The sequence below is a fragment of the Dietzia sp. NCCP-2495 genome (assembly GCF_026011735.1).
Lineage (GTDB): Bacteria > Actinomycetota > Actinomycetes > Mycobacteriales > Mycobacteriaceae > Dietzia.
The window spans coordinates 1-56,999 of sequence record NZ_BRVN01000001.1; the positions used below are offsets into that span (position 1 = coordinate 1).

Below are 56,999 nucleotides of genomic sequence, written 5' to 3' on the forward strand. Positions count from 1 at the left end.
CAATATACTTTCCATTATAAAAAACAACGGTCGTACGCCGCCTGGTCCGAAAGTGACCGTGGGTGAGGCGCGGGCTTCGCTGCAGGTGGTCTCGGCAGTGAGTTCTGTCGCGGGCTGGCAGCCGCAGCGCCTCGCGGCGGTAGTGTCAGCGGTGGTCTACGGGGCGATGATCACTGTCGCGTCGTGGGGATCGATCATCGGTGTGGTGGCGACGGGTGCGCTGTTCGCTGTGCTGATCTGGCTACTGCGACGCTGGCTGTGGAACCCCTGGGTCCGGGAGCGGCGGCGGCAGGACCCATTCTCCGGTGCAGGGGAGCGCGACTGGCTTCTGGTCATATGGCCGCTGTGGATGCCGATGGCCATCGTCGTGCCGGCTACGCCACCGTGGGTCGGGCTTCTGGCGGGAGGCTGCGCTGGGGTTTTTGCCTATCTCGGTCTGCGTAGGCTCGGGGAGTCGTCACGATGAATGGCGCTATTGATCCGGTGATCCATCCGGTCAACCGGCTACGGATCTGTGTTGGGCTGCGGGCCGCCGGCGCCACCGAAGGTGGGGAAGGGCCGGACCGGGAGATGAAGTTCTCGGTATTGCGAGACCTGACCGGACTGACCGACGCCACGCTGTCGAAGCAACTCACGGCGCTCGAGGCGCACGGTTACGTCACGCGGCATCGCGAGTACGGGTCGTCGCGGGCTGAGGACTCGGTGTGGGTGTCGCTGAGCGCCGCGGGGGTGCACGCGCTTGAGCAGCATCTCGCCGGGCTTCAGGAGATCGTGAACTGGGTCGATCGGGACGAGCTTCGGGAGTAATGTCAGCCCTCTCGGAGCCGAGGAGGCCACCATGTCAGCGCGTGTCGGCAGGCGTCAGACCAGGTCGTTAGGCATGGTGGTGGCCGTCGGAGTTGCTGCGTTCCTCGGCCCGTTCCACATCGGCGAGATCATCCTGACTCCGCGAGGGTGAATCGGAGTCCGGCTGGCACATGTGGCGGTGGGGCCGTACTGCCAGTGGTCTGCTAGCCAGCCTGCGGTTCATGCTCATGCGAATCGGAGTTAGTGGTAGCGGCGATTCTGACTTGTCGCTTCGTCGCATGTTCTCCCGCCAGCCAGGAGGCTCACTCCGTGCGGGCGGCATTGTTCGCACGGCAAGGATAACGATGTTGAACGACGAAATTATGTCTTAGTTGTTGGGTACGGATCCCCGTGCCGGCACTGCCCCGATAGCTCCGCTGATCGGGGAGGTGGGCCAACAGCGGGGTGCGACGGCGGTGGCCGGGTCAAGCGCGTTGAGCATCAGGTCCACGGTCTGAGGATCGGCGTACAGCGCGGCGTGATCGGCGCCATTGTGTCGACAAGTCTCCTGGAGAACGTGTGTCGTCACGTTCGGGTAGTTCCTTGCGGGAAAGCTCATGGCAGGCGGGACCAACCCGTCTAGAGCCGAGGCAATCAGGGTGTAACTAGTGTCACCGTGAAAGGGGGAGCCACCGGCGAATAACCTCTGACCTGTCGGGGAATGTTCGTTGATGTCGAGCATTGAGGGGAAGGGCATAGGGAGCGGGCCGTCGGGGAGGTTGCGGGAGTTCTCTGCAGCCAGACCCTCAAGGTCCACCACGGTTGCGAGCGAGGCCAGACCCGGGAGACCCGCTTCTGTGGTCCCACCGGCAAAGCCGCCGATCGAGACCACACTGGCGATCCGGCCCGGGCGGGTCACCTTAGCCAAGTGCATTCCCACGGTCGCGCCCTGGGAGTGGCCCACTACATCTGCCTGCTTGGCCCCGGTCGCATCGAGAACGCGATCAAGGTAAGTGGTCATCTCGTTGACGTGGTCAGTCATGCGCTGGGCCGCGCCAATTCCGGGGAGCAGCGGGGAGGCGCCGTAGGTTGGCGCGAAAACGCAGTAGCCCTCGTTGAGTAGCGACGGCGCGATCGTGCCCCAGTTGTTGACTCCGTTGGCGCCTGTTCCGTGGAGGAGGATCACCGGACGTGGGTGTTCATTGGAGGGCTGGCAGGACCAGTCGTCGACGCCAGGCCAGGGCTGTCCAGGGTGTGTGATCTGGTAGACCCCACCCACTTCTGCGGTATACGTGACCGCCTGGGACGGCCGAGTAGTGGGGTCGGTTGCCGAGGCAGTGGGTGCGACGACTAGAGAAACGGCTGCCGCTGCCACTGCCGCGACTAAGGGGGCGATGAAGCGGGCACGTGGCATCAGGTGTCTCCTTGTCGGCGCCTAGGACGGTGCAATGTGCAATGTGATTGGTGTCACCGTATTCTGCGGCGCTCGTTATTGGGGTACCTACCGTGAGTCCTGTGAGTGTGCTTGGTGGGTCACTGTTGCTGCGGTGACGCTTTGGGGGTAATCATCGCCAACGTCTGGAGGTCGGGTAGTCCGAGCTGAAGAGCTGGGCGCTGAGATGCGCACCAAAAGAGTGCGGCTACAATCCGGAGTCCATGCGTTGCCGCGAATGGGGGAGGGGCCGACAATGGGAGGGATGATTCCTCTGGAGCGTCACCCACATCCGTACTGGTAACTCTGCATATTCGATCCCTGCATATTCCGATATGGACGCCACAACGTTGTCAATGCTTGTCAGGCAACTCGTTCGGTGTTCAGTGACGCTCCGAGTTTCAGGACTGAACTCGGGCCACCGACGTGGACGTCGAATTCTTCGCCTCGATGGCCGTTCCAACCCACCGATGCAGGAATGCGCGTAGCTCGTCTGGGGGACGAGGAGGGTCGCCCGGGTCGACGAGGAGTGATTGGACGAACCGGAGCATGACTTCGACGAGCTCATTCATGTCGGCGTCCGTCCATCCATGTCCGGCCCAGTCGATCGGAAGGTGGTCGACTATCACGCGTCCTATGGCGATGGACCGCGTAGCGGTGACCTCGGCGGTGAGTTCTGTGTTCTCCGGTTGAACGAACAGTAGGGCGAATCGGCGATTACCTTGAAGGCGCTCGAAGGTTAGGGCGACTGCCTCGACTATCGCGTGGGAAGGTTCGGTGAGACCTTCAAGTGACCGCGCCAAGTCGTCGAGGAACTCGTTGGTGGCGTGTTGAGCTGTCGCGACGAGCAGCGCTTGACTGTTGGGAAAGTACCGGTAGACGGTCTGGCGAGCGATACCCAGCTTCTGTGCGACCTGACGGATGTTCACATCGGTTGCACCCGACTCCATCAGCTCTCCGGCGGCGGCGATGATGCGGTTCGCGGCCTCGTCGTCGTCGGCCGGGGGAATCAGGCCGGCCCATCCATGTGTACGCACCTGTCCATTATGTCGTGCTCGTCGGTGGCGTAGTGGGTCGGGGGATCGAGGTGGACGACTAGACATAGAACGTGTTTCATGTATAGTCATCGGCAAGGGCACTGGTGACGAGAGGACCTGGCATGACGACGTTCGAGAACCCCACACCGAGCACGGGGACGACCCCCAGTCCGTTCGGAGCTGAGCTCACTCGACGAGCATTGGACCTGGCAGTTGCAAACACCACGGACATGGCTGAGTCGACACTGCGGGTGCCCCTGTCGTATTACCGCGATGACAAGATCGCCGAGTACGAACGGAACCAGCTGTTGAGGGAGACGCCGCTTGCTCTGCTGGCGTCGGCTCAGATCCCGAAGAATCATGACTATGTCGTGCGCACGGTGCTCGACGATTCGTTGCTGATCACCCGTGACCGTGACGGGCAGGCTCACGTCTTCTTGAACTACTGCCGCCACCGTGGCGCGATGCCGGCGTGCGGGGCAGGGAACAGCCGACGATTCACATGCCCGTACCACGCATGGGTTTACGACAACAATGGACAGCTGCGCGGGATTCCGGGCAAGGCAGGGTTCGACGACGTCAATCGGGACGAATACGGTCTGGTCGAGCTCCCCAGCGAGGAGCGTCACGGATTCATCTGGGGTGTCCTCAACGCCGATGCGCCAATGGATCTGGACACGCACCTGGGTGAGTGCGGTGCCGAACTCGCACGGTGGAACTACCAAGACTACCAGTACCACGACGAGCGGTCCCTGAACTCCGCCGTCAGCTGGAAGGGTGCGCTCGAAGCCTTCGCCGAGGGTTACCACTTTCCGTTCGTCCATGGCAACAGCGTCATCGGACAGAACACCATCGCGAACACCCACGTCTACGACGAGTTCGGCCCGCACCACCGTATCGGCTTCCCGTTCAACTGGGTTCGGGACCTCGAGGGTATGGAGCAAGACGACTCGTGGGATGACCCGACTGCGCAGATGGGCATCATCTATTGGGTTTATCCCAACCTCATCCTGGCCAACAGTCCTGTAGGAGTCGAGGTCATCGACATTCTGCCGGGTGATTCGGCCACGAGTTGCGTAGTGCGGCACAGTTGGATGGCGAAGTACCCTGCGGAGAGTCCTGAGCAGGTGGAGATGTATGCCGGCATATTCGCACAGGTTCATTCTGCTGTTCGGGACGAAGACTTCGCGATGCTCCCTCAGTGCGGTGAAGGAGTGCGCCGCGGGCAGCATGACCACATGGCCATCGGGCGCAACGAAATCGGCGTGCAGCACATGATCCGGGTGATGGCGGACAGGATCGGGATCTCTCTGACATGACCTCTGATGTCGCGTCGGCACCGGGGGAGGGATAGGGATGAGCGCAGTCGACTGGGGGCGCCTGGAAGGTGATCTGACCGAGGAGATCGTCTCTGCGGTCCGGGAGGTCACGACGCGGTCTGCGGGGTCGGCGGTGTACGGCGCTGCGCTGACCGATATCCATGCGCGGGACATGCTGTTCCTGTGGCCAGCCATCCGGGTGGCCACAGGCGCACCGGATTATGCTGTGGCTGATCGGCGATGGGACGTCGATTGTTGGCCGGTGCAGGTCGACTGGTCAGGCAGGGGTGACAAGTGGGCTGAGACGCTGACCGCTTCTGTTGGTTTTGGTGACTACCTCTGGGATTCGGTCACTGTCCGGTTCCGCGAGAGTCTGGTGAGCGCATCCCGTCGCGCGACTCGAGCGTTGATCAGATCTGGTGTGGTCGACGAAGCGTTCGCGGTCGTAGTCCACGATCCGGATGATCCCGTTGCCGCGATGAAGAATTCACTCACCGTCGAGCAACTTGCAACGCTGTTCCCGGAGCTGAACAAGCTCGCGGAGATCGAGGACCAACTTTCTCGACTGTCGGAGCCTGAACAAGTCGAGCAACTGGTCGAGATGCTCGTACATGCCGATTCCCGCGAGCAACATCACCTGGCGCACCGTCTGTTGGTTGCCGCCGGACCGACGGCTGTTTCACGCCTTGTCGCCGCGCTGGGTCTGCTTCCTTCGGGGGCGGCCGCGTCGGGTGGCATCGATCGCGTTCTTGACGTCCTGCTCGCGATCGGCGAAGTTGACGATCAGGCCGCCGAGCGAATCCTTGCGTTTGCAAAGATTCCGACGACAACGGCAGAGGTTCGAGCGCATGCCGTGTCCGTGCTGAGTGCCGGCGGCCAGACCGGTAGAGCAATGAACCTCCTCGCCGATCTGCCGGACAATCTGGCCGGCAGGGCGGTGAGTGCTCCGTACGTCGATGGCGAGCGAAGGCGTCAGCTCGACTACGCACCGATTCGTGAAGTTCTCGCTATGCGCCCGGAGCTGGACGAAGTGATGGCTGCAGAACTCACGTCCGATCGGATCCAGGACATAGGGCACGAAGACCTACGAACGGCTGCGGATGCGCTGGACTCGCCGTCGCGCTTCATCAGGCGGCACGCGTCGATCGTGCTGCTGTCGTCTCACCTGTAGGACTGTCGGTGTCGGAGGTGGTCTATCGAATATCAGGGGGGCGATGTCGAGTTCGCGGATGATGCAACCCGCTACAGACTACTTTACATAATGTAGATTATCGGCACTTGGGGCCATGTTGCGACGCGAAGCGTTGCACAACCGCAGTTTGTAGATCACGCAGGTAGCCGATCCAGTGCTGAGCGCGTCATGCCGATGATGTACCTACCGGACGCGAACGGCTGTAGCGTGCCCGATGCCGTCACTGCCGAAGACGGCGTGCTGGATACTTCCGATCGCCGTCGTTGTCTCGTCGTCGCCGTCGGTTCGATCGCTGCCGAGGTCGGCGCTGATGCCTATGGCGTGACCCTGGGTGAACTCCACCGGCAACAAGCGTGACCGACTCAAACTGCGAGCGACCGCCGTGTATCCCGGGGTTCGCGGAGTGTGACGATCGGACCTCCGAATCCCGATCCTGTTGCTGTCCCCCGGAGGCCCGTGAATCCACCCTTTAAACGTCACTGTGACGTTTCAAGGGGGTCCATCCGGGTCACGGCGTGGACGGCTTCGGAATGTTCTGTAGCCGGAGTTGGCCACGCGCGAGCACCTTGCCGTTGTCGGATTGGGTGATCACCACGTCCCACAGCTGTTGACTGCGGCCCTGGAACAACGCCTCTGCCACAATCTCGACCCGGCCGCCGGTTGTGGCACGAAGGAAATCGGTCCCGTTGTGCACGCCCACGGCGACTTGGCCGAGTTCAGCGACCGCGTGCCCGGCACCCGCGCCACCGGCGCTCTCGACCAAGCTCGCGTAGACACCACCGTGGATGGTTCCCCATTCCGTGTGGTGATCCGGTCCGAGTTCGGCGTGCGCGCGCAACGAGGTGGACGACACCTCATCGATCACAAATCCTGTGGCCTGTACGAAGTTGCTCTGCATCACATTCCTTTGCTGGAAGTGGATTTCGGTCGCCGGTCGATTAGCCGAGTTCACGACGTCAGTGCCACGGGCTGTCGCAGGATCGTCTTGAGTTTCTCGGGTGCGGTCCTGCGCGGATCCGACAGGTAGATCTCGTGGTGATGACCGGTGGGCACGGCATCGAATCCGGGGATCACCTGCTCGTGCATGTGGGCGATCGTCGGGCCCTCGTCGTCGTAGGAGCCAACATGGAGTGTCTGAACCGCTGGACCTTCGACGACGGTGTCGAATCGTACGAGATCCGCGACGCCGGGGATCTTCGTCGACCCAACCGTGTCCAACGCAGACGCTGCCATGTCCGGGGTGATCCAGTCGGGCTGCCAGATCATCATGGTCCAGCTCCATGCGCTCTTGTTTCGGGCGGTGAACACGTGGAGATCGTCCGCGTACCAGAGGCCCTCGAGCGGACCGACCGTATGGACTCGTCCTAGCTGCGACCGCGCTGTCGACCGGATCGTATAGGCCGTTGTATACAAGGACTCGACGGCACTGCGATAGTCGTCTGAGACGTTCGGATCGCCGTGACCGTCAGCCATGAGGAAACGCATCTCGGGTACGTCCACCAGGTCGAACCTGCCTGCTCGTCCGCCGTACAGGTCTCGACGCTCCTTCTTGACGTCGTAGTTCGAGGTACGACTCGAGGTTGCTGGATCGTCCGACATATGCCGACTCTAGCGCTGTCCCGGGAGCGCGAGAGTAGGCCAATCGCTGAGATCGCGAAGTAACTGCCGGTCGTGTGTGGCCACTACGACAGCACACGACGCCGTGTTCAGAGCGGCTGTGAGGGCGTCGACCAGAGCGAACGACAGATGATTGGTCGGCTCGTCGAGGATCAGCAGATCCGGTTCCTCTGCGAGGCACAGCGCCATGTGGAGTCGACGCTGCTGGCCCTGGGACAAACGCGACACGGCGGTACCCGCTGTATCGGACCCGAGTAGACCGGTTCTCGCCAGGCCGGGCGCGGAGGTGAGTCCGAGCTGGTCCACGTGATCGCGATAAATCTCCACCGCGGTTCGGTGCGGGTCCCAGTCCGGCACCTCCTGGCCGAGGAGGGCCAGTCGGGCGTTCGGGTGCCGATTCACACGGCCCGAGTCGGGTTCGAGTTCACCGACCAGTACCGCCAGCAGGGTGGACTTCCCGGCGCCGTTCGGTCCGGTCAGCAGGACCCGGTCGCCGGTGTCGATCGATAGGGACACCGAGGCCGTGAGTCGGTCGCTGACCCGTGGCTGATGGCAGGTGAGCACGGTACGGCCGGTGGGTACCGACCAGTCCGGCCACTGAAACCTCGCGGGCGGCGGCGGAACGCTGATGTGGTGGCGCTCCAGTTCCTCGCGTCGCCGGTTGAACGTCTGCACGGTGCTGGCTGCCCTTGTCGCCCGTTCGTGCCGTCCGTGCCCCTTGGCGGGGCGCCAGGAATCGTGGAGTCGACCGCGTGCATCCTCGGCCGCGCGGCTGAGGCGTTCGTGCTCGCCCACCTGGGCGGTGTGGGCCTGCTCCCAGCGCAGGCGCTCTCTGTGTCGGCCGTCGACCCAGCCCTCGTAGCCGCCCCCGTAGAGGCGCGGCGTGCCGTCCTGGCTCGGATCCAGGTCCAGGAAGTGGGTGCATACATCGCGCAACAGCGCCCGGTCGTGGCTGGCCACGGCGAGCGCGCCGGGGTGCTCGCGCATCTTCTCCGTCAGGAAGGCCAGTCCGGACGCGTCGAGGTGGTTGGTGGGCTCGTCCAGCAGGAGTATGTCGTGTCGGGCGCCGAGGACGCAGGCCAGCCGGACCCGGTACCTCTGCCCTACCGAGAGCGACGACAGCGGCCGTGCCCGGTCAGTGCAGGCCGAGAGGGCCTCGAGCGCCATGTCCACGCGGCGCTCGGCGTCCCACGCGTCCAGCGTGATCGCGCGGTCCAGCGCGGACGTGTAGGCGTCGTCGGCTCCGGGCCGTTCTTCGGCCATGGCGATGGTGGCCTCGTTCAACGCCTGTAGAGCGTCGAGACTGTCGGAGATCTCCAGAGCCACGGCGTCACCGACGGTCCGGCCCTCGGCGATGTCGAGATCCTGTTCGACGGTGCCGATGGTCCCACGACGTGTGATTGTGCCGTCGTCGGGGCGCCGGCTTCCGGCAAGGACCTCGAGCAGCGTGGTCTTGCCGCGTCCGTTCTCCCCCACCACCGCCACTGCGGTGCCGGCGGACAGGGTCACGTCGACCCCGGAGAGGACTCGGCGGCTCCCGAGGGTGACCGAGGCGCCGGACAGGCGGATTTGGGCGTGGGAGCCCGCGGGGAGATGGTCGTGTGATGTGTCAGGCATGGCATGGTGCTCTCTGCAATGTGTGTCGCGGAGCCGGACAGCACAAATTCGCCGTCCGGCTGATGGGCCGTCGACGGCGTGCAGAGATCAGGGGTGAAGCGTGGACCCTGCCGCCGTCAGCGGCGGGACCAAGGCTTCAGAGAGTACGCACCGGGATACATGGCGGCGACTGTACTTCAACCGGTGTGGTCATGTCCACGGAGGTCGTCGATCTGTGCCTGCAATTGCTCGATGTCGCGCCGGTACAGGCCGGTCAGCTCGTTGACGTACTCCCTTGTCCATCGCGGAGTGATGTGCTTGCTGCAGTTGGCGTCCGAGGCGACGAGTTCCACGACGATCGCCCTTTCCACGTGACCGGTGTAGGTCTTCTCCCCCATCGTGCGCAGTCGCTCGATCAGTGCGGGGTCCCGGTCCGGTTCGACGATCCGTGCGTTGCCGAACACTTTGAGGCGACTGCGCGTGGGGTAGTCCACGAAGAACAGGCAGACCCGCCCGTCTGAATCGATGTCGCCGGTGGATACGTATTGCCGGTTGCCGCGGAACTCCACCCACGACAGGGTGGTGTCACCGTCCACGTGGACGAATCCCGCGGGTCCGCCGCGGTGCTGGACGTACGGCCATCCGGATTCGGTGACGGTGGACAGGAAGAAGTGGTCCGCTCGCCTGATCAGGGCTTTGTCAGTGCCCTCGAGGCCGAAGTCGCCGGTGGCGTGCGGCTGGGTGTGCCCCACGGCCGCCTGGCGCGCGCGGGCGGAGGGGCCGAACGCGATCTCGGGGTAACGATTGGCCGCCATGTCCGCGACGCTACTCCCCCCGGTGACGCACACTCGGAGCATGGGCCCGGCGGTTCGGCAGCGTCAGCACGGAGGTATAGCGGCGGTTCGGCAGCGTGAACATGGAGGTATCGCGGCGGTTCGGCAGCGAGCGCGCGGATGTGTCGCGGCATCGGTGGTGCTCCCGGTGCTCGCTTCCTGCGCGGTCTCGACGTCCGGATCCGCGCCCCTGGTCACGACGTCGGCGTCGGCCATGCCTGCGACGGCATCGGCAACGCCAATTACGGCGTCTCCAGCTGCGCCCGAGGTAACGGGTTCGACCATCCTGGACGGCGTGGAGCGGACCTGGAGCACCTACTCCCCTATGTCCATGCGACCCGACTCGCCGATTCTGCTGGTGCTCCACGGCTCCGGTGGGACGGGCGCCGGTCTACGTGACGCGGTCGGAGCCGATATCGAGAAGGTGGCCGACGAACACGGGTTCGTCGTGGCCTACGTGGACGGGTATCGGAACAACTGGAACGAGTGCCGCGTCGGCGGACGGTGGCCGGCCAAGGTCGCCGGCGTCGACGACGTCGCGCTGATGCGCCACGTGGTGAAGTCGATCGGCACGGGCGGTCCGGTGTACGCGGTGGGGTTTTCCAGCGGAGGGCACATGGCGATGCGTCTGGCGTTGGAGGCGTCCGACCTGGTCGGGGGCGTGGGGGTGGTGGCCGCCAACCCGCCGGTCGTCGGAAACCAGTCGTGTTCCACGGACGGCGATCCCGTTCCGATCATGTTCGTCGAAGGGCGTGAGGACCCCATCAACCCTCTGTCAGGCGGCGAGGTACGGGTACGTGCTGGCTCATCGCAGGGCTCGCGCGGAGAGGTGTTGTCCGCCGCAGACGGTGCGCGGTGGTACGCGCGCCACAACGGTGTCGGGACGGTTCCGGAGCGTGGCCCCGAACGCTCGGGCGGCGTCGAGTCGACCGTGTGGGACGGCGCGGATCCGGTGCGGCTCGTGGTGCTCGACGACACCGGCCACACCTTTCCCACCGCCTCGGGTGGGTGGGGGCCGTCGGGTGCGGAGCCCTACGACGCGCCTGGCGAGATCTGGCGGTTCTTGACGACGGGGTGAGTCGCGGCGCCGGTTCGACCTCCACCCTGGTGTCAACCTAGGTTGACGCGCGGGTCGTGGTGGGCGTAGGTTGACGCGCGTGAGGTGATCCATTGTGGAAACGATCCAGGACTACGACGACGACAACGCCGACAACCCCGTCACCCGCCTGGCTGCGATCGCCCGGGCCAAATCCGAGCTCGCTCGTGAGGAGGCAGCTGCGGTACGGCACGCGCGGAACCACGGACTGAGCTGGGCCGAGATCGGGGTCGTGTTGGGCGTGAGCAGACAGGCGCTGCACAAGCGATTCGGGAAGGCGGGCTGATCACGGGTGAGCAGAGTACGAACGGTTGCGGGGTCGCGAGTGGGTAAGGTGCTGCGTTCCCTGGTTACACTCGCACCTAGTCCGCCACGGATGCGTAACGCCCTCAAGGCCGGGCTGACCGTCCTGCTGTGCCTGGCGGTGCCGACGTTGCTCGGGCGTCCCGACCTGGGGCTTCTCTGCGTGACGGGCACGTTCTCGGTTCTGTACGCCGCGGCCGCTCCCCTTCGTCGCCGCGCGGTCACCGTGGCCGGGATCGGTCTCGGGTTGGTCGTGTCCACCGCGATCGGTGCGTTCACCTCGACATCTGTCGCACTCTTTGCCGTTGCGGCGGTCGTGTTGGCGATGGTCACGGCGGGCTTGTGTCTGGCACTGCGGGTGGGGCCGCCGGGCTCCTACTTCCTCGTCCTGTGTGCCGGCATCGCCTATCTCCTAGTGGGTGAGCACGGGACCGAGGCGTGGCTCGTGCCGACCATGACGGCGGTCGGTGCGGCCGTCGCGTGGCTCGTGACGATGGTCGAGCTCATCCCCGACCCCCGGCGTCCTGAGCGACAGGCCGTACGGGCGGCGGTGGCGGCGGTCGCCGCGTACGCGGATTCCGAACCCGGCCCGGACAGCCGTCCCCTGCACCGCGCGGCCTCGCACGCTCTCGCCGCCGCCGATGAGGCGCTGGCCGAGGGGATGTGGACCGGGTCGCCCGAGCTCGAGTCCGACCTGGCTGCCGCGCGCCGCGAGTACCTCGACCGTAGTTCACGCGCCACCCTGCACTTCGTCACCGGCGAGGAGCAGGGCTGGGATCCGCATAATCCCGATGCCGCACGGCGGATCGACGCCGAGGAGGGGCTCTCCGATGTCCCGATGCCGTCCGCGGAGGCGGCCGAACGCGTCGAGAACGCCCTCGTCGAGGACGACCGCCGCAGCATCGGGTCCCTCCGCCGACGTCTTGCCGACGGACTTCGCTGGCCCGGCGAACCGTGGTCGGTGGCCCTGTCGGTGGGCGTGGCAACGGCAGTGTCGATCATCATCCTCACCCTCCTCGCCGGCACGGAGCAGCCGCATCTGTACTGGGTGATCGCGTTCTCGGCGCTCGTCCTCCACCAGGGCGGACCGCGGGTCGCCAGAACCTACCGGGCCCTGCACAGGCTGGCAGGCACCGTCCTCGGTCTGGGAGTGTTCTTCCTGGTCACCGTCGTCGAGCCGTCAGGGTGGTGGCTCATCGCGATGATCGTGGTCCTGCAGTTCACCATCGAACTCCTGGTGACGAGGAACTACGCGATGGCGGTCGCGTTGATCACTCCCCTTGCACTGCTCGTCGCGTCGGGCGGGACGATGCCGGAGGACCCGCTGTCGGTCATCGGCGAGCGTCTACTCGACACCGTGATCGGAGTCCTGGTGGCGCTCGTCGTGCTGTGGGGCCTCGGCCGACGGTCCCACCACCGGGCAGTTCGCGGTGACACCCGGCGCGTGTTGACCGAACTCGCCGAGTTCTCGCGCGGTGAGCACCAGAGCCGGTGGGAGCCGACTCTCGCCTCGGCGTTGCGCGACCTCAACACGAGCAACGCCCTGCTGGCCGCCGATGGCCACGGCGACTCGCCAGAGGCGCGGACGGCAGAGGCGGTCACCTACGCGGGCTACCTGATGCTCGGCACGCTCGACGAGCACTCGGTGCGTCGGTCCGCTCCCCGGTGGGCAGAACTTGCTGCGGCGGGTCTTCCCTCGGGTTGGCGACGGGATGACGACGACGATGCGGACATCAGGATCCGGGAGCAGTGCCGTCGCATGGGTGCGTCGCTGGATTGATTCCCGGAGGTCCGATAACGGGCGAGGTGCCAGGTCAGTTGACGTACTCGGCGAGGTGCTCGCCGGTGAGCGTGGAGCGGTCGGCGACGAGGTCGGCTGGGGTGCCCTCGAAGACGATGCGCCCACCGTCGTGGCCGGCGCCCGGACCGAGGTCGATGATCCAGTCGGCGTGCGCCATGACCGCCTGGTGGTGCTCGATCACGATCACGGACTTGCCCGAGTCGACGAGCCTGTCGAGCATGCCCAGCAGGTTCTCGACGTCGGCCAGGTGGAGGCCGGTCGTGGGCTCGTCGAGGACGTAGACCTCCGCCTTCTCCGCCATCTGGGCGGCCAGCTTGAGGCGCTGACGCTCACCGCCGGACAGCGTGGTCAGTGGCTGACCGATCCGGACGTAGCCCAGCCCTACGTCGCGGAGTCGTACGAGGATCTTGTGCGCAGCCGGGATTCGGGACTCGCCCTCGCGGAAGAACTCCTCGGCCGTGGCCACGGACATGCCCAGAACGTCGCTGATGGTCTTGTCGCCGAAGGTGTACTCGAGCACCTCGGCCTGGAAGCGCTTGCCCTCACAGTCGTCACACGTGGTGGCCACGCCCGCCATCATCCCCAGGTCGCTGTAGATGACGCCGGCACCCTTGCAGGTGGGACAGGCGCCGTCGGAGTTGGGGCTGAACAAGGCGGGCTTGACCCCGTTGGCCTTGGCGAAGGCCTTCCGGATGGGCTCGAGCAGGCCCGTGTACGTGGCCGGGTTGCTTCGCCTGGACCCACGGATCGCGGACTGATCGATCGCCACGACCTCGTCGCGTGTGGAGACCGACCCGTGGATGAGGGAGCTCTTGCCCGAGCCGGCAACACCCGTCACCACGCACAGCACACCGAGGGGGATGTCCACGTCCACGTCGCGGACGTTGTTGGCCGTGGCGCCGCGGACCTCGATGGCCCCGCTCGCCTTTCGGACCTCGTCCTTGAGAGTCGCCCTGTCGTCCAGGTGTCGGCCGGTCACCGTGTCACTGGACCGGAGACCCTCGACTGAACCCTCGAAACAGATCGCACCGCCTTCGGAACCTGCGCCGGGACCGAGGTCCACCACGTGGTCGGCGATCGCTATGGTCTCCGGCTTGTGCTCCACCACGAGGACGGTGTTGCCCTTGTCCCGCAGTCGTAGCAGGAGACCGTTCATGCGCTGGATGTCGTGCGGGTGCAGACCGATCGACGGCTCGTCGAATACGTACGTCACGTCGGTCAGCGCCGATCCGAGATGCCGGATCATCTTCACGCGCTGGGACTCGCCCCCGGACAACGTTCCCGCCGGGCGGTTGAGGGACAGGTAGCCGAGACCGATCTCGACGAACGAGTCCAGGGTGTGCTGGAGCGCGCCCAGCAGCGGGGCGACCGAGGGTTCGTCCAGACCACGCAGCCACTCGGCCAGGTCGGTGATCTGCATGGCGGAGACGTCGGCGATATTGACCTCGCCGATCTTCGACGACCGTGCCCCCTCGTTGAGCCGGGTGCCGTCGCACTCCGGGCAGGTGGTGAACACGACGGCCCGCTCGACGAACGCCCGGATGTGGGACTGCATCGCCTCGACGTCCTTGGACAGCATCGACTTCTGGATCTTCGGGATGAGTCCCTCGAAGGTGACGTTGATGCCGTCGGCCTTGACCTTGGTGGGCTCCTGCCGGAGCAGGATCTCCATCTCCTCGTCGGAATACTCCGAGACGGGCTTGTCCATTTTGAAGAAGCCGGACCCGGAATAGATGCGCCCGTACCACCCGTCCATCGAGTACCCGGGCACGAGGATCGCGCCCTCGGCAAGTGACTTCGAACGGTCCACCAGGGCGTCCACGTCGAAGTCCGACACCGACCCGCGGCCCTCACACCGGACGCACATGCCGCCGGTGATCGTGAACGTCGCCTTCTGCTTGGACCCGTCGGCCTTCTTGAGCATCCCCGACCCTGACGCGGAGGCCACGTTGAAGGAGTACGCCTTGGGCCCGCCGATGTGCGGTGTGGCCAGGCGACTGAACAGGATCCGCAGCATCGCTCCGGTGTCGGTCGCGGTACCCACCGTCGACCGGGGATCGGAGCCCATCCGTTCCTGGTCCACCACGATCGCGGTGGTCAGCCCCTCGAGCAGGTCGACCTCAGGCCGGGCGAGCGTGGGCATGAAGCCCTGCAGGAACGCACTGTAGGTCTCGTTGATCATCCGCTGCGACTCGGCGGCGATCGTCGAGAAGACGAGAGAACTCTTGCCCGAACCCGAGACGCCGGTGAACACGGTCAGACGCCGTTTGGGCAGGTCCACATCGACCGACCGCAGGGTGTTCTCCCGGGCACCGACGACCCGGATGATGTCGTGCGAATCGGCGGGATGGGTGGTCACCGTGGGCCTCCTGGTCGGGTGGACTGGCCGGAGGCACGCGGCGGGGTATCTGAATGCGTCCGGGATCTACCCCGGTCACGGTAGTCGTCTCGAACGATCGACCGGTACGGAAAACGCCGAACGGGTTGGCCACTCATCCACGCTCCTGCTCTGCCATCGCCAGGTCGTGGAGGCGAGCGAATCGCGCGTGGTCGTCGTCGTCCCATCCCTCACGCTCGGTGACCGTCGCCCACCCGTCGAGGATCTGGTGGTCGTACAGGTGACCGTAACCCTGCGACCCGCCGATCGCGTTCCCCAGGTCGGCGGTGATCTGGAAGAACGTGAGGACCGGCATGTAGAACATGCCCGGATGTCGGCCCTTCCCCGGCGGCTCCGCCAGCCACGCGGGGCGGTCGAAGAGGAGGTCCGGGGTCCACCACACGACCGGGTCCGTCGCGTGCTGGACGTAGAGGACGTGCGGTGGGATCCACGGGGTGTCGTCGTGGCGCAACTCGGCGGGATCCTCGGAGAACCGGACCAGGAGACCGTCGGCGTAGACAGGTTCGGTCGCGGTGGTGCCCGGGTCACGACGCTCGACCAACGACCGCCAGATCCGGTTGGAGTTCGGCGGTCCCATCCAGAGGACCCCGTCGACCGTCGCGCGGATGTCCTGGATCCCCGAGAACGCCGCTTCGCCGGCCTGCGTGCCGAGGCTCTCGCCGTACACGTAGAGGTTCGGCCGGTGCGTGCCCTCCGGGAGCGAGGCGCGCCAGTTGACCACGGCCTCGATGAGTGAACGACCGGCGTCCTCGGCCTTCTTCCGGTCGGCGAGGAACGAGATCCAGCTGGGGAGGTACGAGTACTGGGTGCCGACAGTCGCCACGTCACCCTCGGAGAGTAGCTCGATCGCCTGGGCGGCGTGGGGATTGATCCATCCGGTGCCCGTGGTCGGGATGATCACCACGGACTCGCGCTCCCACGCATGCGTGCGATTGAGCTCCTCGACCACCAGTGCCGAACGGGCGTCATCGGTCTCCGCCGATTCCAGGCCGGCGTACAGGCGGATCGGTTGCTGGGCGGGACTGCCCAGCAGTTCACTGAGCCGCGGTTGCTTGAGCCCGCCGCTGACGAATCTGCGCCCCTGCATCCCCAGGTCGTCGAAGTTCATGACGGACCCCGGTCCCCCGGATCTTTCCGGGATCGTGGGCCTGGACGCGCCGGGGGCGTCCGAGTCGTTCTGCACGCCGGACACCCTGTTGGCGGCCTCGAAGAACAGTCGCGGTACCACGCCCTGCACCACACCGAGAACCAGCGCCAACGCCACCGCGATTCCGGTGAGTCGGGCACTGACCAGCCCCAGGTTGAATCTCGTGCGGAGGGCCGAGACGAACTGTCGGTACGCCCGGCGCAGCAGGCGGGCCAGGATCAGCAGGCACGCGAACACGGCCAGCGCGACCCACGGGATCCGCATGTAATCGGACCACGGAGGGCGTGGGGAATCGACGAGGTCGGAGACCTGGTCCTGCCACCGGATCGCGGTGGCCGTCGCGGTGACGAGGTAGACGACGAGGAGGTACGGGGCGGAGAGGCTCGTGAACAGGAGCAGCTTGCGGCTCAGTGCCTCGAGATCCGGGTGGAGGGTGATCTGCGGGGTGACGGTTTTCTTCCAGAGTGCGCGCAGCCCCACTCCGACCCCGTAGCCCAGGGTCATGGACACGCCGGTGACGATGCCCTGGTAGTACCACGCACGCGGGAGCAGTGAGGGCATGAGTGATACCCACGCCAGCAGTGCCGCGACCACCAGGCCGGTGACCGAGGGCTGCCATCGGATCCACCAGCGCTTGAGCACCGTAATGACCTTGTTCACCGCAGTCGCTCAGCCCTTCGCGCCGCGTCGACGAGTGAGGAGGACATCCGGGCCAACTCGGACGCGTCCTCTCCCTCGGCGAGCGCCGTGGCCAGGTCCTCGCAGGCACACCGGAGCTGGAACATCCGGTCCATCAGATCGGCGGATTCGGCCTCGGAGAGGACCACCGTCCCCTCCGGCAGGTCCTGCATCCGCAGTGATCGACGCTGCTCGTAGGCGCGCTGACGGCAGGAGCGGCGGCAGTACCGGCGCCTGCGGCCGGTGCCGCCTTCGTCGACCGGGCGGCCGCACCACGCGCACGACGTCTCGCCGCGCCGGGGAGCCGGCTGGTCGGTCGTGTCGTCGGAATCCACGCCTGTGAGACTACCCAGGCCAGACCCCGGGTTTTGCGAGGTGCCGGGACGTGGGAACATTGTGGGGTCTCGGGACGTTTAACAGGTCTAGGTAGCACCCAGCGTCTGTGCCGATCCGTCCAGATCGGCGTCGGACGGACACGGCAGAAGGAGTTCGCATGGCAGATCGAGTGCTCAGAGGCAGCCGCCTCGGTGCGGTGAGCTACGAGACGGACCGGGACCACGACCTCGCCCCCCGCCGTATGGCCAAGTACCAGACCCCCAACGGTGAGGTCTTCGAGGTGCCCTTCGCGGACGACGCGGAGATCCCGGGCACCTGGATGTGCAAGAACGGCCAGGAAGGTCAGCTCATCGACGGTCCGGCCGTCGAGGTGAAGAAGGGCAAGCCGCCGCGCACCCACTGGGACATGCTGCTCGAGCGTCGTTCCGTCGAGGAGCTCGAGGACCTGCTCAAGGAGCGCATGGACCTGCTCCGTAAGCGCCGTCGCGCCGGCTCGCGCTAGAAGTACGGCCACCACGCGGCCCTTTCGCCCAGTCGCGTAGAACCACAGGACGCCCCGCCCGCCGATCCCGGCGACGGGGCGTTCGTCGTCCGACGACGTGGCGGATCTGTGCGGAGCCGTGCCGACCCGTGCGGACGGGTTTAGCGGCCGAGGAGCGACGCGAGCTGCGCCCGGCGCTTCTCCCAGCCCCACTTCGCCACGTTGACGGCGGCCTCGCGGAAGATCGACTCGCTCATCTTGGAGTGCCCGATGGTGCGCTCGGTGAACGTGATCGGCACCTCGACGACCTTCCGTTCATTTCCCAGGAGCCGCCACGTCATGTCGATCTGGAAGCAGTAGCCCTTGGACTCGATGGAGTCCATGTCCATCTCGGCGAGGGCGTCCGCGCGGTACGCGCGGTATCCGGCGGTGATGTCCTTGATTCCCACCCCGAGCATGATCCGCGAGTAGATGTTGCCGCCGCGTGAGATCACGTGCCGCTGCCACGGCCAGTTGACGACACTGCCCCCGGGGACGTACCGCGACCCGATCGCGAGGTCTGCGCCGGCGTCGACGGCGTCCAGCATCGCGGGCAGGCGCTCGGGCGGATGGCTGCCGTCGGCGTCCATCTCGACCAGGACGGTGTAACCACGCTCGAGGCCCCAGCGGAATCCGGCGATGTAGGCCGCGCCGAGACCTTCTTTGCCGGTGCGGTGCAGGACGCTGATGCGGCCACGGACGTCGTCGGCGGCGAGCCGGTCGGCGACCTCGCCCGTGCCGTCCGGGCTGTTGTCGTCGGCGATGAGGACCGAGACGTCAGGTGCGGCGACCAGGAGGCGCTCGACCACGCCGGGCAGGTTCTCCCGCTCGTCGTAGGTCGGGATGATCACGAGCGTGCGCTCAGACGGCGCGCTGCCGCCGGGCGTCGTCGGTTCGGTCACTTAGTTCTCCTCGATCTCGGTGTCGGGCCGGCGCCGGGTGCCCAGGGCCGCCCACGCCAGTGCGACGAGCCCGATGAGGCAACTCACCGCTTGGGGGATGCCGCCCAGACGGGTTGCCATCGTACCGGCCGACCCGATCTCCACCTGCGCCACCAACGCCGCGGGTTCAAAGATCCCCGCCTCCTGGCGTACGTCGCCGTCTGGCCCGATGACCGCACTCACACCGCTGGTCGCGGCGATGAGGACGGGGACGTGGTGCTCGACCGCGCGTACGCGGGACATGGCGAGCTGCTGGTAGGTCATGGGCGATCGCCCGAAGGTCGCGTTGTTGGTCGGTACCGCGAGCAGTTCCGCGCCCCGGGCCACGGGCTCCCGCGCAGCGGAGTCGAAGGCCACCTCGAAGCAGATGGCCACGCCCAGGTCCACCCCGGCGGCGCTCACCACGCCGTCGCCGTCCCCGGGCACGAAATGTCCGGCCGTGCGGGCGATCGGGAACAGCGCCTCGAGGGGCTTCCGGAGCGGCAGCCACTCCCCGAACGGTTGGATGTACTTCTTGTCGTGGCGGTCGGTCACGGGGTCGTCGGCGGTGCCGTCCCACACGAGGTACGAGTTGGTGGCCTCACGCTCGTGGCCGGTCGCGAGCACCGTCCCGACGAGGATCGGGGCCCCGAGACGGCGCGAGAGTGCGGAGATCTGTGCGCCCGCGCGCTGGTCGGCGAGCGGCGAGATGTCAGAGGCGTTCTCCGGCCACAGCACGAGATCCGGGCGAGGGACGGTGCCAGCGTCGACGTCGTCGGCCAGTTGGGCGGTGACGCGGAGGTGGTTGTCCAGCACCGCACGGCGCTGCGCGTTGAAGTCGAGCCCCAGCCGCGGGACGTTGCCCTGGATCAGCGCCACGTCGAGGGTGCGGGTGTCCTGTGCCCCGCGCGGTGCGAGTGTGGCCACGGCGACGAGGCCCACCGCCGCGACGGCGGTGGTGACCAGTCCGGTGAGGACGCGTCCGGGCCGGGAGCGACGGAGCAGGAGGACCACCGCGAATCCGAGCGCACCGCCGAGTGTGGCCACGACGAACCCGAGCAGCGGTGTGCCGCCGAGGGACGCCAGTGGCAGCAGTGGGCCGTCGGCCTGGCCGAACGCGAGCCGCCCCCAGGGGAATCCGCCCCACGGCCACGACGACCGGATCCATTCCCACAGTGACCACCACCCGGCGAATCCGAGCAGCGCCGCGGTCGCGCGCGAGGCCGTGCGGGCGGGGCGCTCGCCGTAGGCCGGGAGCTGAGTCCGCACGCCGAGGCCGGCGCGGAGGATGACAGTCGCGCCGGCGCCGAACGCGGCGAGGTACAGCGCCTCGACCACGGACAGGCCCCACGCGGCGTAGGCGCCCACGTACAACCCGACCCACGGGACGAGGAGAAGGAAGAACACTAGCCCCGTCACGAAGCCGATAAGGGCGCCGGTACGGGCGCGCGGCGTGGAGCCGCGCACGGGGGCCAGGACGACGACGACGAGCGCCATTGCAGGCAGGGCCGCCCACCACAGGCCGACAGGAGGGAACGACGCGGCCAGCAGCGCACCGGCCGCAGCCGCCCAGAGGAGCCGGACGACGAGCGGCATCACTCTGCGGTGTCTGCGGGGGTGCCGTCCACCACGAGTGACCGCAGGACGGGATCGGAACCGGTGAGGTCGGGCAGTGGCGGGACCCCCGAGCGCGGATCGGTGGACCACCGCTGCACGGCGTCGTCGGCGGCGACCACCGCGAGTTCGCCCGTCTCCCACCGCGCATACGTCGCGGGCGCGCCGGGGGCCAGGGTTCCGGACAGGCCGTCACGGGCACCGGCGGCCCGGCGGGCTCCGCGGGTGGTGGCGGTGAACGCGGCACGGGGCGAGAGTCCCCGCCCGCCGTCGATCGAGGTGAGGGCCCGGAGTGCGTCCCAGGGGCGGTAGACATGGTCGGTGCCGACGGTGCCGACGGTTCTGACGCTGTCGACGGTGCTGACGGTGGCGGCCAGTGCCACGCCGGAGGCGGCGATGCGCACCAGATCGAGGCCGGTGAGGTCGTCGACGAGCGGGCGGACCAGGAGAACGGCGCCGACCGTGGCGAGCGCGGACAGGTCGTCGTTGCTGAACTCAGTGGCGCCGATCAGCAGCGGTGTGGTTCGGGCGACCGCAGGACCGCCGAGTTCCCCGGCGAGGCGGGTCAGTTCGGCGGCGACCGCCGTGGGGTCGACGTCCGGGCCGAGGACGACGCGCTCCCCTGCGCGCACGCGTGTGTCCACGGCGTCGAGGCCGTGGGACTCGGGCAGCGCGGCACGCACGACGCCGGCGGCCGCCGCGGCCGGGTCGGCAAGGTCGGCCGGGCCGGCCGGGTCGGCATCGTCACCGGTGTTGGACGCGCCGACAACGCAGTCGACGAACGCGGGTGCCACCCAGTCCCCGCCCAGGTCGATGCGGTCCGCCTCGGGGAACAACGCGGGGCCCGGGGCGTCGGCGCCCGCCCAGGTCAGCAGTCCGTTCTCGTACGCAAACGCGGTGGCGTCCCGCGAGGCTGGGGTGAGGACGCGGCCTCCGGTGGCGAGAAGTGCAGGCATGCTCCGAGTATCCCCGAGTGGCGTCGGCGCCGCGGAATCCGCCTCACCCGAAGGACCGGCTCCACTGGGTTGGGACCCGAAGTAATGGTTCCGCTGGGCTGGGCCGACGGAGCGTGGCCGCTCTAGGCTGGACAGACATGACGGACTTCCCTTCCCCGACCGATCGCGGCGACAACTGCCCCGGGACGGTGCGGGTGCACCCCGCCGCGGACGGTGGGCTCGCCCGACTTCGGTTTCCCGGAGGCCGGCTCCGGCCCACGGACTGGGCTGCCCTCGCGCAGATCGCCACGGACCACGGTGGCGACCTCCACCTCACCTCGCGCGGCAACATCCAGGTCCGGGGTGTACGGGACGAGGCTCTACTGCGGGACCGGGTGGAGGCGGCTGGGCTCCTCCCGAGCGTCGCCCACGACAGGGTGCGGAACATCCTCGCTTCCCCCATGGCGGGTCGCCTCGCGGGACATCACGATCTGGGCCAGCTGCCCGAGTTTCTCGACGCGGCGCTGATGGCGCGAGACGACGTGGCGGCGCTGAGTGGTCGCTTCCTGTTCGGCTTCGACGACGGATCCGGAGATGTGCTCGCCCACAGTCCGGATCTCGCCGCCGTCGCGGGGGTCGACGCCAGTGCTGACGGTAGTGGCGCCGGGGTGGTGAGGCTGCACGTCCGTGGGCGTGACACGGGCCTGCGCACGACGATGGCCGATGTGGCGACCGTTCTCGTAGACGTCGCCGCATCGTTCGTCTCGAGCACGGAACGACAGTGGCGTGTCCCGGCGTCCGGGCAGCTGCACGACCTCGTCGTCGTCGCACTGAGGGATCACCCACTGACCACGGGATCCACGGCGGCGACCGGCACCTCCGAGTCACCCGGCACGCACGCGATGACCGTCGGTGGCGAGCCCTCTACCGCGGCAGAGGTGCCGCCGGTCGGCTGGGTGGACACCGACGACGGCCTCGTCAGCCTGCTCGCCGTGGTGCCCTTCGGCGTGGTTCCTGCGCGGCTCGCCGAGTTCCTCGGCGCGATCGAGCGGCCCAGCACCATCTCGGCCGAGCGCGTGATCGGACTCCACGAACTGACCGAGGGGATGGCCGAGCAGGTGGTCCGCGTGCTCGCCCCGATGGGCATGATCTTCGACGCCGCATCACCCTGGGTCGAGGTGACCGCGTGCACCGGACTGCCCGGCTGCTCCCGCTCGCTCACCGACGTCCGCGCGGACGCCACCGCAGCAGTGCGTGAGGGCACACTCCCGGTTGTCGGACGGCAGCACTGGGTCGGGTGCGACCGTGCCTGCGGCGACACCGGTGCAGGCCAGCGCGTCACCGCGACACCGCAGGGCTACGTGGTGGGCCGGCCCTGAGCCGTCACCACCCTGGTCAGCGCGACCCGAAACGCTCCACGAGCCAGCGGGCCGCCTCGTCCACCCGGTGGACGGTCTCCGGCGTCGGCAGACCGGCCGCCTCGGCGGGGTCCCGCGGCCGGTCGACCATAACCACCGGGATGTTCAGCGCTCGCGCCGCCTCGAGCTTCGCGGCCGACGCCCGGCCGCCGCTCTCGCGCGTGACCAGTACGTCGATGCGGTGCCGCGACATGATGGTCCGTTCGGAATCCACCCCGAACGGGCCCTTGTCGAGCACGAGCAGGTACCGCTCCGGGAGCGGCCCGGGTGGCGGCTCCGAGCAACGGATCAGGTAGGCGCCTTGGGAATCACCGGCGAACTCGGACGCGCCGAGCTTGCCGACGGTGAGCATCGGACGCCGGTACTGGCCCCGGACCGCCTCGACCGCGGCGCGCATGTCGGGGACCCGGATCCAGCGGTCCCCTTCCCCTTCCGTCCACCTCGGGCGCTGCAGCCGCAGGAGCGGCACCCCGGTGTCGGCCGCAGCGAGAATGGCGTCGGTGGAGATCTGGACCGCGAACGGATCGGTCGCGTCGATGACCGCGCTGGCACCGGTGGCGCGCAGCCACTGTGCGAGGCCGTCCACGTCGCCGAACCCGCCGATGAGGACCTCTCCGCGGGGCAGCCGGGGCCGGGCGAGTTTCCCGGCCAGGGCCGTCACCACGTCCAACCCAGCGCTCACCAACAGGTCGGCGAGCCTGCGCGCTTCCACGGTTCCGCCCAGGACGAGGATCTTCCCCGGAGTGGTGGAGGCCGGGGCTCCCGCCCCTGACTGATCGTTGACCCCCGCTGCCTGACCGGTGGCCGGGCCTCCGTCTGCGCCCGTGCCCCCGCCCGGATGCGGGCCCTCCACGTCGACCGGCGAGGTGAAGTCCGGATGGCAGATGCCCGGGACGTGCTCCCAGGAGATGCCCGCCGAATCGAGCGTGTCTGCCAGGGTCCGGGACTCGGGGTGCTGACCGGGATCGCCGGCAAACAGGTGGACGACGCGGTCGCCGCGGCCCAGGGCGGCGGAGATCTCGTCGATCGCCTGTCCCTCGGACAGTCCGGAGATGTCCACGACCCTCGCGGTGGGCGGCACGAGGGACATCGCCTCCGCGGGCACCGCGCCGTGGGCGTGCAGACACGTCCCGCTCATCGCGATGAGCCGCGAGGCGCGGACTGTGAGGAGATCGACCGGTCCGGGGCCGACCCCGATGAGGTGGACCGCCGGCGGGGTCTGTGCGCCGCTCCCCCGCGTCACCGCCGGACCGTTCACCGGGGCATCCTCCGCCAGACCGTCTGCGGGACCAGCCTCGCGACGGCGAACATCACCCGGAGCTGCCACGGGATCCACACGACGCCCGGGCGACGGCCCAGTACACGTTCGACCACCGCATCCGCGACCTGGTCCGGGGTCGAGGAGAACGGCGCGGGATCCATCCCCTTCGTCATGCGACCGATCACGAATCCGGGACGCGGGATCACCAGCGTGACCCCTGTGCCGTGCAGGGCGTCCGCCATGCCGGAGGCGAAACCGTCCAGTCCCGCCTTGGCCGAACCGTAGACGTAGTTGGCGCGCCGCACGCGCTGCCCGGCGACAGATGAGAACGCCACGAGCACCCCGCTCCGGCGCGGCTTCATCCGCTCGGCCAGGGTCGTCAGCAGCGCGGCCTGGGCCACGAAGTCGGTGTGGAGTATCCGCGCGGCGGCGCCGGCGTCCCGCTCCGCGACCTCCTGATCACCGAGGATTCCGAAGGCCAGGACGGCGATGCCGATGGGGCCGACCCGGGACTCGATCCCGTCCACGACCGTCCCGTGCGACTCCAGATCGTCCGCGTCGAACTCGACGTGTTCCACCGCCACCGCACCCGCGGCCTCCAGGGGCGCGGCGAGCGCGGAGACGTCCCCACCGGGCCTGGACGCCAGCACGAGGGTGCGACCCCGCGCGAGGCGCTCGGCCACCGCGAGTCCGATCTCACTACGACCGCCGAACACGGCGACGACCTCACCCCCGGAACCCGGCCGGGCAGACGATGATGCAGGAGTGGACATGCGCCCAGTCTCCCACGGGGACGCTCGCTGACAGTGCACGTGGGCCACCCCGGCGGTCTTCTGGCAGGCTCACCGGTATGGCGCACACCCTCGCAGAGTTGTCCGACGACGCCCACGAGTTCCTGTCGACCTACCATCTCGGGACGCTGACTACGCTGCGTGGGGACGGATCACCGCACGTGGTGGCGGTGGGGTTCACCGTCGACACCGAGGGCGGCCTGGCCCGCGTGATCACCAATCGTGGCTCGCAGAAGGCCCGGAATGCCGCCCGCGGTGCCGAGCACGGAACGCGGGCCGCGGTCTCCCATGTCGACGGCGCCCGCTGGTTGACCTTCGAGGGACCGGTCCGCCTCCTCACCGACGCCGCCGAGGTCCGTGAGGGCGAACGGCGGTACGCGCTGCGCTACCGGGAACCCCGGCCCAACCCGGACCGTGTGGTGGTGGCGATCGAGATCGATCGGGTGCTGGGTTCGGCCGCGATGTTCACCGGCGCGTAGCGCTTCACCGGGGCGGAGCGCCCGGGATCGTCAGAGCACCCGGAGGCCGCGCTCACCGGTGTTGAGGTCCCGCCGACCGTCGGCCGTCACCGTGACGATGTCCTCGAGGCGCGCTCCCCACCGGCCGTCGAGGTAGATGCCCGGTTCGACGGAGAAGGTCATGCCCTCGGCCAGCACGGTGTCTGCGCCGGGGGCGACGAACGGCGGCTCGTGCAGGCCCAGCCCGATCCCGTGCCCGGTGCGGTGGATGAACCGCTCACCCAGACCCGCGGCCGCGAGATACTCACGTGCGGCCGCGTCGACCTCGCCGATCGCCACACCCGGGCGCACGGCCTCCCGCGCCAGGCGCTGCGCCTCCTGCAGTTCGGCGTACTCCGTGGCCACCTGCGGGTCCGGCTCGCCCATTGAGTAGGTCCGCGTGCAGTCGGAGTGGTAGCCGCTGGGTACCGGACCACCGATATCCACCACCACGATGTCGCCCTCCCGGATCACCCGGTCGGAGACCCCGTGGTGCGGGTCGGCGCCGTGCGCGCCGGAACCGACGATCACGAACTCGGCGTGCGTGAGTCCCTCGGCCTCGATCGCCGCGGTGATGAGCTCGCCGACCTCAGCTTCGGTCCGTCCCACCTGCAGGTACTCCCCCATCCGTGCATGGACGGCGTCGATACGCCGGGCGGCGTCGGCGAGCTCGGTGATCTCGGCCGGGGTCTTGACGGCCCGGACGTGGTCGATCACGTCGGAGGCCAGCACCACCTCGCCGTCGACGCCCTGCTGGAGCGGCACCAGGTGGAGCGCCGGCATCGCGGTGGACACGGCCACACGCCCGGAGACCTTCGCCGTGACCAGGGCGACGGCGTCGGTCCCGTCCGACCACGGATGCACCGTCGCCCCCACCAGATCGGCCGCGCCGCGAACGGTGTCGGTGAGTTCGAGCGACGGCAGCACCAACAGCGGCCCGGACCCGTCGGCGGCGACCACCAGGGCCGTGAGCCGCTCGTGGGAATCCAGACGCTGGCCGGTGAGGTAGGCCATGTCCTCCCCGGAGTAGACCACCACGTGGTCGATGCCGAGTTCCCGCGCACGGGCACGGACGGAGTCGAGACGGTGCTGGTGGATGTCCGGGGCGGTGTCGTTCATGTCCTCCACAGTAGGCCGACCGGGCCCGCGCGTGCCCCCGACGGCGGCTAGCCTGACGGGAGCCGCACGGCTACCGCCACATCACTCCAGGAGGCACGGTGTCCCAGGGTCCGCTCATGGTTCTCGACAGCGCGGGATTGTGGTTCCGTGCGTTCCACTCCGTCCCCGAGAAGATCACCGGTCCCGACGGGGCGCCCGCCAACGCGGTGCGGGGGTTCTGCGACATGGTCGCCGTGCTCGTCGAGGAGTACTCGCCGACGGGCCTGGTCGCGGCGCTCGACCGTGAGTGGCGGCCGGACTGGCGGGTGGAGTTGCTGCCTTCGTACAAGGCGCACCGTGTGGGCGACGACGGCGAGGAGGACGCCCCGGAGACGTTGGCACCTCAGGTGAATGCGATCCGTGAGGTCCTCACCTCCGCGGGCATCACCCAGGCGTGGGCGGCGGACGCGGAGGCCGACGATGTCCTCGCCACGCTCTCGGCACGCGATCGCGAGGTGTTGGTCGTCACCGGCGACCGCGACCTGTTCCAACTCGCCTCCCCAACCACGACCGTGGTGTACGTCGGGGCGGGCATGAAGAAGCGCCTGGCGTACACGCCGGAGGTCGTGGCCGAACGGTTCGACCTGCCGGCGGCGGAGGACGCGGCCGTGTACGCGGACTATGCGGTACTGGTCGGGGACGCCTCCGACGGACTACCCGGGGTGGCGGGCATCGGGGCCAAGACCGCGGCGGGGCTGCTGCGTGAGTACGGCGACCTGGACGGGATCGTCGCCGCGGCCGCGGACCCCGACTCGGGTCTGACCGCGCGTCAGCGCACCGCGATCACCAACGGCGCCGGGTACCTGACCGCCGCCCGGGGCGTGGTCCGGTTGGGCCAGCGGGACTATGATCTGAAGTTCTCCGGGGATCCCGACGGACACCATGGCGCACTCGACCAGAACCGACTCGACGCACTCGCGGAGTCGACCGGCCAGCCGCGGGCGATCGGGCATCTGGTGGAGGCGACTCGCCGACTCGCCGGGGCCTAGGAAGTGACACCCGCCGACTCACCGAGGGATAGCGCCGGACACCGCACGGAACTGGGCGGCGCGCTGGATCGGGGCCGATCAGGTCATGTGGTCCAGCACGACACCGCGGCGCAGTGAGCCGACCGCCGAGCGCGCATTCCTCGCGAGCTCCGGCTCGGCGACCTGACCCACCTGCGCGAGGACGTCGATCACCAGTCGCGCCGAGCGGACGAAGTCTCCCGCGGTGAGCTCCACACCCTCCTGCCAGGAGGCCGCGAGGATCGAGGACAGCGCCCCGCCGGACACCCAGTGGTGCAGAACCGGGGCGAGTCCGGCATCGAGATCCGGGGTTGCGGGGAGCTTGTGGCTCCGCTCGATCGCGGCGACCTCCTCGGCGACGCGTGAGGTCTCGGAGAGGGCCTGCCGCAGGGTCTCGTCGGAGGGCTCCCGCACTGCCGATTCGGTGCGCGGGTGCGCGACCACCGTGGCGATGACGGCGGCCAGTCCCGCGGGGTCGAGTCCCTCCCAGACGCCGCGCGTCAGGCATTCGGCCACGAAGAGATCCTGCTCGGTGTGGACGCCGGCGAGCAGACGACCCGCGTCGGTGGCCCTGAGGGTGCCCTCGATCGTGTCGAGATAGCCGAGGTCGACCAGGAGTTCCACGATGCGCCGGAACCGACGGGCCAGCGAATCAGCATCGGCGTCGATCTCGGCCTCCAGGGCGGCGACATCGGCATCCGCTCTGGCCCACCGCTCGTGGAGGCGAGCGAGCTTGTCGATCCGAGGATCGTCGTGGAGCGGGTTCTCACGGAGCGCACGGCGCGCGGCCGTGATCCGCGGATCCTTGCGCTGGTGCTTCCCGCCGGTGTTCTTCATCCGACCCTTGGCCTTGCCGCGCAGGTGCTCCATCCGCTGGACGAGCGCCCTCTTGGCGCGGCCGTCCAGCTTGCGGCGCCCCTTGGGCAGGTCGACCCGGCCGACCGGGATCGGTGGCGCGGCGAAGTCGTGCTGACGCAGCCACCCGGTCCATCCTGTGTCGGTCAGACAGAGCAGCGCCGGGTCGGACTGGATGTCGGTGCGGACCTGGAGCACGGTCGCGACCATGCCGAAGCGTTTGCGCCCGACCGTGATCACCGACCCCGCGGTCTGCTTGTGCATGGCGGCGCGCACCGCGCTGAGTCGGTCGTCCCGTGTCGCCTTCTCCGCCCGGCGCTCCAGACGGCTCAGTTCGGCGCGGACCGCCATGTACGCGTCGAGCTCCTCGTCACCCCCGGCCTCGGTGAGCGACGCGCGCATCCGATCCCGCTCCTCGGCCCGCTGCTCGATCGCCCGCGAGCGGGACACGAGGGTGCGGTCGGTCTGGAACTGCGCGAACGACCGCCCGATGAGCGACGTGGCCTCGTCCACGCCGAGCTGTTCGACCAGATTGACCGCCATGGAGTAGTCGGGTGCGAAGGCGCTGATCAACGGGAACCGAGGAGTGTCCACGAGGGCGGACAGGGCGTCCAGGTCGAGATCTGCCTGCTCGAGAACCACCGCGGTGCCCTTGGTGTCGATCCCGCGGCGGCCGGCCCGGCCGGTGATCTGCGAGTACTCGGAGGCGGTGAGCATCGTGTGGGTGTCGCCGTTGAACTTGGTGGTCTTCTCCAGCACGACCGCGCGGGCGGGCATGTGGATCCCGAGCGCGAGGGTTTCTGTGGCGAAGACGACCTTGATGAGCCCGGCCGAGAACAGCTCCTCGACCACCGTGCGGAACAGCGGGAGCATTCCGGCGTGGTGGGCGGCGATACCGCTGACCAACCCGGCCCGGAACGCCTGGAAGTCCAGCGCCTGGAGATCCTGCTGCGGGACCTGTGCGCAGGCGGCGTCGACGTGGGCACCGATGCGCCTGGCCTCGTCACCGGTCGTCAGACGCAGGCGTGCCCGTCGCATCTGCGCGACCGCCCCGTCGCAGCCCGCCCGGGAGAAGACGAAGTAGATGGCGGGCAGGAGACCCTCGTCGTCGAGGTGCTCGATGACGTCCTGTCGCTTGGCCCACTGTGCCCGCTGACGACCGGCGACGCGCTCGTCGTGGTAGCCGGTCCGGGAACGACGACGATGCTCGGCGGCGGAACGGACGGGGACGAGATCGCCGCGGGTGTAGAGCATGTGTGCCAGCGGTACCGGCCGGTGATCGGAGAGCACGACGGCGGTGTCGCCCCGGATCTCGCTGATCCAGTCCCCGAGCTCGTCAGTGTTGCTCAACGTCGCGGAGAGACCGACCAGACGGACTGTCGGGTCGAGAGTGAGGATGATCTCCTCCCACACGACACCGCGCGAGCGGTCACCGAGGTAATGGATCTCGTCCATCACCACACAGTCGAGATCGTGGAGTGCCGACGAGCTGCCGTAGATCATGTTGCGCAGGACCTCGGTGGTCATCACCACGATCGGCGCGTCCGCGTCGATCGAGTGGTCACCGGTGAGCAGACCCACGTTCTCGGGGCCGAACCGCTCACGGAACTGGCGGAACTTCTGGTTGCTCAGCGCCTTGATCGGGGTGGTGTAAAAGCATCTGCCGCCTCCGGCGAGGGACCGGTACGCGGCGTACTCGCCGACGAGGGTCTTACCGGATCCCGTGGGCGCCGAGACGAGTAGGTTCCGTCCCGAGTCCAGTTCGGCGAAGGCCTCGAGCTGGAACGGATCCGGGTCGAAGCCCTCCCCCGACAGGAACGACTCGACGAGGATGCTCTGCTCGTCCGGTCCTTCGGACGGGGGCTCAGATGATGTCGTCATATCGGGCCCCGCCGGCGGGTGGCGCCTGGAGCGGGGACATCGACGACGACGCGGCGTTCCCACCGGGTGCGGTGGCGGATGCCGAGCCGCGCACCGGGGCAGGGCGCTCGAGAGGGCCGGAGCTCGCGACACCGCCGGATGCACCGATGCCGTCCGAGGGGCCGATCCCCGACGCGGCGTCGATGGCCGAGGCGGACTCGTCATCGATGTCCAGCCACTCGGCGCGGGACTTGCTCTTGCGCTTGTCGTGGATCCGGGCGAACTGGATCGAGAACTCCACCAGCAACGTCACCGCCAAGGCGAGCGCGAGCATCGAGAACGGGTCCTGGCCTGGCGAGGCGACGGCCGCGAACACGAAGATACCCATGATGATGCCGCGGCGGGACTTGGCCAGGACCTCGTAGCTGAGCACCCCTGCCACGTTGAGCATGGCGATAAGCAGTGGGATCTCGAAGCTCACACCGAAGATCAGGATGAGGTGGATGAGGAAGGAGAAGTACTGTGTGCCCGACAACGCGGTGGTCTGGACGTTGTCGCCGATCGAGAGCAGGAACTCGAGGGCGTGGACGATCACGACGTAGGCCAACACGGCGCCGCCGATGAACAGGATGGCGGCGAGGATCGTGAAGACGAACCCGTAGCGACGCTCGTTCTTGTGCAGGCCCGGGGTGATGAAGGCCCAGAGCTGGTAGAGCCAGATCGGACTCGCCAGGACGATCCCCGCCGTCGCGGACACCTTGAGGCGGAGCATGAACTGCTCGAAGGGGCCGGTGGCGAGCAACCGGCACTCGTCGCCGTCCCCCAACTGCAGGCGGGCACCCGGAGGGATGTCGCAGTACGGATCGGTGAGGATCTGGCCGAGTGACGGCACGACGAAGATGTTGGAGCCGTACCACCAGAAGCCGACACCGAGCATCACCACGATCGCGGCCACGGCGATGAGCAGCCGCGTCCGCAGTTCGTAGATGTGCTCGATGAGCGGCATGGTGCCGTCCGGGTTTTGCCGCCGCCGACGACGGCGCTTGGACGGCACGCGACCGGCGCCCCCCGAAGGAGAATCGCCGGCCGCCGTGGCTCCGGGATCAGTCATCGATTTCTATGACCTATTGTCCCTGCCCGCCGTTGTACGGGGCGGTGGGATCGTTGTACTGCTGCGGGGCGTTGGGCGCCTGCGGCTGCTGGTACTGCGGCGCCTGCGGCTGAGCCTGGGGTGCAGGCTGCTGGTACTGCGGCTGGGCCGGCTGCTGCGGGGCCTGGGGCGCAGACTGCTGGTACTGCTGCGTCTGCGGCTGGACGTACTGCGTGGCAGAAGGCTGTCCCTGGGTGATGGCCTGCGTTTCCGACTTCTCTTCGGCGCCGTCGTTCTGCATCTCCTTGATCTCGGACTTGAAGATGCGCATCGACCGTCCGAGGCCGCGGGCCGCGTCCGGGAGTTTCTTCGAACCGAAGAGTAGGAGCACCACCGCGAGGACGATGAGCCAGTGCCAGATGCTCAACGCACCCATGTCAACCTCCGTTTGTCTGACAACGTTTCCATGCTAACGCACCTACTCCGGGGGCCGTCGCGCCCGTACCGCCGGTTACCTCTCGTGACCTGCGCGTTCACCGACTATTTACGTCTCGGCTGCAGTCGCTTCCCCCGCCGCATCGTCACCAGCGTCGACATGGTCTCCGGCGTAGGCGGCCAGACCGGCCGCCGCCCGCTGCGCGATCTGGTCCGCGAGCTCCGGATCGACCGGGGTCACCACGTCGGCATGACCCAACAGGAAGCGGAGGAGCCAGGCCCGGTCGTGATAGGCGATCTCCACGTCGATATCGCCGTCCGGTCGCCGGTGGACAGAACGGAACCCGAACTCGTCGAGGAACCACGCACCGGCCGCCGGGACAACCGCCTTCTCGATCGTCGGTGTGCCGTCGCCGTCGTCGTCACCCTGGGGCTCCGGACCGAGCGCGCGGCGTTCACCGACGTCCTCCACCCGGCTCATCCGGTCCGTGCGGAACATCCGCCACTGGCCGGAGCCGCGATCCACCCCGTGCACATACGAATGACCGTCTGAGACGGAGATCCGTGCCGGGTCCACGACGCGGATGGTGGAGGTGTCGGAACTGGCCGAGTGGTAGACGAACCTCAACGCCCGGCCGGACCGGACGGCGGTGCGCACCACGTCGGCGTCGGCGTCCGTGGCGCCCGCCTCCGGGGCCGGCGCCGCACCGTGGGTGCCCGCTGCGGTCCGGAGGGTCGCCAGCAGATCCCGAAGTGCGGTCTGTTCGACGACCTCGGGCCGGTCGAGGAACACGGCCAGGCCGGTCTCGAGGGTCACCGCCTCGGCGGCGGTGAGGCGGACCGGTCGGTCGATCCCGGCGGTGAAGGTCACCTCGACCAATTCGGCCTCGTCGAGATCCTCCGCGGAGAACGCCAGGTCGATCAGGTCACCGGGACCGTAGCCCGGCAACCCGCATGACCACAGCTGCCACAACGCGTCGCGGAGCTGGCCGTCCGACAGGCCCAGGTCCTGTGCCGCCTCGGACACGGGGACGGCGCCACGACTGTGGAAGTACGGGACGATGCTCAGCAGGGTCGCGAGCGGGACCGAACGGGGGCTCATCGGCGGGCCTCCTCGGCAGCGGTGAGGATCGAGACCACGCGGACGCGTAGTTCTGCCGGACCGAGCGCGACAGCGTCGGCGCCCTGGGCCGCGACCAGCGAGGAGAGCTCCCCCAGTGGCGCGGCGATCTCGAGGTCGGCCCCGGCACGGCCGAACCTCACGTGCGGCTCCTCCGCCCGTGCCATGGCCCGTAGTTCCGCGGCGTGCCCGTCGGCGGCCCACACGGTGGCCTGCAGGATCGGGTTGAGCCGGGACACCGCGTCGTCGAGGAGGTCGAGCACCCGGTCGGTCGAGGGCACGGGCACGCTGCGCCGACCTTTGCCGACCTTGACGTCCGACATCCGGACCAGGCGGAAGGTCCGCGCCTCGCCACGGTCCAGATCGTGGCCCACGAGGTACCAGTGACCGTGCCGCGATCCGGTCCACCACGGCTCGACGCGGCGGGACGTGGCCTCACTGCCACCGGCCGGGGTGTGCGCGAATGTCACCACGGCGCCGTCGGCCACGGCCTCGGACACCACTGCCGCGGTGGCCAGTTCGGCGGGGTCCTCGACGGAGACGGTCGTCCCCACGTCGTGCCCGGGATCGATCCCCGCGGCGGTGAGTTTGGCCAGCGCTCCGCCGGCACGTGCCGATCGCTCCCCCTCGCGCCAGACCTCGGCGGCCACGGCGAGGACGCCGGCCTGCTCCGGGGTCAGCGTGATCTCGGGGAGCTCGTAGTCCCGGGCCGGGATGCGGTATCCGGCCGGTGAACCCGGTGCCAGCGACGCCCCCTGCTCGAGCGGCACGCCGGCGTCGCGGAGCTCGCGCTTGTCGCGCTCGAACATGCGCAGGAAAGCGGCCTCGTTCTCGCAGTCGTCGTAGCCCTGCACCATCCGCTGGATCTGACCGGCGGACAGGTAGGCGTTGGTCGACCGCAGGCAGATCACGAGGTTGACCAGTCGCTGGGACTTCGAGGTGGACACGAGTGCGAACGCTATCTGCCGAGCCCGGCGATCAGCTCGTCGACACGCGGATCCATGTTGGCGAAAGGGTCGCTCAGCGGGATGGTCGGCAGCGCGCCGTCGGTGACCTTGAGGTGGACCCAGTCGACGGTGTGGTCTCGCCCCGCCTCGCGGGCTGCGGAGATGAAGCGACCCCGCAGGGCCGCTCGCGTGGTCTCCGGTGCGGCGGTGCGGGCGTGCTCGACGGCCGAGTCGTCCACGACCCGGGACACCATGCCGCGACGTTCGAGGATCGAGTGGAGCCCGCGACCGGGACGGATGTCGTGGTAGGTGAGGTCGATCTGTGCCAGGCGCGGGTGGGTCATGTCGACGCCGGTCTTGTCCTGTACCTGCCGGATGAGCCGGAGCTTGGCCGCCCAGTCGATGTCCGCGGCGATCGAGTCGTGGTCCCCGGACTCGACGGCGTCCAGTACGCGCTCCCACAGAGCGACGCAGTCGGTCACCACGTCCCGGTCGTCGCGCTCCCAGCCGCCGGCGTCGAGGTAGCGGTGCACGGCGGCGAGGAACTCTCGTTGGATCTCGAGCGCGGTCATGGTGGTTCCGTCGGCCATCGCCACAGGCCGCGTGCCGGTGAGGTCGCGGCTGATCTCGCGGATCGCCCGGACCGGGTGCGTCACGGCCATGGGACGCAGGTCGATGCCGGCCTCGAGCATCTCCAGCACGAGCCGTGTGCTGGCCACCTTCAACAGGGTGGTGGTCTCGATCATGTTGGAATCGCCCACGATCACGTGCATGCGCCGGAATCGGGTCGAGTCGGCGTGCGGCTCGTCGCGGGTGTTGATGAGCGGCCGGGACCGCGTGGTGGCGGACGAGACGCCGTCCCACATGTGCTCGGCGCGCTGCGAGAAGCAGAACACCGGCTCGTGGGTCTCCCCCAGCCCGACGCCGGCGGGAGTGCCGGGCAGGATCTTCCCGGCGCCGCACAGCAGCTGCCGGCTCACGAGGAACGGCAGAAGGGTGGTGCCGATGCTGCGCACCTGGGTGGACCGGTCGAGGAGGTAGTTCTCGTGGCAGCCGTAGGAGTTGCCCACCGAGTCCGTGTTGTTCTTGAACAGGAACACCTTCGCGTCGATGCCCTCGGCGGCCAGCGACTCCTCCGCCGCGAGGCCGAGCGCGTCGACGATCCGCTCGCCGGCCCGGTCATGGGCCACGAGCTGGCGCAGCCCGTCGCACTCGGCCGTGGCGTACTCGGGATGCGAGCCCACGTCGAGGTAGAGACGGGAGCCGTTCTCGAGGAAGACGTTCGAGCTGCGCCACCGCTCGACCACGGGGCGGAAGAGGTACCGCGCGATCTCGTCGGCACCGAGCGAGCGGCCACCCTCGACCCCGACGCTGGTGATCCCGAATTCGGTCTCGATCCCGACGATGCGCCGCTGCATGGGCTCTACTGCCCGCCCTTCTGGACGTAGGACTTCACGAACTCCTCGGCGTTGGTCTCGAGGATGTCGTCGATCTCGTCCAGCAGTGAATCCGCGGAGCTGGTGTCGGCGGACTTGGCGACCTGGCCGGCCTCGTCGTCGCCCTCGCCGGGGCCGCCGGCGTTTTTCTGGATCTGGGACATGGTGGTCACTCCTTGTGTCGTGGCGCCGTGGGCGCCGGAACTTGCGTGGTGCGCGCGTGGGGTGGGAGCTCAGCCCGTGGGCGTGTAGGTACCGTCCGGACCGTCCGCCGACAGGAAGTCCGGGGTGGCCTCGCAGAACTCCCTGGTGCCGGTGTACGGGTCCGCCAGGTCGATGCGGCGTTCGTGCCCCCGGGTGTCGACGACGACGACGTGGTCCCACCCCGCCGCGTGGACGCGATCCCCGAGTTCGGCCAGGAAGCGCCCTCGGGCCCACGCCCGCGTCCGTTCCGGCGGCGTCGTGATCGCGGCCTCGACCTCGGCGTCAGTCGTGAGTCTGCGGATGGCGCCCTTGGACGCTAGACGGTTGTAGAGTCCGCGGTCGGGATCGAGGTCGTGGTACTGGACGTCGATCAGGGCCAGCCGCGCGTGGTCCCAGGACAGGTCGTCGCGGGCGCGGAAGCCCTCGAGCAGACGTAGCTTGGCGGGCCAGTCCAGGCGGTCGGCGCACGACATCGGGTCCTGCCCGAGCGCGTCGAGGACAGCCCGCCACTCGTCGAGCACCTCGAGCGCCCACGCGGGTCGACCCCGTCCGTCGCCGACCAGGTCGGCGACCCTGGCCAGGATCTCCCGCTGGATCTCGAGCGCGGTGAGCTCCCGACCATCGCCCAGGCGAACGGTCGCGGTGAGCGAGGGGTCGTGGCTGATGATGTGCACCGCCTCGACCGGATCCACGGGCAGCAGGTCCGCCAGGTCGACGCCGGCCTCGATCGCGTCCAGCACCAGGCAGGTGGTGCCGATCTTGAGGTAGGTGGGCAGTTCGGCCATGTTGGCGTCGCCGATGATCACGTGCAGCCGCCGCCAGGTCTCATCGGTGGCGTGGGGCTCGTCGCGGGTGTTGATGATCCCGCGGCGCAACGTGGTCTCGAGCCCGGTGAGCACCTCGATGTAGTCGGCACGCTGGGAGATCTGGAACCCCGCGGTCTGTCCCTCCTGGCCGATGCCGACCCGGCCTGCGCCGGTGTAGACCTGACGGGACAGCAGATGGGCGGCCAGGCTCATGGTGAGCGCGTCGAAGTCCACGTCGCGCCGCACGAGGTAGTTCTCGTGCGCCCCGTAGGAGGCGCCCTTGCCGTCGACGTTGTTCTTGTAGAGCTTGAGCTCCGCGTTGCCCTCGGTGGCCGAGGACTCGACGCCCGCGCGGTGCATGATCAGCTCGCCCGCCTTGTCCCAGATCACCGCGTCGCGCGGCGAGTCGACCTCGGGGGCCGAGTACTCGGGGTGGGCGTGGTCCACGTAGAACCGGGCGCCGTTGGTGAGCACCCGGTTGGTGATGCCGAACTCACTCGGGTCGTACGCGCGGGCGATGCCGAAGTCGAAGCCGCGGGCGTCCCGCAGCGGGGACTCCGATCCGTAGTCCCATCGGGCCTCGTCCGCGCCGCCGGTGCCCTCACCAGGGTCGCTGTAGGCCTTGACGACCTGCGTGGAGGTGACCACCGAACTCAGCAGTGGCTGGCCCACCGCGACGATGCCGAATTCGATCTCGGTGCCGATGATCCGCCCCCGCGGCTCCGCGGCGCTCACTCGTCCCCTCCCCTGTCGGGCACGGTGACCTCGACCACGCGCTCGCCACGGACGCCCGTCAGGCGGGCCCACTCTTGCGGGTTCGAGGTGTTGGGGAGATCCGTGTTCTCGGCGAACTCGGCATCGACTGCGTCGAGGAAATCGTCCGTCGTCAGGCCCTTGCCGCCGCCGTGGACGATGTCCTTGATCGCGAGCTTCTTGGCCCGGTCGACGATGTTGCGCAGCATCGCTCCGGAGGTGAGGTCCGCCAGGTACAGCGAGGAGCGGCGCCCGGACGCGAACACCAGGTGGACATAGGTCGTGTCGGCGTCACGGGTGTAGAGGCGTTCGGCGACCCGGTCGATCAGCGCCCCGACGTGCTCGGTCGGCTCCGCCCCGTTCATGTCGTCCGGATCGAACCGCAGGTCCGCGGTGATGTACTTGCCGAGGATGTCCACGGCAGCGTCCCGGTCCGGACGGTCGATCCGGATCTTCAGGTCCAGTCGGCCCGGACGCAGGATGGCTGGGTCGATCATGTCCTCGCGGTTGGAGGCGCCGATCACGATGACGTTGCGCAGGTCCTCCACGCCGTCGATCTCTGCCAGCAGCTGCGGGACGATCGTGGTCTCCATGTCGGAGGACACGCCCGACCCCCGCGTCCGGAAGATCGAATCCATCTCGTCGAAGAACACGATCACCGGGTTGCCCTCGGTCGCCTTTTCCCGCGCGCGCTCGAAGATCGAGCGGATGTGACGCTCGGTCTCGCCGACGTACTTGTTGAGCAGTTCCGGCCCCTTGATGGACAGGAAGTACGAGTTCGGGTACGTGCCGTTGCTGACGTCCTCGCCACGCGAGAGGGCGGCGGCCCGTGCCAGTGAATGCGCCACGGCCTTGGCGATGAGCGTCTTGCCACAGCCGGGCGGGCCGTAGAGCAGCACTCCCTTGGGCGGTGCCAGGTGGAACTCGCGGTACAGGTCGTGGTGGATGAACGGCAGTTCGATGGCGTCCCGGATCTGCTCGATCTGCGGTCCGAGACCGCCGATGTCCGAGTAGTCGACGGTCGGGATCTCCTCGAGCAGCAGCTCGTCGACCTCGGCCTTGGGCACCACCTCGAACGCCACGGCGGCCTTCGGGTCCACCAGGACCGCATCGCCGGAACGCACCGGCGCGGGATGGTCCGCGGTACGGCCGCCGCGCAGGGACTCGGCCAGGTGCACGATGTGCTCCTCGTCGTTGCCCATCACCACGCGCGCACGCAGACCGTCGGCCAGGACGTCACGGAAGACCGCGGTGACGCCGGTGGTGGGCAGGACGGAGGAGACCTCGAGGACCGTCAAGGCCTCGTTGAGGCGCACCGTGGCGCCCACCGTGAGATCCGAGGTATCGAGACCGGGCGCGATCGTCAGGAGCATGCGCCGACCCGAGGTCACCACCTCGACGGTCTCGGCACTCTCGCCCGCGGCGGCCACGACCACGCCGTAGGTGCTCGGCGGTGTCCCGAGACGTTCGACCTCGCCCTTGAGCATCGCGAGCTCGTCGCGGGACTCCTTGAGCAGTTCGGCCAGACGCACGTTGCGTGCGCCCAGGGCATCAATCTTGACGGACTTCTCGCGCTCCGCACGGGCACCCTCGTCAGCCGCCTTCCGCAGCCTCGCCAGTTCCGCCCGGTCGACAGTGACACGATCGTCACCCTGTCCGGCCGGGGAAGGTCCCTCTGTCACGCGATCACCCGCTCTCCCTCGTCGCCGACGAATCTCCTCGTCGTCGTTCCCTCCACCCTATCGCCGGGGCGAGGTGGGGGCGTCGGCGCGGTGAGGTGGGGTCTCATCCCACCGGACGGGCGCGCGGCGGGATGGTCCCGGGTCAGCCCTTCCCGGCGCGGCGCTTCGGCTTGAGGGTTGTGACACCCTCGGCGAGACGGCGCGCGGTCACCAGGAAGGCGGTGTGGCCCTGCATGCGGTGCTCCGGACGCACCGCCAGTCCAACCACGTGCCACCCACGATTGATCGACTCCCACGCCCGGGGCTCGGTCCAACACTGCTGACGGCGGAGACCTTCGACCACGTCCGACAGCTGCGTCGAAGTGGCCACATAGACCACCAACACACCGCCCGGGACCAGGACGTCCTTCACCGTCGGCAGGCACTCCCACGGCGCCAGCATGTCCAGGATCACCCGGTCCACCTGGCCACCCAGCTCCTCGACCGAGGTCTCCGCCAGATCCGCCACCCGCAGGTCCCAGTTCTCGGGCGTGTCGCCGTAGAAGGTCCTGACGTTGCGCTCGGCGTGCTCGGCGTGGTCGGCGCGGATCTCGTACGAGAACACCTGTCCCTCGGGCCCCACCGCGCGCAGGAGCGAACAGGTCAGTGCTCCCGACCCCGCTCCGGCCTCGAGGACGCGGGCGCCTGGGAAGATGTCGCCCTCGTGCACGATCTGTGCGGCGTCCTTCGGATAGATCACCTGGGCGCCGCGCGGCATCGACAGGACGTAGTCGGTGAGCAGCGGGCGCAGGGCGAGGTAGTTCGCGTCCTTGCTCGAGGTGATGATCGAGCCCTCCGGGGCACCGATCAGGTCGTCGTGCTTCACCGCCCCGTGGTGCGTGAAGAACTCTGCGCCCTCGACCAGGACGACGGTGTACTTGCGTCCCTTGGTGTCGGTGAGCTGGACACGGTCGCCGACGGTGAACGGGCCGGATCGCTGCACTGTGGACCTCCAGGGTGCTTGTCGGGGCCGGATGTCCGACCGGTTGTCTACCCTGCCAGGTGTGATGGATCCTGTTGAAATCGACGGCACCGGGCAGCGCGACGGACACGACGGACATGGCGGTCAGGTCGGGAATGGCGCTCACACCGGGACCGGCGGCCACGGCGGCCAAGGCGCGAACAGCGGGACCGGCGGTCACGGCGCGAACGGCGACGGAATCGCTGCCGGGCGGAAGCCGCTGGCGTTGTCCGCCTCCCGCGCCGCGGACTTCACCCGGTGCCCCCTGCTCTACCGGCTCCGTGCCGTGGATCGCAACCCCGAACCCCGTACCCGGGCACAGGTCCTGGGCACGGTCGTGCACTCGGTCCTCGAGGACCTGTACGGACTCGAGCAGGAGGAGCGGGCGCCGGAGCGCGCCGCTCAGCTCGTACCGCTCGCCGTGGAGCGCTTCTACGCGGAGGACTCAGGTGGCGAGGTGGTACCACTGTCCGGACGGGCGGAGTTCGAATCCGATGTGGCCGGACTGGTCGCCGCGCTGTACGGGGTCGAGGACCCCCAGCGCTTCTCCCCAGCCTCGTGCGAGCAGTACCTCCTCACCTCGACCTCGGCCGGGACACCGCTCCATGGCTTTCTCGACCGGGTGGACGTCGCGCCGACGGGTGAGGTCCGGGTCGTGGACTACAAGACGGGCAAGCCCCCGCACCCCAGGTTTCGGGACCAGGCGATGTTCCAGATGCGATTCTACTCCCTCATGTATCAGCGCATCCACGGCGTGCTGCCCGCGCAGCTCAAGCTCATCTACCTCAAGAACGGCAGTTGGCTCACCCTGACGCCGGACCTGGCCTCGATGGTCGAGACAGAAGCGTCGCTGGACCGCCTCTGGTCGCAGATCGAGGAGGCCGGCGAGAGCGGGGACTTCCGCCCCCGCACGTCGAGATTGTGCGACTGGTGCGATCATCAAGCACTGTGCCCGGCGTTCGGAGGAACGCCGCCGGAGTACCCGGGATGGCCGGGAACACGTGTGGTCCCCGCCGGTACACCCAATCTGTCGACTGGTGAGTGAGAGTGCAGGAGTGGGAATGACGGAGGCCTATTACGAGCCGCTCGGTACAGAGGACGACTGGGAGCTGTTCCGGGCGACGCCCCACACGGTGAGCGCATGGGGACCGGACCTCCAGCACGGGGCTCCGCCCTCGGCCATCCTCACCCGGGCGATGGAGCGGGTCGAGGGTGCCGAGGACACGCGGATCTCCCGGGTCGCGGTGGACCTCCTCGGTGCGGTCCCGCTGGGCGAACTGCGGACGCGTGCCCGGGTCACGCGCCCGGGGAAACGGATCGAGCTCGTCGAGGCCGAGCTCGAGGCCGGTGGCCGCGTGGTCGCCCGCGCCAGTGCATGGCGCATGCGGGCCAGCGACACGACAGAGGTGGAGCAGACAGTCGAACCTGTCCGGCAGCTTCCCACCAGTGATCGGGACAGTTCGTTCTTCAGCCGGTGGACCAGCGGCTACATCGATTCCCTGCAGATCCGCGGCGCAGAGGACGGCACGGTCTGGGCTCGGCCCAGTTTGCCTCTGGTCGCCGGTGAGCCCGTGACCCCGATCGTTCAGCTCATGTGTGTCGCGGATATCGCCAACGGTGTCGGGGCGGTGCTGGAACCGACCGACTGGCGGTTCCTCAACACCGATCTGATCACGCACGTCCACCGTCTCCCCCGAGGTGAGTGGATCGGAGTCCGGGCCGACGCCTCGATCGGGCCCGACGGAGTGGGTACCACTCAGGGCACCCTGTTCGACGAGAACGGTGCGATCGGACACACCCTCCAGGCGTTGCTCATCGAATCGGTCTAGTCACCGGACAGGCAACGGGACCCGGAGGCCATCGGCCGCCGGGTCCGCGACTTTTCCGACGGGCTGATCAGCCCATCCGGCACGAGCGGATGTCGGTCGCGATGATCGACTTGGCGCCGGCGGCGGCGAGTCGGTCCATGATCGAGTTGACCTGCTTGCGCGGCACCATCGACCGCACGGCGATCCACGCGGGATCAGCCATCGGCGACACCGTCGGTGACTCGAGGCCGGGCGTGATCGCCGAGACGTCCTCGAGCAATTCCCTGGGGCAGTTGTAGTCGAGCATCATGTACTGCTGGGCGAAGACCACGCCCTGCAGTCGGTTGCGCATCTGCGTCATCCCAGACGTGGCGTCGGCGCCGGCACGCGCGATGAGCACTCCCGACGAATCGCAGAGAACGTCCCCGAACGCCTCGAGTCCGTGGAGCTTGAGAGTGCGACCCGAGCCCACCACGTCGGCGATGCAGTCCGACACACCGAGCTGGATCGAGATCTCCACCGCGCCGTCGAGACGGATGACGTCGGCCTCCACGCCGCGGTCGGCGAGATCCTTGCGAACGATGTTCGGGTACGACGTGGCGATCCGGGCACCCGCCAGGCGATCCGTGCTCCACCCCTCACCAGCGGGGCCGGCGTAGCGGAAGGTGGACCGGCCGAAACCCAGGTCCAGGAGCTCATCGACCTCGGCCAGGGAATCGGCACTGAGATCTCGCCCGGTGATCCCCAGATCGAGGCGGCCCGAACCGACGTAGACGGCGATGTCCTTCGGACGGAGGAAGTAGAACTCGACATCGTTCTCGCGATCGATGAGCGAGAGGTCTTTACTCCCCTCGTGGCGCCGGCGGTACCCGGCCTCTGCGAGCATCTCGGAAGCGGACTCGGACAGGGCGCCCTTGTTGGGCACTGCGACGCGCAGCATGGTGACTCCAGACGAGTGGGTGTGTGAGGGTGTGGCGCGGTGTCGGCTCACAGATGTCGGTAGATGTCCTCGAGACCCAGCCCCCGCTTGAGCATCATGACCTGGGTCCAGTACAGGAGCTGCGAGATCTCCTCGGCCAACTCTGCGTCTGACTGGTACTCGGCGGCGATCCAGACCTCGCCGGCCTCCTCGATGACCTTCTTGCCCAGATGATGGACGCCCTTGTCGTACGCGGTCACGGTCCCGGAGCCCTCAGGGCGCGCGGAGATCCGCTCGGACAGTTCGGCGAACAGCGAGTCGAAGGTCTTCACGCGCCCGATTGTCCCACAGCCACGCCGACGGGTGTCCCCGAGGTGAGTGTGTGCAGTGCCGACAGGCCCACGCCCTCCAGGGTCGGATGCGTGTGCGCACCCGGGACATCGGGCTGTCCCTCGGTCGACGGGACATAGAGCACACGGCATCCGGCTGTGACGGCCGCGGTCGCGCCCGTCACGGAGTCCTCCACCGCGACCGTCGATGCGGGGCTGACTCCGAGTCGCTCGCAGGCCAGGAGGTACGGGTCCGGTGCGGGTTTGCCGTTCGGGACCATGCACCCGGTCACCACCACGTCGAAGCGTGTCCGGTCGATGAACTCCAGCGGAACCCGCGCGACGTCCGCGGTGGTGTTGGTGACCAGGGCGACCGTCGTCCCGGTCTCCGCGATCTCGGTGAGGAGTTCCTCGGCTCCCGGGCGCCAGCGCATGTCGGTGCGCATCAGTTCGGTGACGCGGGTGTTGAGGCGGTGCGCCAACCGATCGAACTCAGCGCCCTCGATCGTGCGGCCGGTGTACTCACCGAGGATTTCGAAGAAACCCTGGAGGGAGTTGCCCAGGGTCCGTTCGCGGGTGGCGTCGTCCAGCGGACGGCCCATGTATTCGGCGAGCTCGAACACCGCGATGTCCCACAGGCGTTCGGTGTCGACGAGGGTGCCGTCCATATCGAGGCAGAGGGCGGCCGGGGGCAGATCAGAGGCGTTGCTGGTCACGGCCTACTGTCTACCGGACTGGCCGCTGGCTGGCAGATCCGGCGGACGGCCGGGGGCAGGCGAACCGCGCCGTTCAGCACTCCTGTGGGGCGACGATGAAGTGCTCGGTGTGCGTGGTGGAGCCGAAGGGCACCACTGATCCCGGCGCGAAGGTCGGGAAGAGCGACTTGCTCGCGGACACCGTCACGGCGATGTGACCACGCCCGGTGATGGTCCCCTGGGTGCCGACCTCGGGTCCGGTCGACTGAACGGTCTGCGACCCACGCTGGCCGGTGTCGATGTTGTGCCACGAGATGGTCGCCGAGTTGAACGGGAACATCGTGGCCGAGAAATCGAAAGAGCCGACCGGGTGGTCCAGATCCCTCGCACCCGCCGCCACTGCCTGGTGGAAACGGCCGTCCTCGCCGAGCTTGCAGCTCGGGAACACGCTGTACCGGATCGTGTGCTCGCCGCCCAGCGGGTACGGGAGCCGGACATCCCACGCGGGAGTGTCGTGCCACACCTGGGCGGACGCGGCCGGGGCGTTCGCCACGGCCACTCCCCCGGCGAGCATGGCAGCTGCGCACACCATGGCAGCGGGTCGACGGATGGCACTCATGGCGGACTCCTCAGCTCGGACTACGGCTGTACCAGGTCTATCGCTGCGGAAGACCGAGTAGTTAGCCGTTCCGGGCGACGCGGGTCAACGAACGGGACCCGGGTGCAAGATCTGCACCCGGGCCCCGCTCGTCATGATCGCTCCCGACCGCCGTCCCGGGTATCGCCGACCCGACGCAGTCGCGAGCGGATCAGGTGTTGAAGTACTTCGCCTCCGGGTGGTACAGCACGAACGCGTCGGTCGACTGCTCCGGGTGGAGCTGGAGTTCGTCGGACAGCTCCACGCCGATACGCTCCGGCTCCAGGAGGTCGATGACGACCTTCCGTGACTCCAGGTCCGGGCACGCGCCGTAGCCGAAGCTGTACCGGGCGCCGCGGTACTTCAGGTTGAAGTACTCCTCGATCGCGTCGGGGTCCTCGGTGGAGACCGCGCCGTCCGGTAGCTGCAGCTCGTCACGGACCCGGCGGTGCCAGAACTCGGCCAGAGCCTCGGTCAGCTGTACTGACAGGCCGTGCACCTCGAGGTAGTCACGGTAGTTGTCAGCGGCGAACAGTTCGTTGGCGAAGTCGGCGATGGGCGTGCCCATCGTGACGAGCTGGAACGGCAGGACGTCGACGACGCCCTCCTCGATGCACCGCTCGCGGGAGGCCAGGAAGTCCGGGATGGACAGGAAGCGCGGCCGCTGCTGCCGCGGGAAGGCGACCTTGTGGAGCACCTCGGCGTCGGGACGCGGCTCGGCGAGGATCCAGACCTCGTCACCGACCGAGTACGCCGGGAAGTACCCGTACACGACCGCGGCGTGCGACAGGATTCCCTTCGTCGTCAGCTTGCTGATCCACTCGCGCAGCCGCGGACGGCCTTCGGTGGCCACCAGGTCGTCGTAGTCCGGTCCGTCCCCGCCGCGGGTGCCGCGCAGCCCCCACTGACCGAAGAACAGGGCACGCTCGTCGAGGTGGCCGGCGTAGTCGGCCACCTGGATACCCTTGGCGATGCGGGTGCCCCAGAACGGCGGGGTGGCGATCGGCTGGTCCGCCGCGACATCGGAACGCTCGGGGACCACGATCGGCTCGGCCTCGGCGGCACGCTTGGCGGCGATCCGCTCGGAGCGTGCGCGACGCTCGCGGCGCTCGGCAGCCTTGGCCGCGGCCTCCGACGATTCCGAGATCGGCACGCCGGTGCGCTTGGCGGTCATGACCTCGTCCATCAGGCGCAGGCCCTCGAACGCGTCACGGGCGTAGAAGACGTCGCCCTCGTACATGTCGGCCAGGTCGACCTCGACATACGCGCGGGTGAGCGCGGCACCACCGAGGAGGACGGGGAACTCTCCCGCGATGCCCTCGGAATTGAGTTCGGCGAGGTTGTCTCTCATGACCACGGTGGACTTGACCAGCAGTCCGGACATGCCGATCACGTCGGCCTTGTGCTCGCGGGCCGCGGAGATAATGTCGGCGATCGGCTGCTTGATACCGATGTTGACCACGTCGTAGCCGTTGTTGGACAGGATGATGTCCACGAGGTTCTTGCCGATGTCGTGCACGTCGCCCTTGACCGTCGCCAGGACGATGCGGCCCTTGCCGTCGTCATCACTGGCCTCCATGTGGGGCTCGAGGTGCGCGACGGCGGCCTTCATCGTCTCCGCCGACTGCAGGACGAACGGAAGCTGCATCTGGCCCGACCCGAACAGCTCACCGACGGTCTTCATCCCGTCCAGGAGATGCTCGTTGATGATCTCCAACGGCGGGATCTGCTCCATCGCCGCGTCGAGGTCATCCTCGAGGCCCTTGCGCTCGCCGTCGACGATGCGGGCGGCGAGGCGCTCCATGAGGGGCATTCCGGCGAGCTCCGCCGCACGCGCGTCCTTGGCACTGGCGGCCGAGACGCCCTCGAACAGCTCCATGAACACCTGGAGGGGGTCGTAGCCCTCACGACGGCGGTCGTAGACCAGGTCGAGTGCCACCTCACGCTGCCGCTCGTCGATCTTGCTCATCGGCAGGATCTTGGAGCTGTGCGCGATCGCGGTGTCCAGCCCGGCCTGGATGCACTCGTGGAGGAACACCGAGTTGAGCACCTGGCGGGCAGCCGGGTTGAGGCCGAAGGAGATATTGGACAGACCCAGCGTGGTGTGGATGTCCGGGTACTTCTCGGTCAGGCGGCGGATGGCCTCGATGGTCTCGATGCCGTCGCGTCGCACCTCCTCCTGACCGGTCGAGATCGGGAAGGTGAGGCAGTCGATGATGATGTCGTTCTCCGCCACGCCCCAGTTCTCGGTGAGGTCGGCGATGAGCCGCTCGGCGATCTCGACCTTGCGGTCGGCGGTACGGGCCTGGCCTTCCTCGTCGATCGTCAGACCGACCACCGCGGGTCCGTGCTCGGCGACCATCCGCATGATCCGCTGGAAGCGGGAATCCGGTCCGGCCCCGTCCTCGTAGTTCACCGAGTTGACCGCGCAGCGTCCACCCAGGTGCTCGAGACCTGCCTTGATGACGTCCGGCTCGGTGGAGTCAAGCATGATCGGCAGCGTGGAGGCCGTGGCGAACCGGCCCGCCAGCTCCGCCATGTCCAGGGCACCGTCACGCCCCACGTAGTCGACGCACAGGTCGACCATCTGGGCACCGTCGCGCATCTGTTCCTTGGCGATGTCCATGCACGTCTCCCAGTCAGAAGCCAGCATGGCCTCCCGGAAGCGCTTGGAACCGTTGGAGTTGGTGCGTTCGCCGATCATGATGATGCCGGCGTCGGCGCGCATCGGCGTGGCGGTGTAGAGCGACGAGACGGCGTTGATCGGTTCGACCGTGCGCTCCGCCTTGGTCCGTCCGAGGACCTCCGCGCGGAGCTTGGTGATGTGCTCGGGCGTGGTGCCACAGCAGCCGCCCACCATCGACAGTCCGAACTCGGAGACGAAATCCGAGACCTGCGGCGCGAACTCGTCCGCCCCGAGCGGGTAGACCGCGCCGTGCTTGCCGAGCTCGGGAAGACCGGCGTTGGGCATCACCGACACCGGGATGCTGGCGTGCTGGGACAGGTAGCGCAGGTGCTCGACCATCTCGGACGGACCGGTCGCGCAGTTGAGGCCGATCATGTCGATGCCGAGCGGCTCGAGGGCGGTCACCGCGGCACCGATGTCCGAACCCAGGAGCATGGTGCCGGTGGTCTCGATGGTGACGTGGGAGATGATCGGGAGCTTCCGGCCGGCCGCGGCCATACCGTCCTGGCACCCCAGGACCGCGGCCTTGACCTGGAGGAGGTCCTGGCTGGTCTCGATCAGGTACGCGTCCGCGCCACCGCGGGCGAGTCCCTCTGCGGCCAGCGCGTACGCGCCACGGATCTCCTGGAACGTGGTCTGCCCAAGCGACGGGAGCTTGGTACCGGGCCCGAGCGAGCCGAGCACCATGCGCGGGACCCCGTCCTCTGACGGGCCCATCTCGTCGGCGACCTTGCGGGCGATCGCGGCGCCCTTCTCGGAGAGTTCACTGATCCGGTCGACGATGTCGTAGTCGCCGAGATTGGACAGGTTACAGCCGAAGGTGTTGGTCTCCACGAGGTCGGCTCCGGCCTCGAAGTAGGCGCGGTGGATGTTCTCGACGACGTCCGGGCGGGTGGCGTTGAGGATCTCGTTGCAGCCCTCCAGGCCGAGGAAACCGGCGTCGACGTCGAGATCCACCGCCTGCAACATCGTGCCCATCGCCCCGTCGCCGATCAACACACGCCGACGAACGGCTTCCAACAGGGGCGAATCGAAATCGACTGACATGGCCCCAGTGTATGGGTGAGCGGAAATCGGACGTACGTAGGCTGTACCAATGACTGTCGAATGGAGTCCCGATGGGCAGCTGGATCTCGAGAGCCCGGTGATGATCGTCGCCTTCGAGGGATGGAACGACGCCGCAGACGTGGCGACCGGGACGATCGAGCACCTCGCCCTCAACTGGGAGGCCAGGCAGATCGCCGAGATCGGCGGTGACGAATTCTTCGACTACCTGGACCAACGCCCCGTCGTCACACACGCGGGGGGCGTCTCGCGGTCGATCGAATGGCCCCGGATCGTGGTGTCCGCGTGCAGTCCCGACGGTGTCGCCAATGACGTCCTGTTGGTACGTGGACCCGAGCCGGCCCTCAAATGGCGTCGCTTCGCCTCGGAGTTCGTCGACCTCGTCGACACCCTCGGGGTGTCCCAGGTCGTCCTGCTGGGTGCCTATCTGGCGGACGTGCCCCACACCCGTCCGGTCCCCCTCACCGGCGCGGCGTTCAGCCGGCAACGCATGGCCACGATGGGGATCGAACCCTCGGACTACGAGGGCCCGACCGGAATGACCGGGGTTCTCCAGCAGCTCCTCACCGAGGCCGGTGTCCCGACCCTGAGCCTGTGGGCGGGGGTCCCCCACTACGTGGCCTCACCGCCGAATCCGCGCGGAACGGAGGCCGTCCTGTCGTGGCTGGCCGACAACCTCGGGATGGCGGTGGCGATGGACGCGCTCCACGTCCAGGCCCGGACCTGGGTGGACAAGGTCAACGCAGCGGCGGGCGAGGACGAGGACCTGCGCGACTACATCCGGTCCCTTGAGGACCGGGTGGACGAGTCCACGGGCATCCACCACGGCGTCGACCCCGAGCCCGACCGTGGACGCGCCTCCACCGGGGAGGCGATGCCGTTGGTCGACGGCGACGCGATCGCCGCGGAGTTCGAGCGCTTCCTGCGAGGGGACCGGGACGAGCCGGACGACGACTGACGCGGGTCAGTCCAGCGACGTGTGGACGCCGAGCAGACCGTCCAGAGCGGTCGCGACCGCCGCGCCGGCCCCCTCGTCGGAGGTGTCGCCCTCGAGCGTCGCCGCGGCCCAGGCATCGACAGCGGCGAGCGCGCCCGGCGTGTCGAGATCGTCGGCGAGTCGCTCACGCAGTGCCGCGATGACGTCTGCGGAATCGGCGCCGGCACCACAGGCGACGGCCCGACTCCACGTCGAGTGACGCACGCGCGCGGCGTCCAGCACGTCCTGCGACCAGGACCGGTCGGTGCGGTAGTGGCCGGCGAACAGACCCAGCCGGATGAGTGCCGGATCCACTCCCTGACCGCGGAGCTCCCGGACGCGGACGAGATTGCCGAGCGACTTGCTCATCTTGACGCCGTCGAGACCGATCATCGCGGCGTGCACGTAGAACCGGGCGAACGGCCGCTCCCCTGACGCGGCCTCCGCGTGCGCGGCGGAGAACTCGTGGTGCGGGAACGCCAGATCGGTCCCCCCGCCCTGGATGTCGAAGCTCATGCCGAGCCGGTTGCGGGCGATCGCTGAACACTCGATGTGCCAGCCGGGGCGTCCGTCACCCCACGGCGAGGGCCACGCGGGCTCGCCCTGTCGCTGCATCCGCCACAGAAGTGCGTCGAGCGGGTGTTCCTTACCCTCGCGGTCCGGGTCACCGCCCCGTTCGGCGAAGGCCGCGGCCATCTCATCGTCGTCATATCCCGACTCGTACCCGAAGTCCCCCGTGGCACGGTGCCGGTAGTAGACATCGGCGTACCCGGCGATCCCCGGATCGACACGGTAGGCGTGGCCCAGGTCCATGAGCTCGCCGACCATCTGGACCACCTCGTCGATCGTCTCTGTGGCGGCGACGTACTGCTGCGGTGGGAAGATGCGCAACGCCTCCATGTCCGAACGGAAGCGATCCGTCTCGGCGTCGCCCAGCTCGCGCCAGTCCACGCCGTCCCGCTCGGCGCGCTCGAACAGCGGATCGTCGACGTCCGTGGTGTTCTGCACGTAGTGCACCGCGTGCCCGGAATCAAGGAGCACCCGGTAGACGAGGTCGAACGTGAGATAGGTCGCCGCGTGGCCGAGATGGGTGGTGTCGTACGGGGTGATCCCGCAGACGTACATCCGGGCGACCGGTCCCGGCGCGACCTCTCGGACTGAACCGGTGGCGGTGTCGTAGAGGCTCAGTGAGGCGCCGTCGCCGGGGACCGAGGGGACGACAGGCGTGGACCACGAGTGCATGCGGCCGAGTCTAGAGACTCCCGGTGCTCAGAACAGAGGCCAGGGTAAGGGGTACCCCGGTCCCGGCGTGGGGAACCGTCCACCGGTCACAAGGGCGTCGACGCGAGTGGCGAGTGCGTCGATCTCGTCCGATGACAGCAGGTCGCCCAGTTCGGTGGTGAGCCCGTCGTCAGTGGCCAGCGCCCCGGCCAGACGATCCAGCCCCGCGAGGTCACCCCCGTCGAGGGGCTGCGATGCCCACCCCCACAGCACCGTCCGGAGCTTGGGATCGACGTGGAAGGACAGTCCGTGGTCTATCGCCCAGCTGCGACCGAGACGATCCACGAGGACGTGCCCGCCCTTGCGGTCCGCGTTGTTGACGACCAGATCGAACACCGCGATGCGACGCAGTCGCTCGTCGGTGCCGTGCGCCACGACCACCTCTTCGCCCCGGGCCCCCTCCCCCCGGAGGACCACGGCGCGCCCGTCGGGGACCGACTCGACAGGATGCACGTCCACCGGGTCGGGTCCGTCGCCGGTCGCCGGATCGCGCTCGTCCACCCACCGTTGGGCCATCCCCACCCCACCGGGTCCGTGGGCGGTCACGGTCTCGGGGACGAGATCCCAGCCGAGTGCGTCGGACACGAGGTACGCGGCGACCTCCCGTGCGGCGAGGGTGCCGTCGGGGAAATCCATCAGGGGACGCTCGCCCGCCGTCGGTTTGTACACCCACTGGTCCCCGTCCGCGTCGACGCAGCGGTAGACGGCGTTACTCCCGGACGGGATCCGGTGCAGGACGGTGAGCTCGGGGGTGACGGGCCGGCGCGTCACGGGTCGATGAGCTCGGTCAGTGCCTCCGTCGACCGCGGGTGATAGCCGTTGAGCCGGACACACAGGTGCCCGGTGGTGTCGATCGGCTCGCCGCAGAGGGGGCACGGCTGTCGGCCGGCCGAGACGACCTTGTCGCTCCGCAGGACGAACTGGCGGGCGCGGTGCGGGGTGAGGAACACGCGCAGCGCGTCCGGTGCGTCCTCGGCGTCGGACAGCACCACGGACTCGTCCGTCGCGTCCGGATCGATCGCGAGGAGCTCCACGACGATCTGGCCGCTGTCCCCGTCCCAGCCCAGTCCCATCGTCCCGACGGTGAACTCGGGGTCGACAGGCATCTCGAGCGGCTCGAGGTCGTCGACCATCCCGCCTGCGGGAGGCACCGTGACATCGGATTTGGCGGCGATCTCGTCGAGGAGGTCCCCCATCCTGTCGGAGAGGATCTTGGCCTGCTGCTTCTCACACCGCACGGTGATCGTGCGCCCGGAGCCGGAGGCCTGGACGAAGAAGACACGCTCGCCCGGTTGGCCGACCGTGCCCACCACGAACCTGCCGGGTTCGCGGAACTCGTGGACTGACCTGCTCATGCCGGGTGTCTCCTTGGGTGCGCTGGAGGGTGGGTGTGCCTGGTGCTACGGGTACTCAGGGTACGTTCCCGCCGGGGACGGCATCGGATTCCGCATGTCCGGGAGTCGCCGCGGCCACGTGGCCGGCCGGGTCGCCACGGAGGCCGGTGAGGTCCCCGCCCGTGTCGTTGACCCGCAACACGAACGGTCGGTGCGGCGTGTAGCGCACGACGGACACCGACGCGGGGTCCACGACGATCCTCTGGAACTGGTCCAGGTGCATCCCGTACGCGTCCGCGAGGATCGCCTTGATCACGTCACCGTGGCTACAGGCGACCCACAGGACGTCCCGGCCGGAGGCCTCCGCCAGCCGCCGGTCGTGGTGGCGGATGGCGTCGACTGACCGGGCGGCCATCACGGCGAGCGACTCGCCCCCGGGAAACTCCGCTGACGAGGGGTGCTGCTGCACGACCGACCACATCTTCTCGCCGGTGAGCTCCTTCAGTGGCCGCCCGGTCCAGCTCCCGTAGTCGACCTCGACCAGTCGTTCGTCGACGACCGGATCAATCCCCAGTGCCGCGGCGAGGGGCTCGACCGTCTGCCGACACCGCATGAGCGGTGACCGCACCACCGCCTCCACGGGCAGTCCGTCAAGCCTTCCCCGTAGTGCCGCGGCCTGGGCGTGCCCGGTCTGGTCGAGTTCGATCCCCGGGGTCCGACCGGCGAGTGTCAACGCCGTGTTGGCGGTGGAACGGCCGTGCCGGAGAAGGATGACGGTCATAGAGGGCAGGTTACCGGCGGCGCCACGGGGCCGCCGCCGCCCCGGGCGTCAACGGCCACCTGGCCCGGGCCTCAACAGCCACCTGACCCGGGCCTCGACAGCCACCTGACCCGGGCCCCACCAGCCGCCTGGCCCGGCGGTCACGGTCCGGAACCGGGTCAGTTGGCCGGGATCGTGCCGGTGGCGAGCAGCCCCATGACCAGAAGCCCGAGGAGAATGCGGTATCCGGCGAACCAGGCGAGCGAGTGCTTCTCGACGAAGCGGAGGAACCAGGCGATCGCGGCGTAGCCGATCGCGAAGGCGACGAGGGTGCCCACCAGGAGCTGCGCACCGCTGGCCGACTGCCCCGCCGCCGGGTCGAAGGCGTCCGGGAGGCTGAACAGTCCGGAGGCGAGCACCGCAGGGATGGCCAGCAGGAACGAGAACCGGGCGGCGGCCTCGCGCGACATGTTGAGGAACATGCCCGCGGAGATCGTGCCGCCGGATCGACTGACGCCGGGGATCAGGGCGAGGCACTGGGCCAGGCCCATGATGACCGCGTCCTTCATCTTGAGCCCCTCGAGGGACTTGGGTTCGACCGGCCGGTCCTGACGGCCGAGCTTCTCCGCGAGGAGGAAGACGAACGAGAACGCGATGAGCACGATCGCCGTGATCCACAGGTTGCGTGCCGCGTCGCGGATGAAGTCCTTGCCGAAGAACCCGATGAGCGCGATGGGGATCGAGCCGATGATCACGTACCACCCGAGGCGGTAGTCGGGATCGTCGCGGCGCGCGGAGTCGAACACGCCGCGGATCCATGCGATGAGGATCCGCACGATGTCCTTGAAGAAGAACACCAGGACCGCGGCCTCGGTTCCCAGCTGGACGACGGCGGTGAACGACGCTCCCGCGTCCTCCCCGAAGAACCAGGTGGAGAAGATCCGGAGATGCCCGGAGGACGACACGGGCAGGAACTCGGTGAGGCCCTGGAGGACCGACAGGACGACGACCTGGAGCCAGGACATTCCTTCCGCGGTCGGTGCGGCGAGGACCGTTGTGTTCACGGTGCGGCTCCCTCTCGTTCGGTCGTGCCGGATGGTGTTCTGCGGCCCGGTCGCGCCTCGCCGCCCGTGCAGAGGGTAGTCGACCGGACCTGAAAGGTGCCTGAAGTCGTGCGTGGTGGACAATAGGCCACGTCGAAAGGAACACCGTGAATCGTCGTGTCCTCCGCCGTTCCGGCGTGCCCGCAGCGCTCCTCGCGCTCGTGGTGGTCCTGTCCGCCTGCTCGACCCCGACCGATCAGTTGGACGAGTCCCAGCTCGTGCAAGGCGACGCGGCGCCGGTCGAGTCGCCCCAGCAGTCCGATCCGAAGGGTGGCGAACTCGTCGCCGTACCCGGATCGGTCCGCGCGCTCGTGGCCGTGGGTGATCGGCTCGCCGCGCAGACGGTGCGACCGCCGTCGCTGGAGATCGGCACCGTCGAGGGCACACAGTGGTCTCCGGATGTCACCGTCGAGCTCCCCGAGAGCGCCGGGGTCGCCACCGGTGGTGACGACGGGTCGATCGTCGTGCCGTACGACGACGGCGTCGTCGTGGTCTCCCCCGACGGCGACTCCCGCGAGGTATCCGGACTGGGCCCGGTCTCCGCGGCCGCGGTGACCGCCGACGGTCAGCTCGTCACCGGCACCGCCGACGGCGACATCGTCTTCCGGGATGCCGAGGGCACGGAGGTGAACCGCCTCGGCGGACTCTCGGCCGTCGACGTGCTCGAGCTCTCGCGGGACGGCTCGATCTCCGCGCTGAGTCGTCCGGACTCCGTGATCGCGAGCATCGATCCGGACGAGGGTCAGGCGGGGCCCCTCCTGCGCGCAGGGCGAGGCGCGGGGATGGTCGATGAGTTCTCCGAGCAGTCGCTCGTCGCCTCGGACACCGTCGGCAGCACGCTGCTCGTGTACTCGACCTCACCGGTCAGACTGCACCAGCAGTTCCCGGTCGCGGCGTCGCCCTGGGCCGTGGCGTCGGCGCCGTCCGGTGAGGTGGTCTGGATGACGTCCACCGGAACCAACACCGTTCAGGCGTACGATCTCGGCGACGGCATCGGCACGCTGCTCACCGAGATCCCGACGGTGCGTCAGCCAGACGCACTGGCGGTGACCGATTCCGGCACCGTGGTGGTGGGGTCCGGGGACGGGGCGGGGCTGCACCTGATCCGCCCTGACCTGTCCGAGTCCGTCGGCTGATCCGGGCCTGCCGGCCGGTCCCGGGTCGGAACACGACGTAACCCGCCCACGCAACACTCGAGGAGAACCGTGTACGCGCTGATCAAGAAGGTGCTGTTCCGCTTTCCCGCGGAGCGGATCCACCACCTGGTGTTCGGGCTGCTCAAGCTTCTGACACTGATCCCGCCACTCGGCGCACTGGTCCGCAGGGTCCTCGGCGTGCATGACGAGATCCTCGCGCAGGACGTGCTCGGCAGGGCGTTCCCGGGACCGTTGGGGCTCGCCGCCGGGTTCGACAAGAACGCGGCCGCGGTCGACTCGTGGGGCGCGATCGGCTTCGGGTTCAGTGAGGTCGGCACGGTCACCGCGTCCGCCCAGCCGGGTAACCCGACCCCGCGTCTGTTCCGCCTCGTCGAAGACCGCGCGATCCTCAACCGGATGGGCTTCAACAACCACGGCGCCGGCAACGCGGCCAACAACCTGCGCCGCCGTCGCAGCACTGATCCCGTGGGCATCAACATCGGAAAGACCAAGATCGTTCCGGCCGAGGATGCGGTCCGGGACTACGTCGCGTCGGCGACGATGCTCACCGGGCTGGCGGACTATCTCGTGGTCAACGTCAGCTCTCCCAACACGCCCGGCCTCCGCGATCTCCAGGCCGTGGAGTCCCTGCGTTCGATCCTCACTGCCGTGCAGAACGTGTCGACGATCCCGGTGTTGGTGAAGATCGCCCCAGATCTGGACGACGACGACATCGACGCTGTCACGGATCTGGTGCTCGAACTCGGTCTGGCGGGAATCGTCGCGACCAACACGACCATTTCCCGGGAGGGCCTGCGGACACCCGCCGGTGAGGTCGAGGCGCTCGGCGCCGGTGGCATCTCCGGGGCGCCCGTCGCCGCACGGTCCCGCGAGGTCCTCTCTCGCATCTACGCTCGTGCAGGCGGCAGGATCGTCATCATTTCGGTCGGCGGTGTCGAGTCGCCCGAGGACGTCTGGGACCGCATCACCCACGGGGCGAACCTGGTCCAGACCTACACCGGGTTCATCTTCGCGGGTACCTCGCTCCTGTACGGCACGAACAAGCTGGTGGCCAAGCGTCTCCGTCAGGGCGGGTACCGCTCGCTCGCGGAGGCCGTCGGTTCGGCGGTCCGCTGAGCCGGGTCGTCCGCTGGACCCGCTGCTCGACAGCGCAGCGTGGACATCACAACGAGGCCAGTACAGCGCCCACCCCGACGACGGGGTGGGCGCTGTGCGTCTACTGCTCGAAGAGCGCGGTGGTGGTGCCGCGCGCCAGGCCCTGACCGAAGAGGTTGAATCCGACGAACGCACACGAGGCGTCGTCCCCGAGCTCGATCACGTCGCCCACCGCGTGGACGGCGAGGATGTAGCGGTGCGGTCCGTGCCCGGCCGGAGGGGCCGCGCCGACGAACCCCTTGAAGCCGGCGTCGTTCCGGACGACCACGGCCCCGTCGGGCAGGCCCGAGGTGTCCGCTGCGGTGCAGGCGCCTTCCGGCAGCGAGGTGACGTCCGCCGGGATGTTGGCGACCGACCAGTGCCAGAAGCCCGAGGCCGTCGGCGCGTCGGGATCGAAGACGGTCACCACGTAGCTCTTGGTGCCCTCGGGTCCGGCGCTCCAGCTCACCTGGGGTGAGCGGTCGAGTCCGCCCTCTACACCCATCGTGCCGCCCAGTTGTCCCGCGGCGAGGGCCGCGCCGTCGGCGAAGGACTCACTGGTCACCGTGAGGGCGGGAAGCTGCGGCAGTGCGGCATAGGGATCGGGAACGCGGAACTCGGTCATCGTCACTCTCCTGGTCTCGAACGTCGTGGAGGCGGTCCTCCATCCGGCCACGTCCATGTCTACCAGCGAATACCGACTGCCGTGGCGAGCGCGAGGACCCCGATTTGGTCCTCGGTTCGGGCATCGGCTAATGTTTCTCCTCGCACGGCCAAGGCGGGACACACCCCGCGGAGGCCAGCAAGTGTGCAAGCGCGAGTGGCGGAATGGCAGACGCGCTAGCTTGAGGTGCTAGTGTCCTATTAACGGACGTGGGGGTTCAAGTCCCCCCTCGCGCACACTGTGTCGAGACAGTAGATGGGCCCCGGATCCGTGAGGATCCGGGGTCCGCTCTCGTTTCGGAACCGGAACACACCGCTGTTGGCCGGGTCCCGACACGGCGGGCGACGAACGAGACCGGAAGAGGTCGCAGCCATGGCCCGCACTCCCCCTCCTCCCGCCCAGCAGGACCTACTCAACCGACTGCGTGAGTACCTGGTCGACGAGCCGGTCACCGACGAAAGGTCCATGTTCGGCGGGGTGTGCGTGATGGTTCGCGGCAAGATCCTCGTGAGCGCGGGTAAGGACGGAAGCCTCCTCGTCCGGGTCGACGCCGCCCGGCATGACGAGCTCG

At 68.5% G+C, this 56,999-nt stretch carries 54 protein-coding genes and 1 tRNA gene (1 of these 55 running past the window's edge); 19 read left to right on the top strand and 36 right to left on the bottom strand.

All coding sequences use genetic code 11. From position 1 onward, the window contains the following. Both OPF83_RS00005 and OPF83_RS00010 read left to right on the top strand, forming a co-directional pair. A partial coding sequence (locus OPF83_RS00005) for a hypothetical protein (protein WP_264885156.1) occupies window positions 1-466 on the top strand: 466 nt, incomplete at its 5' end. Beyond that, a complete protein-coding gene (locus tag OPF83_RS00010; RefSeq protein WP_264885157.1) occupies window positions 463-807 on the top strand; it encodes a transcriptional regulator in 345 nt (114 codons plus the stop codon). The genes OPF83_RS00005 and OPF83_RS00010, both read left to right, overlap by 4 nt. A gap of 367 nt (window positions 808-1,174) precedes the next feature. Here OPF83_RS00010 and OPF83_RS00015 read toward each other — a convergent pair whose 3' ends face one another. Then, window positions 1,175-1,972 (bottom strand): alpha/beta fold hydrolase, encoded by a 798-nt coding sequence (locus OPF83_RS00015; RefSeq protein ID WP_264885158.1) that lies wholly within the window; start codon window positions 1,970-1,972, stop codon window positions 1,175-1,177. A 647-nt stretch (window positions 1,973-2,619) separates the two neighbouring features. Next, the gene (locus tag OPF83_RS00020; RefSeq protein WP_264885159.1) at window positions 2,620-3,255 is read right to left on the bottom strand and encodes a TetR/AcrR family transcriptional regulator; all 636 of its coding nucleotides are present in this window, start codon (window positions 3,253-3,255) and stop codon (window positions 2,620-2,622) included. A gap of 122 nt (window positions 3,256-3,377) precedes the next feature. Here OPF83_RS00020 and OPF83_RS00025 point away from each other — a divergent pair, with 122 nt between their 5' ends. The 3 genes from OPF83_RS00025 to OPF83_RS00035 all read left to right on the top strand — a co-directional run bounded on the left by OPF83_RS00025 (window position 3,378) and on the right by OPF83_RS00035 (window position 6,123). Continuing rightward, window positions 3,378-4,574 (top strand): aromatic ring-hydroxylating dioxygenase subunit alpha, encoded by a 1,197-nt coding sequence (locus OPF83_RS00025; RefSeq protein ID WP_264885160.1) that lies wholly within the window; start codon window positions 3,378-3,380, stop codon window positions 4,572-4,574. 37 nt (window positions 4,575-4,611) lie between these two features. Continuing rightward, entirely contained in the window at window positions 4,612-5,745 is a 1,134-nt protein-coding gene (locus OPF83_RS00030) for a hypothetical protein (RefSeq protein WP_264885161.1), read from the top strand. A 189-nt stretch (window positions 5,746-5,934) separates the two neighbouring features. Beyond that, window positions 5,935-6,123, top strand: a complete 189-nt coding sequence (locus OPF83_RS00035; protein WP_264885162.1) for a hypothetical protein — start codon at window positions 5,935-5,937, stop codon at window positions 6,121-6,123. A 151-nt stretch (window positions 6,124-6,274) separates the two neighbouring features. Here OPF83_RS00035 and OPF83_RS00040 read toward each other — a convergent pair whose 3' ends face one another. From OPF83_RS00040 to OPF83_RS00055, 4 genes are all read right to left on the bottom strand, one after another. Continuing rightward, the gene (locus tag OPF83_RS00040; RefSeq protein WP_264885163.1) at window positions 6,275-6,664 is read right to left on the bottom strand and encodes a PaaI family thioesterase; all 390 of its coding nucleotides are present in this window, start codon (window positions 6,662-6,664) and stop codon (window positions 6,275-6,277) included. A 50-nt stretch (window positions 6,665-6,714) separates the two neighbouring features. Beyond that, entirely contained in the window at window positions 6,715-7,365 is a 651-nt protein-coding gene (locus OPF83_RS00045; protein ID WP_264885164.1) for a GyrI-like domain-containing protein, read from the bottom strand. A 9-nt stretch (window positions 7,366-7,374) separates the two neighbouring features. Beyond that, window positions 7,375-9,000, bottom strand: coding sequence for an ABC-F family ATP-binding cassette domain-containing protein (locus OPF83_RS00050; RefSeq protein WP_264885165.1), 1,626 nt, complete (start codon window positions 8,998-9,000; stop codon window positions 7,375-7,377). Window positions 9,001-9,176: 176 nt separating this feature from the next. Beyond that, window positions 9,177-9,794, bottom strand: coding sequence for a pyridoxamine 5'-phosphate oxidase family protein (locus tag OPF83_RS00055; protein WP_264885166.1), 618 nt, complete (start codon window positions 9,792-9,794; stop codon window positions 9,177-9,179). 349 nt (window positions 9,795-10,143) lie between these two features. On the opposite strand from OPF83_RS00055, the gene OPF83_RS00060 reads away from it, so the two are divergent. From OPF83_RS00060 to OPF83_RS00070, 3 genes are all read left to right on the top strand, one after another. After that, the gene (locus OPF83_RS00060; RefSeq protein WP_264885167.1) at window positions 10,144-10,890 is read left to right on the top strand and encodes a PHB depolymerase family esterase; all 747 of its coding nucleotides are present in this window, start codon (window positions 10,144-10,146) and stop codon (window positions 10,888-10,890) included. A 94-nt stretch (window positions 10,891-10,984) separates the two neighbouring features. Continuing rightward, window positions 10,985-11,194, top strand: coding sequence for a sigma-70 region 4 domain-containing protein (locus OPF83_RS00065; RefSeq protein WP_264885168.1), 210 nt, complete (start codon window positions 10,985-10,987; stop codon window positions 11,192-11,194). A 90-nt stretch (window positions 11,195-11,284) separates the two neighbouring features. Beyond that, a complete protein-coding gene (locus OPF83_RS00070; RefSeq protein WP_264885170.1) occupies window positions 11,285-12,991 on the top strand; it encodes an FUSC family protein in 1,707 nt (568 codons plus the stop codon). A gap of 34 nt (window positions 12,992-13,025) precedes the next feature. Here OPF83_RS00070 and OPF83_RS00075 read toward each other — a convergent pair whose 3' ends face one another. The 3 genes from OPF83_RS00075 to OPF83_RS00085 form a co-directional block, all read right to left on the bottom strand. Beyond that, window positions 13,026-15,371 carry an excinuclease ABC subunit UvrA gene (locus OPF83_RS00075; RefSeq protein ID WP_264885171.1) on the bottom strand — a complete coding sequence of 782 codons (2,346 nt, stop codon included), beginning with the start codon at window positions 15,369-15,371 and terminating at the stop codon, window positions 13,026-13,028. Between the two features lie 133 nt (window positions 15,372-15,504). Then, window positions 15,505-17,217 carry an alpha/beta hydrolase gene (locus tag OPF83_RS00080; RefSeq protein ID WP_264885172.1) on the bottom strand — a complete coding sequence of 571 codons (1,713 nt, stop codon included), beginning with the start codon at window positions 17,215-17,217 and terminating at the stop codon, window positions 15,505-15,507. Further along, on the bottom strand, window positions 17,214-17,570 hold the full coding sequence (locus tag OPF83_RS00085; protein ID WP_264885174.1) for a hypothetical protein: 357 nt from the start codon (window positions 17,568-17,570) through the stop codon (window positions 17,214-17,216). Before OPF83_RS00085 ends, OPF83_RS00080 begins: the two co-directional genes overlap by 4 nt. Before the next feature lie 158 nt (window positions 17,571-17,728). Here OPF83_RS00085 and OPF83_RS00090 point away from each other — a divergent pair, with 158 nt between their 5' ends. Next, window positions 17,729-18,073: an RNA polymerase-binding protein RbpA gene (locus tag OPF83_RS00090; RefSeq protein WP_264885175.1), complete on the top strand. Its 345-nt coding sequence runs from the start codon at window positions 17,729-17,731 to the stop codon at window positions 18,071-18,073. A 140-nt stretch (window positions 18,074-18,213) separates the two neighbouring features. Here the strand turns inward: OPF83_RS00090 and OPF83_RS00095 are convergent, their stop codons facing one another. From OPF83_RS00095 to OPF83_RS00105, 3 genes are read right to left on the bottom strand one after another with little or no spacing between them, the layout of a single operon-like run. Beyond that, complete coding sequence (locus tag OPF83_RS00095) at window positions 18,214-18,993, bottom strand: polyprenol monophosphomannose synthase (RefSeq protein WP_264885177.1); 780 nt, start codon at window positions 18,991-18,993, stop codon at window positions 18,214-18,216. Next, window positions 18,994-20,607: an apolipoprotein N-acyltransferase gene (gene lnt, locus OPF83_RS00100; protein WP_264885178.1), complete on the bottom strand. Its 1,614-nt coding sequence runs from the start codon at window positions 20,605-20,607 to the stop codon at window positions 18,994-18,996. Continuing rightward, window positions 20,607-21,581 carry an amidohydrolase gene (locus OPF83_RS00105; RefSeq protein ID WP_264885179.1) on the bottom strand — a complete coding sequence of 325 codons (975 nt, stop codon included), beginning with the start codon at window positions 21,579-21,581 and terminating at the stop codon, window positions 20,607-20,609. Before OPF83_RS00105 ends, lnt begins: the two co-directional genes overlap by 1 nt. 137 nt (window positions 21,582-21,718) lie before the next feature. Between OPF83_RS00105 and OPF83_RS00110 the strand changes: the two genes are divergently transcribed. Continuing rightward, on the top strand, window positions 21,719-22,939 hold the full coding sequence (locus OPF83_RS00110; RefSeq protein ID WP_264885181.1) for a precorrin-3B synthase: 1,221 nt from the start codon (window positions 21,719-21,721) through the stop codon (window positions 22,937-22,939). Window positions 22,940-22,955: 16 nt separating this feature from the next. Here the strand turns inward: OPF83_RS00110 and OPF83_RS00115 are convergent, their stop codons facing one another. Then, entirely contained in the window at window positions 22,956-24,236 is a 1,281-nt protein-coding gene (locus OPF83_RS00115; RefSeq protein ID WP_264885182.1) for a cobalt-precorrin-6A reductase, read from the bottom strand. Next, the gene (locus OPF83_RS00120; protein ID WP_264885183.1) at window positions 24,233-25,012 is read right to left on the bottom strand and encodes an SDR family NAD(P)-dependent oxidoreductase; all 780 of its coding nucleotides are present in this window, start codon (window positions 25,010-25,012) and stop codon (window positions 24,233-24,235) included. Before OPF83_RS00120 ends, OPF83_RS00115 begins: the two co-directional genes overlap by 4 nt. A gap of 77 nt (window positions 25,013-25,089) precedes the next feature. On the opposite strand from OPF83_RS00120, the gene OPF83_RS00125 reads away from it, so the two are divergent. Continuing rightward, window positions 25,090-25,509, top strand: a complete 420-nt coding sequence (locus OPF83_RS00125) for a pyridoxamine 5'-phosphate oxidase family protein (RefSeq protein WP_264885184.1) — start codon at window positions 25,090-25,092, stop codon at window positions 25,507-25,509. Between the two features lie 30 nt (window positions 25,510-25,539). Here OPF83_RS00125 and OPF83_RS00130 read toward each other — a convergent pair whose 3' ends face one another. After that, the gene (locus OPF83_RS00130; RefSeq protein WP_264885185.1) at window positions 25,540-26,646 is read right to left on the bottom strand and encodes a Xaa-Pro peptidase family protein; all 1,107 of its coding nucleotides are present in this window, start codon (window positions 26,644-26,646) and stop codon (window positions 25,540-25,542) included. A gap of 98 nt (window positions 26,647-26,744) precedes the next feature. On the opposite strand from OPF83_RS00130, the gene OPF83_RS00135 reads away from it, so the two are divergent. Beyond that, on the top strand, window positions 26,745-27,674 hold the full coding sequence (locus OPF83_RS00135) for a 5'-3' exonuclease H3TH domain-containing protein (RefSeq protein WP_264885186.1): 930 nt from the start codon (window positions 26,745-26,747) through the stop codon (window positions 27,672-27,674). Between the two features lie 78 nt (window positions 27,675-27,752). Here OPF83_RS00135 and OPF83_RS00140 read toward each other — a convergent pair whose 3' ends face one another. The 10 genes from OPF83_RS00140 to OPF83_RS00185 all read right to left on the bottom strand — a co-directional run bounded on the left by OPF83_RS00140 (window position 27,753) and on the right by OPF83_RS00185 (window position 39,862). Next, window positions 27,753-30,428: an RNA helicase gene (locus OPF83_RS00140; protein WP_264885187.1), complete on the bottom strand. Its 2,676-nt coding sequence runs from the start codon at window positions 30,426-30,428 to the stop codon at window positions 27,753-27,755. Next, window positions 30,412-31,518 carry a twin-arginine translocase subunit TatC gene (tatC, locus tag OPF83_RS00145; protein WP_375546181.1) on the bottom strand — a complete coding sequence of 369 codons (1,107 nt, stop codon included), beginning with the start codon at window positions 31,516-31,518 and terminating at the stop codon, window positions 30,412-30,414. Before tatC ends, OPF83_RS00140 begins: the two co-directional genes overlap by 17 nt. A 13-nt stretch (window positions 31,519-31,531) precedes the next feature. After that, window positions 31,532-31,933: a Sec-independent protein translocase subunit TatA gene (tatA, locus tag OPF83_RS00150; RefSeq protein ID WP_264885188.1), complete on the bottom strand. Its 402-nt coding sequence runs from the start codon at window positions 31,931-31,933 to the stop codon at window positions 31,532-31,534. 108 nt (window positions 31,934-32,041) lie between these two features. After that, window positions 32,042-33,034, bottom strand: coding sequence for a YafY family protein (locus tag OPF83_RS00155; RefSeq protein ID WP_264885189.1), 993 nt, complete (start codon window positions 33,032-33,034; stop codon window positions 32,042-32,044). Next, complete coding sequence (locus tag OPF83_RS00160) at window positions 33,031-33,999, bottom strand: YafY family protein (RefSeq protein ID WP_264885190.1); 969 nt, start codon at window positions 33,997-33,999, stop codon at window positions 33,031-33,033. Before OPF83_RS00160 ends, OPF83_RS00155 begins: the two co-directional genes overlap by 4 nt. Window positions 34,000-34,010: 11 nt before the next feature. After that, the gene (pafA, locus tag OPF83_RS00165; RefSeq protein ID WP_264885191.1) at window positions 34,011-35,417 is read right to left on the bottom strand and encodes a Pup--protein ligase; all 1,407 of its coding nucleotides are present in this window, start codon (window positions 35,415-35,417) and stop codon (window positions 34,011-34,013) included. A gap of 5 nt (window positions 35,418-35,422) precedes the next feature. After that, a complete protein-coding gene (locus OPF83_RS00170; protein ID WP_264885192.1) occupies window positions 35,423-35,599 on the bottom strand; it encodes a ubiquitin-like protein Pup in 177 nt (58 codons plus the stop codon). Window positions 35,600-35,668: 69 nt separating this feature from the next. Then, a complete protein-coding gene (gene dop, locus OPF83_RS00175) occupies window positions 35,669-37,180 on the bottom strand; it encodes a depupylase/deamidase Dop (RefSeq protein WP_264885193.1) in 1,512 nt (503 codons plus the stop codon). After that, window positions 37,177-38,880, bottom strand: coding sequence for a proteasome ATPase (gene arc / locus OPF83_RS00180; RefSeq protein ID WP_264885194.1), 1,704 nt, complete (start codon window positions 38,878-38,880; stop codon window positions 37,177-37,179). The genes dop and arc overlap by 4 nt, the downstream gene beginning before the upstream one ends. 142 nt (window positions 38,881-39,022) lie before the next feature. Then, a complete protein-coding gene (locus tag OPF83_RS00185; protein ID WP_264885196.1) occupies window positions 39,023-39,862 on the bottom strand; it encodes a tRNA (adenine-N1)-methyltransferase in 840 nt (279 codons plus the stop codon). Between the two features lie 64 nt (window positions 39,863-39,926). On the opposite strand from OPF83_RS00185, the gene OPF83_RS00190 reads away from it, so the two are divergent. Both OPF83_RS00190 and OPF83_RS00195 read left to right on the top strand, forming a co-directional pair. Continuing rightward, a complete protein-coding gene (locus OPF83_RS00190; protein ID WP_264885197.1) occupies window positions 39,927-40,925 on the top strand; it encodes a RecB family exonuclease in 999 nt (332 codons plus the stop codon). Between the two features lie 16 nt (window positions 40,926-40,941). Continuing rightward, on the top strand, window positions 40,942-41,709 hold the full coding sequence (locus OPF83_RS00195; protein ID WP_264885198.1) for a thioesterase family protein: 768 nt from the start codon (window positions 40,942-40,944) through the stop codon (window positions 41,707-41,709). Window positions 41,710-41,776: 67 nt separating this feature from the next. Here OPF83_RS00195 and hisG read toward each other — a convergent pair whose 3' ends face one another. The 5 genes from hisG to metH all read right to left on the bottom strand — a co-directional run bounded on the left by hisG (window position 41,777) and on the right by metH (window position 48,001). Then, a complete protein-coding gene (gene hisG / locus OPF83_RS00200) occupies window positions 41,777-42,628 on the bottom strand; it encodes an ATP phosphoribosyltransferase (protein WP_264885199.1) in 852 nt (283 codons plus the stop codon). A gap of 47 nt (window positions 42,629-42,675) precedes the next feature. Next, window positions 42,676-42,939: a phosphoribosyl-ATP diphosphatase gene (locus OPF83_RS00205; protein ID WP_264885200.1), complete on the bottom strand. Its 264-nt coding sequence runs from the start codon at window positions 42,937-42,939 to the stop codon at window positions 42,676-42,678. Then, entirely contained in the window at window positions 42,936-43,652 is a 717-nt protein-coding gene (locus OPF83_RS00210) for an HAD family phosphatase (RefSeq protein ID WP_264885201.1), read from the bottom strand. Before OPF83_RS00210 ends, OPF83_RS00205 begins: the two co-directional genes overlap by 4 nt. 73 nt (window positions 43,653-43,725) lie before the next feature. Beyond that, window positions 43,726-44,250: a hypothetical protein gene (locus tag OPF83_RS00215; RefSeq protein ID WP_264885202.1), complete on the bottom strand. Its 525-nt coding sequence runs from the start codon at window positions 44,248-44,250 to the stop codon at window positions 43,726-43,728. Window positions 44,251-44,440: 190 nt separating this feature from the next. Next, window positions 44,441-48,001: a methionine synthase gene (metH, locus tag OPF83_RS00220; RefSeq protein WP_264885203.1), complete on the bottom strand. Its 3,561-nt coding sequence runs from the start codon at window positions 47,999-48,001 to the stop codon at window positions 44,441-44,443. Between the two features lie 49 nt (window positions 48,002-48,050). Here metH and OPF83_RS00225 point away from each other — a divergent pair, with 49 nt between their 5' ends. After that, on the top strand, window positions 48,051-48,977 hold the full coding sequence (locus tag OPF83_RS00225; protein WP_264885204.1) for a PAC2 family protein: 927 nt from the start codon (window positions 48,051-48,053) through the stop codon (window positions 48,975-48,977). 6 nt (window positions 48,978-48,983) lie between these two features. Here OPF83_RS00225 and mshC read toward each other — a convergent pair whose 3' ends face one another. From mshC to OPF83_RS00250, 5 genes are all read right to left on the bottom strand, one after another. Continuing rightward, window positions 48,984-50,237 (bottom strand): cysteine--1-D-myo-inosityl 2-amino-2-deoxy-alpha-D-glucopyranoside ligase, encoded by a 1,254-nt coding sequence (mshC, locus tag OPF83_RS00230; RefSeq protein WP_264885205.1) that lies wholly within the window; start codon window positions 50,235-50,237, stop codon window positions 48,984-48,986. Between the two features lie 27 nt (window positions 50,238-50,264). Beyond that, window positions 50,265-51,047 carry an SCO1664 family protein gene (locus OPF83_RS00235; protein WP_264885206.1) on the bottom strand — a complete coding sequence of 261 codons (783 nt, stop codon included), beginning with the start codon at window positions 51,045-51,047 and terminating at the stop codon, window positions 50,265-50,267. Continuing rightward, on the bottom strand, window positions 51,044-51,631 hold the full coding sequence (locus OPF83_RS00240; protein ID WP_264885207.1) for a DUF3090 domain-containing protein: 588 nt from the start codon (window positions 51,629-51,631) through the stop codon (window positions 51,044-51,046). Before OPF83_RS00240 ends, OPF83_RS00235 begins: the two co-directional genes overlap by 4 nt. 55 nt (window positions 51,632-51,686) lie before the next feature. Further along, entirely contained in the window at window positions 51,687-52,391 is a 705-nt protein-coding gene (locus OPF83_RS00245) for a histidine phosphatase family protein (RefSeq protein ID WP_264885209.1), read from the bottom strand. 158 nt (window positions 52,392-52,549) lie between these two features. Beyond that, the gene (locus OPF83_RS00250) at window positions 52,550-53,395 is read right to left on the bottom strand and encodes an undecaprenyl-diphosphate phosphatase (RefSeq protein WP_264885544.1); all 846 of its coding nucleotides are present in this window, start codon (window positions 53,393-53,395) and stop codon (window positions 52,550-52,552) included. A gap of 185 nt (window positions 53,396-53,580) precedes the next feature. On the opposite strand from OPF83_RS00250, the gene OPF83_RS00255 reads away from it, so the two are divergent. Then, window positions 53,581-54,609, top strand: coding sequence for a WD40 repeat domain-containing protein (locus tag OPF83_RS00255; RefSeq protein WP_264885210.1), 1,029 nt, complete (start codon window positions 53,581-53,583; stop codon window positions 54,607-54,609). A 69-nt stretch (window positions 54,610-54,678) separates the two neighbouring features. Beyond that, window positions 54,679-55,746 (top strand): quinone-dependent dihydroorotate dehydrogenase, encoded by a 1,068-nt coding sequence (locus OPF83_RS00260; RefSeq protein WP_264885211.1) that lies wholly within the window; start codon window positions 54,679-54,681, stop codon window positions 55,744-55,746. 100 nt (window positions 55,747-55,846) lie between these two features. Here the strand turns inward: OPF83_RS00260 and OPF83_RS00265 are convergent, their stop codons facing one another. After that, window positions 55,847-56,389 carry a YbhB/YbcL family Raf kinase inhibitor-like protein gene (locus OPF83_RS00265; RefSeq protein WP_264885212.1) on the bottom strand — a complete coding sequence of 181 codons (543 nt, stop codon included), beginning with the start codon at window positions 56,387-56,389 and terminating at the stop codon, window positions 55,847-55,849. A gap of 189 nt (window positions 56,390-56,578) precedes the next feature. Between OPF83_RS00265 and OPF83_RS00270 the strand changes: the two genes are divergently transcribed. Both OPF83_RS00270 and OPF83_RS00275 read left to right on the top strand, forming a co-directional pair. Continuing rightward, window positions 56,579-56,664, top strand: a tRNA-Leu gene (locus OPF83_RS00270). A gap of 136 nt (window positions 56,665-56,800) precedes the next feature. After that, a protein-coding gene (locus OPF83_RS00275) for a TfoX/Sxy family protein (RefSeq protein ID WP_264885213.1) crosses the window boundary here: on the top strand, window positions 56,801-56,999 show its 5' portion. The gene runs 164 nt beyond the window's last position; 199 of the gene's 363 nt are visible here — the first part of the coding sequence; its start codon is at window positions 56,801-56,803; its stop codon lies beyond the right edge, outside the window.

Coding starts and splice junctions, on each gene's coding strand:
- OPF83_RS00010 (WP_264885157.1), top strand. CDS start 463: ATGAATGGCGCTATTGATCCGGTGATCCATCCGGTCAACCGGCTACGG.
- OPF83_RS00025 (WP_264885160.1), top strand. CDS start 3,378: ATGACGACGTTCGAGAACCCCACACCGAGCACGGGGACGACCCCCAGT.
- OPF83_RS00030 (WP_264885161.1), top strand. CDS start 4,612: ATGAGCGCAGTCGACTGGGGGCGCCTGGAAGGTGATCTGACCGAGGAG.
- OPF83_RS00035 (WP_264885162.1), top strand. CDS start 5,935: ATGCCGATGATGTACCTACCGGACGCGAACGGCTGTAGCGTGCCCGAT.
- OPF83_RS00040 (WP_264885163.1), bottom strand. CDS start 6,664: ATGCAGAGCAACTTCGTACAGGCCACAGGATTTGTGATCGATGAGGTG.
- OPF83_RS00045 (WP_264885164.1), bottom strand. CDS start 7,365: ATGTCGGACGATCCAGCAACCTCGAGTCGTACCTCGAACTACGACGTC.
- OPF83_RS00050 (WP_264885165.1), bottom strand. CDS start 9,000: ATGCCTGACACATCACACGACCATCTCCCCGCGGGCTCCCACGCCCAA.
- OPF83_RS00055 (WP_264885166.1), bottom strand. CDS start 9,794: ATGGCGGCCAATCGTTACCCCGAGATCGCGTTCGGCCCCTCCGCCCGC.
- OPF83_RS00060 (WP_264885167.1), top strand. CDS start 10,144: ATGCGACCCGACTCGCCGATTCTGCTGGTGCTCCACGGCTCCGGTGGG.
- OPF83_RS00070 (WP_264885170.1), top strand. CDS start 11,285: ATGCGTAACGCCCTCAAGGCCGGGCTGACCGTCCTGCTGTGCCTGGCG.
- OPF83_RS00090 (WP_264885175.1), top strand. CDS start 17,729: ATGGCAGATCGAGTGCTCAGAGGCAGCCGCCTCGGTGCGGTGAGCTAC.
- lnt (WP_264885178.1), bottom strand. CDS start 20,607: ATGCCGCTCGTCGTCCGGCTCCTCTGGGCGGCTGCGGCCGGTGCGCTG.
- OPF83_RS00105 (WP_264885179.1), bottom strand. CDS start 21,581: ATGCCTGCACTTCTCGCCACCGGAGGCCGCGTCCTCACCCCAGCCTCG.
- OPF83_RS00110 (WP_264885181.1), top strand. CDS start 21,719: ATGACGGACTTCCCTTCCCCGACCGATCGCGGCGACAACTGCCCCGGG.
- OPF83_RS00120 (WP_264885183.1), bottom strand. CDS start 25,012: ATGTCCACTCCTGCATCATCGTCTGCCCGGCCGGGTTCCGGGGGTGAG.
- OPF83_RS00125 (WP_264885184.1), top strand. CDS start 25,090: ATGGCGCACACCCTCGCAGAGTTGTCCGACGACGCCCACGAGTTCCTG.
- OPF83_RS00130 (WP_264885185.1), bottom strand. CDS start 26,646: ATGAACGACACCGCCCCGGACATCCACCAGCACCGTCTCGACTCCGTC.
- OPF83_RS00140 (WP_264885187.1), bottom strand. CDS start 30,428: ATGACGACATCATCTGAGCCCCCGTCCGAAGGACCGGACGAGCAGAGC.
- tatC (WP_375546181.1), bottom strand. CDS start 31,518: ATGACTGATCCCGGAGCCACGGCGGCCGGCGATTCTCCTTCGGGGGGC.
- tatA (WP_264885188.1), bottom strand. CDS start 31,933: ATGGGTGCGTTGAGCATCTGGCACTGGCTCATCGTCCTCGCGGTGGTG.
- OPF83_RS00155 (WP_264885189.1), bottom strand. CDS start 33,034: ATGAGCCCCCGTTCGGTCCCGCTCGCGACCCTGCTGAGCATCGTCCCG.
- pafA (WP_264885191.1), bottom strand. CDS start 35,417: ATGCAGCGGCGCATCGTCGGGATCGAGACCGAATTCGGGATCACCAGC.
- OPF83_RS00170 (WP_264885192.1), bottom strand. CDS start 35,599: ATGTCCCAGATCCAGAAAAACGCCGGCGGCCCCGGCGAGGGCGACGAC.
- OPF83_RS00190 (WP_264885197.1), top strand. CDS start 39,927: ATGGATCCTGTTGAAATCGACGGCACCGGGCAGCGCGACGGACACGAC.
- OPF83_RS00195 (WP_264885198.1), top strand. CDS start 40,942: ATGACGGAGGCCTATTACGAGCCGCTCGGTACAGAGGACGACTGGGAG.
- hisG (WP_264885199.1), bottom strand. CDS start 42,628: ATGCTGCGCGTCGCAGTGCCCAACAAGGGCGCCCTGTCCGAGTCCGCT.
- OPF83_RS00215 (WP_264885202.1), bottom strand. CDS start 44,250: ATGAGTGCCATCCGTCGACCCGCTGCCATGGTGTGCGCAGCTGCCATG.
- metH (WP_264885203.1), bottom strand. CDS start 48,001: ATGTCAGTCGATTTCGATTCGCCCCTGTTGGAAGCCGTTCGTCGGCGT.
- OPF83_RS00225 (WP_264885204.1), top strand. CDS start 48,051: ATGACTGTCGAATGGAGTCCCGATGGGCAGCTGGATCTCGAGAGCCCG.
- mshC (WP_264885205.1), bottom strand. CDS start 50,237: ATGCACTCGTGGTCCACGCCTGTCGTCCCCTCGGTCCCCGGCGACGGC.
- OPF83_RS00240 (WP_264885207.1), bottom strand. CDS start 51,631: ATGAGCAGGTCAGTCCACGAGTTCCGCGAACCCGGCAGGTTCGTGGTG.
- OPF83_RS00245 (WP_264885209.1), bottom strand. CDS start 52,391: ATGACCGTCATCCTTCTCCGGCACGGCCGTTCCACCGCCAACACGGCG.
- OPF83_RS00250 (WP_264885544.1), bottom strand. CDS start 53,395: ATGTCCTGGCTCCAGGTCGTCGTCCTGTCGGTCCTCCAGGGCCTCACC.
- OPF83_RS00265 (WP_264885212.1), bottom strand. CDS start 56,389: ATGACCGAGTTCCGCGTTCCCGATCCCTATGCCGCACTGCCGCAGCTT.